The sequence below is a fragment of the Pseudomonas sp. GW821-FHT09H03 genome (assembly GCF_059415945.1).
This window is the reverse complement of record NZ_JBWKOF010000011.1, coordinates 114618-172288: the sequence shown is the minus strand read 5'-3', so window position 1 is coordinate 172288 and position 57671 is coordinate 114618. Positions and strand designations below refer to the sequence as shown.

48 protein-coding genes (2 of these 48 cut by a window edge) are annotated in these 57671 nt (G+C 62.1%); 34 read left to right on the top strand and 14 right to left on the bottom strand.

Features of this window, described 5'->3' with window-relative positions; all coding sequences use genetic code 11:
* The 4 genes from AC07OG_RS17600 to AC07OG_RS17585 form a co-directional block, all read right to left on the bottom strand.
* Positions 1–543: the beginning of a carbon-nitrogen hydrolase family protein gene (locus AC07OG_RS17600; RefSeq protein WP_495067612.1), read on the bottom strand. Its footprint begins 588 nt before the window's first position; only the first 543 of its 1131 coding nucleotides appear in the window; its start codon is at positions 541–543; the stop codon falls past the left edge of the window.
* A 154-nt stretch (positions 544–697) separates the two neighbouring features.
* Positions 698–1348 (bottom strand): TetR/AcrR family transcriptional regulator, encoded by a 651-nt coding sequence (locus AC07OG_RS17595; RefSeq protein ID WP_082457609.1) that lies wholly within the window; start codon positions 1346–1348, stop codon positions 698–700.
* Between the two features lie 78 nt (positions 1349–1426).
* Positions 1427–2755, bottom strand: a complete 1329-nt coding sequence (locus AC07OG_RS17590; RefSeq protein WP_177336997.1) for a spinster family MFS transporter — start codon at positions 2753–2755, stop codon at positions 1427–1429.
* A complete protein-coding gene (locus AC07OG_RS17585; RefSeq protein WP_495067611.1) occupies positions 2752–3735 on the bottom strand; it encodes a flavin reductase in 984 nt (327 codons plus the stop codon). The genes AC07OG_RS17590 and AC07OG_RS17585 overlap by 4 nt, the downstream gene beginning before the upstream one ends.
* 163 nt (positions 3736–3898) lie before the next feature.
* Between AC07OG_RS17585 and AC07OG_RS17580 the strand changes: the two genes are divergently transcribed.
* The 5 genes from AC07OG_RS17580 to AC07OG_RS17560 all read left to right on the top strand — a co-directional run bounded on the left by AC07OG_RS17580 (position 3899) and on the right by AC07OG_RS17560 (position 11702).
* Positions 3899–5368, top strand: a complete 1470-nt coding sequence (locus AC07OG_RS17580) for a coniferyl aldehyde dehydrogenase (protein ID WP_495067610.1) — start codon at positions 3899–3901, stop codon at positions 5366–5368.
* Positions 5369–5733: 365 nt separating this feature from the next.
* Positions 5734–7302 (top strand): amidase, encoded by a 1569-nt coding sequence (locus tag AC07OG_RS17575; RefSeq protein ID WP_495067609.1) that lies wholly within the window; start codon positions 5734–5736, stop codon positions 7300–7302.
* Between the two features lie 202 nt (positions 7303–7504).
* On the top strand, positions 7505–9214 hold the full coding sequence (locus AC07OG_RS17570) for an FAD-binding protein (RefSeq protein WP_060543433.1): 1710 nt from the start codon (positions 7505–7507) through the stop codon (positions 9212–9214).
* Between the two features lie 8 nt (positions 9215–9222).
* A complete protein-coding gene (locus AC07OG_RS17565) occupies positions 9223–10923 on the top strand; it encodes an FAD-binding protein (protein ID WP_495067608.1) in 1701 nt (566 codons plus the stop codon).
* Positions 10920–11702: an SDR family oxidoreductase gene (locus AC07OG_RS17560; protein WP_495067607.1), complete on the top strand. Its 783-nt coding sequence runs from the start codon at positions 10920–10922 to the stop codon at positions 11700–11702. Before AC07OG_RS17565 ends, AC07OG_RS17560 begins: the two co-directional genes overlap by 4 nt.
* A gap of 111 nt (positions 11703–11813) precedes the next feature.
* Here the strand turns inward: AC07OG_RS17560 and AC07OG_RS17555 are convergent, their stop codons facing one another.
* On the bottom strand, positions 11814–12599 hold the full coding sequence (locus tag AC07OG_RS17555; RefSeq protein ID WP_060543436.1) for an enoyl-CoA hydratase: 786 nt from the start codon (positions 12597–12599) through the stop codon (positions 11814–11816).
* A gap of 142 nt (positions 12600–12741) precedes the next feature.
* Here AC07OG_RS17555 and AC07OG_RS17550 point away from each other — a divergent pair, with 142 nt between their 5' ends.
* The 10 genes from AC07OG_RS17550 to AC07OG_RS17505 all read left to right on the top strand — a co-directional run bounded on the left by AC07OG_RS17550 (position 12742) and on the right by AC07OG_RS17505 (position 24248).
* Positions 12742–13527 carry an SDR family oxidoreductase gene (locus tag AC07OG_RS17550; RefSeq protein WP_495067606.1) on the top strand — a complete coding sequence of 262 codons (786 nt, stop codon included), beginning with the start codon at positions 12742–12744 and terminating at the stop codon, positions 13525–13527.
* 56 nt (positions 13528–13583) lie between these two features.
* Positions 13584–14552: a bifunctional MaoC family dehydratase N-terminal/OB-fold nucleic acid binding domain-containing protein gene (locus AC07OG_RS17545; RefSeq protein WP_495067605.1), complete on the top strand. Its 969-nt coding sequence runs from the start codon at positions 13584–13586 to the stop codon at positions 14550–14552.
* An 8-nt stretch (positions 14553–14560) separates the two neighbouring features.
* Complete coding sequence (locus tag AC07OG_RS17540; protein WP_495067604.1) at positions 14561–15694, top strand: acyl-CoA dehydrogenase family protein; 1134 nt, start codon at positions 14561–14563, stop codon at positions 15692–15694.
* Positions 15666–16085 (top strand): MaoC family dehydratase, encoded by a 420-nt coding sequence (locus AC07OG_RS17535; protein WP_060543440.1) that lies wholly within the window; start codon positions 15666–15668, stop codon positions 16083–16085. The genes AC07OG_RS17540 and AC07OG_RS17535 overlap by 29 nt, the downstream gene beginning before the upstream one ends.
* Positions 16086–16102: 17 nt before the next feature.
* Positions 16103–17281: a lipid-transfer protein gene (locus tag AC07OG_RS17530; protein WP_218425055.1), complete on the top strand. Its 1179-nt coding sequence runs from the start codon at positions 16103–16105 to the stop codon at positions 17279–17281.
* A gap of 10 nt (positions 17282–17291) precedes the next feature.
* Positions 17292–18461, top strand: a complete 1170-nt coding sequence (locus tag AC07OG_RS17525; protein WP_060543442.1) for an acyl-CoA dehydrogenase family protein — start codon at positions 17292–17294, stop codon at positions 18459–18461.
* 65 nt (positions 18462–18526) lie between these two features.
* Complete coding sequence (locus AC07OG_RS17520) at positions 18527–19732, top strand: acyl-CoA dehydrogenase family protein (RefSeq protein WP_218425053.1); 1206 nt, start codon at positions 18527–18529, stop codon at positions 19730–19732.
* A complete protein-coding gene (locus AC07OG_RS17515) occupies positions 19729–20871 on the top strand; it encodes an acyl-CoA dehydrogenase family protein (protein ID WP_060543444.1) in 1143 nt (380 codons plus the stop codon). Before AC07OG_RS17520 ends, AC07OG_RS17515 begins: the two co-directional genes overlap by 4 nt.
* A gap of 220 nt (positions 20872–21091) precedes the next feature.
* Positions 21092–22774: a class I adenylate-forming enzyme family protein gene (locus AC07OG_RS17510; RefSeq protein WP_495067603.1), complete on the top strand. Its 1683-nt coding sequence runs from the start codon at positions 21092–21094 to the stop codon at positions 22772–22774.
* Positions 22775–22865: 91 nt separating this feature from the next.
* The gene (locus tag AC07OG_RS17505) at positions 22866–24248 is read left to right on the top strand and encodes a DUF1329 domain-containing protein (RefSeq protein WP_177336998.1); all 1383 of its coding nucleotides are present in this window, start codon (positions 22866–22868) and stop codon (positions 24246–24248) included.
* A 131-nt stretch (positions 24249–24379) separates the two neighbouring features.
* Here AC07OG_RS17505 and AC07OG_RS17500 read toward each other — a convergent pair whose 3' ends face one another.
* Both AC07OG_RS17500 and AC07OG_RS17495 read right to left on the bottom strand, forming a co-directional pair.
* Positions 24380–24826, bottom strand: coding sequence for a nuclear transport factor 2 family protein (locus AC07OG_RS17500; protein WP_495067602.1), 447 nt, complete (start codon positions 24824–24826; stop codon positions 24380–24382).
* A gap of 72 nt (positions 24827–24898) precedes the next feature.
* On the bottom strand, positions 24899–26227 hold the full coding sequence (locus AC07OG_RS17495; protein WP_060543448.1) for a spinster family MFS transporter: 1329 nt from the start codon (positions 26225–26227) through the stop codon (positions 24899–24901).
* A 254-nt stretch (positions 26228–26481) separates the two neighbouring features.
* Between AC07OG_RS17495 and AC07OG_RS17490 the strand changes: the two genes are divergently transcribed.
* The 11 genes from AC07OG_RS17490 to AC07OG_RS17440 all read left to right on the top strand — a co-directional run bounded on the left by AC07OG_RS17490 (position 26482) and on the right by AC07OG_RS17440 (position 41400).
* Positions 26482–27564 carry an alkene reductase gene (locus AC07OG_RS17490; RefSeq protein ID WP_060543449.1) on the top strand — a complete coding sequence of 361 codons (1083 nt, stop codon included), beginning with the start codon at positions 26482–26484 and terminating at the stop codon, positions 27562–27564.
* Positions 27564–29417, top strand: coding sequence for a long-chain-acyl-CoA synthetase (locus AC07OG_RS17485; protein ID WP_060543450.1), 1854 nt, complete (start codon positions 27564–27566; stop codon positions 29415–29417). Before AC07OG_RS17490 ends, AC07OG_RS17485 begins: the two co-directional genes overlap by 1 nt.
* Complete coding sequence (locus tag AC07OG_RS17480) at positions 29410–30495, top strand: MBL fold metallo-hydrolase (protein ID WP_060543451.1); 1086 nt, start codon at positions 29410–29412, stop codon at positions 30493–30495. The genes AC07OG_RS17485 and AC07OG_RS17480 overlap by 8 nt, the downstream gene beginning before the upstream one ends.
* Positions 30496–30562: 67 nt before the next feature.
* Positions 30563–32230, top strand: a complete 1668-nt coding sequence (locus tag AC07OG_RS17475) for a DUF1302 domain-containing protein (RefSeq protein ID WP_060543452.1) — start codon at positions 30563–30565, stop codon at positions 32228–32230.
* A 93-nt stretch (positions 32231–32323) separates the two neighbouring features.
* Positions 32324–33535 (top strand): thiolase family protein, encoded by a 1212-nt coding sequence (locus AC07OG_RS17470; protein WP_060543453.1) that lies wholly within the window; start codon positions 32324–32326, stop codon positions 33533–33535.
* A gap of 4 nt (positions 33536–33539) precedes the next feature.
* Entirely contained in the window at positions 33540–34490 is a 951-nt protein-coding gene (locus AC07OG_RS17465) for a bifunctional OB-fold nucleic acid binding domain-containing protein/MaoC family dehydratase (RefSeq protein ID WP_495067601.1), read from the top strand.
* A 344-nt stretch (positions 34491–34834) separates the two neighbouring features.
* The gene (locus AC07OG_RS17460) at positions 34835–35821 is read left to right on the top strand and encodes a WD40/YVTN/BNR-like repeat-containing protein (RefSeq protein ID WP_495067600.1); all 987 of its coding nucleotides are present in this window, start codon (positions 34835–34837) and stop codon (positions 35819–35821) included.
* A gap of 14 nt (positions 35822–35835) precedes the next feature.
* Entirely contained in the window at positions 35836–38268 is a 2433-nt protein-coding gene (locus AC07OG_RS17455; RefSeq protein ID WP_060543456.1) for an efflux RND transporter permease subunit, read from the top strand.
* 148 nt (positions 38269–38416) lie between these two features.
* A complete protein-coding gene (locus AC07OG_RS17450) occupies positions 38417–39652 on the top strand; it encodes a helix-turn-helix transcriptional regulator (RefSeq protein WP_060543457.1) in 1236 nt (411 codons plus the stop codon).
* A gap of 134 nt (positions 39653–39786) precedes the next feature.
* Entirely contained in the window at positions 39787–40554 is a 768-nt protein-coding gene (locus AC07OG_RS17445) for an SDR family oxidoreductase (protein WP_495067599.1), read from the top strand.
* Between the two features lie 12 nt (positions 40555–40566).
* Positions 40567–41400 (top strand): SDR family NAD(P)-dependent oxidoreductase, encoded by an 834-nt coding sequence (locus tag AC07OG_RS17440; protein ID WP_060543459.1) that lies wholly within the window; start codon positions 40567–40569, stop codon positions 41398–41400.
* A gap of 160 nt (positions 41401–41560) precedes the next feature.
* Here AC07OG_RS17440 and dmpG read toward each other — a convergent pair whose 3' ends face one another.
* The 4 genes from dmpG to AC07OG_RS17420 form a co-directional block, all read right to left on the bottom strand.
* Positions 41561–42589, bottom strand: a complete 1029-nt coding sequence (gene dmpG / locus AC07OG_RS17435) for a 4-hydroxy-2-oxovalerate aldolase (RefSeq protein WP_060543460.1) — start codon at positions 42587–42589, stop codon at positions 41561–41563.
* A gap of 10 nt (positions 42590–42599) precedes the next feature.
* The gene (locus AC07OG_RS17430) at positions 42600–43526 is read right to left on the bottom strand and encodes an acetaldehyde dehydrogenase (acetylating) (protein WP_060543461.1); all 927 of its coding nucleotides are present in this window, start codon (positions 43524–43526) and stop codon (positions 42600–42602) included.
* 32 nt (positions 43527–43558) lie between these two features.
* Positions 43559–44350 (bottom strand): fumarylacetoacetate hydrolase family protein, encoded by a 792-nt coding sequence (locus AC07OG_RS17425; protein ID WP_495067598.1) that lies wholly within the window; start codon positions 44348–44350, stop codon positions 43559–43561.
* A 76-nt stretch (positions 44351–44426) separates the two neighbouring features.
* Positions 44427–45200, bottom strand: a complete 774-nt coding sequence (locus AC07OG_RS17420; protein ID WP_060543463.1) for a glucose 1-dehydrogenase — start codon at positions 45198–45200, stop codon at positions 44427–44429.
* A gap of 437 nt (positions 45201–45637) precedes the next feature.
* Here AC07OG_RS17420 and AC07OG_RS17415 point away from each other — a divergent pair, with 437 nt between their 5' ends.
* The 5 genes from AC07OG_RS17415 to AC07OG_RS17395 all read left to right on the top strand — a co-directional run bounded on the left by AC07OG_RS17415 (position 45638) and on the right by AC07OG_RS17395 (position 52604).
* Positions 45638–46825 (top strand): acyl-CoA dehydrogenase family protein, encoded by a 1188-nt coding sequence (locus tag AC07OG_RS17415; RefSeq protein ID WP_495067597.1) that lies wholly within the window; start codon positions 45638–45640, stop codon positions 46823–46825.
* 78 nt (positions 46826–46903) lie between these two features.
* Positions 46904–47926, top strand: coding sequence for a ferredoxin--NADP reductase (locus tag AC07OG_RS17410; protein WP_060543465.1), 1023 nt, complete (start codon positions 46904–46906; stop codon positions 47924–47926).
* Between the two features lie 16 nt (positions 47927–47942).
* The gene (locus tag AC07OG_RS17405) at positions 47943–49559 is read left to right on the top strand and encodes a FadD3 family acyl-CoA ligase (protein ID WP_495067596.1); all 1617 of its coding nucleotides are present in this window, start codon (positions 47943–47945) and stop codon (positions 49557–49559) included.
* A 94-nt stretch (positions 49560–49653) separates the two neighbouring features.
* A complete protein-coding gene (locus tag AC07OG_RS17400) occupies positions 49654–51300 on the top strand; it encodes a DUF1302 domain-containing protein (RefSeq protein ID WP_495067595.1) in 1647 nt (548 codons plus the stop codon).
* 74 nt (positions 51301–51374) lie between these two features.
* Positions 51375–52604: an NADH:flavin oxidoreductase gene (locus tag AC07OG_RS17395; RefSeq protein WP_495067594.1), complete on the top strand. Its 1230-nt coding sequence runs from the start codon at positions 51375–51377 to the stop codon at positions 52602–52604.
* Between the two features lie 107 nt (positions 52605–52711).
* Here AC07OG_RS17395 and AC07OG_RS17390 read toward each other — a convergent pair whose 3' ends face one another.
* Positions 52712–53545, bottom strand: coding sequence for an alpha/beta fold hydrolase (locus AC07OG_RS17390; RefSeq protein WP_060543469.1), 834 nt, complete (start codon positions 53543–53545; stop codon positions 52712–52714).
* A 260-nt stretch (positions 53546–53805) separates the two neighbouring features.
* Between AC07OG_RS17390 and AC07OG_RS17385 the strand changes: the two genes are divergently transcribed.
* Genes AC07OG_RS17385 through AC07OG_RS17375 form a run of 3 tightly spaced genes read left to right on the top strand, consistent with a single transcriptional unit; the run spans position 53806 to position 55963 of the window.
* Positions 53806–54540, top strand: a complete 735-nt coding sequence (locus AC07OG_RS17385) for an SDR family NAD(P)-dependent oxidoreductase (RefSeq protein WP_060543470.1) — start codon at positions 53806–53808, stop codon at positions 54538–54540.
* A 14-nt stretch (positions 54541–54554) separates the two neighbouring features.
* Positions 54555–55328, top strand: a complete 774-nt coding sequence (locus tag AC07OG_RS17380) for an SDR family NAD(P)-dependent oxidoreductase (RefSeq protein WP_060543471.1) — start codon at positions 54555–54557, stop codon at positions 55326–55328.
* Between the two features lie 5 nt (positions 55329–55333).
* Positions 55334–55963, top strand: coding sequence for a nuclear transport factor 2 family protein (locus AC07OG_RS17375; RefSeq protein ID WP_495067631.1), 630 nt, complete (start codon positions 55334–55336; stop codon positions 55961–55963).
* A gap of 106 nt (positions 55964–56069) precedes the next feature.
* Here AC07OG_RS17375 and AC07OG_RS17370 read toward each other — a convergent pair whose 3' ends face one another.
* Together AC07OG_RS17370 and AC07OG_RS17365 are read right to left on the bottom strand one after the other, a co-directional pair.
* On the bottom strand, positions 56070–57263 hold the full coding sequence (locus AC07OG_RS17370) for an acyl-CoA dehydrogenase family protein (RefSeq protein ID WP_495067593.1): 1194 nt from the start codon (positions 57261–57263) through the stop codon (positions 56070–56072).
* On the bottom strand, positions 57260–57671 hold the 3' end of the coding sequence (locus AC07OG_RS17365) for an acyl-CoA dehydrogenase family protein (protein WP_495067592.1). It continues 761 nt past the right edge of the window; 412 of the gene's 1173 nt are visible here — the last part of the coding sequence; its start codon lies off the right edge, out of view; the stop codon is at positions 57260–57262. The genes AC07OG_RS17370 and AC07OG_RS17365 overlap by 4 nt, the downstream gene beginning before the upstream one ends.

Here is a 57671-nt window from a genome sequence, read left to right as displayed (position 1 = left end):
GCCCGCCACCAGGGTTACGTGGAATTCCTTTGCCAGACCGCCGAACAGTGCCTGGTAGTCCTTGGCCATGGCCTTGGCCTTCATGCGCAGGTGCGCGTCGTCCAGGCGATTGCCGTCCTCGGCGCTGATCAGGGCACGCACGAACTTCAATGGATTGCTCGCCGCCAGCCAGTTCATCGCTTCCTTGATGGTGGCGGCCTGGTACAGCTCATCTTTTTCGCCGCTGACCATCAGCCAGGTGCCGACATGCTCGGGCAGCACAACGATGGTCTTGTCATTGAGCAGGCCCTGATCCCGGGCCTTCTGCAAATAGGCCGCCAGTTTGCGATGCAGGCGCTCGGGGCTTTGATAGTCGGTGGGGAACAGCTCGGGCTGGATGCCCAGCAGGTTGCCACGGTCGGCAGGTGTGCCCTGATCAATCGCCAGGTTGATGCGCAGGTCCGACAGGTAATGCCCCACCGGCCGATCCGCGGCCCACATGGCGTAGGTTGTCAGGGTGGCAATCAGTGCCATGGAAAATGTCAGGTACAGAAGTTTGCGCATGGGGAAACAGTCAACAGCCGTATTCAGGGTGCATGGCTTTTTATCGGCTTCAAGGATAAAGCGAATCAAGGAGTGAGTGGGGAAAATTGTGCTCGGCGATTTTTTGTCTTAAAAGTTTTGATTTTTCGCGTTGTATTTGAAGTCGCGGCATCGACTAATTTTGATGCAATCCTGGTTTTACAGATACCTCTAAGCCTTGAGCAGAGACCTTGTTGCTATTTGCGATAATGCACGTAACAACGTTTGTGAGCGCCTCTGTGAGTTGTGCTTCGGTTGTCTCGACGCTGTACCAATGTGACTGTCCGAATAACATCACAATGACTGCACTGGTGGTGGCGCAAATCTGCGCACCAGTGTTTCCTTCCTTGGCGTACTCATCCGTGATGATTTCGGTTAAAACAGAGCAATATCTGTTTTTCAGCTGAATAACCTGCTGCTGTTGTTCTTCATTGAGATTCGCAAATTCACGGGTGATCAGAACCAATTTGTACTTTTCATTAAAATGAAAAGCGATGAAAGCCTGGATGAACAGCTGCAAACGCTTGCCTGGGCTGCGCGCTCCCTTGATGCGACGCAAGGTGTCGAGCAATAAGTCGGACAATGCGGACTCAATAAGCTCGAATAACAATGACTGTTTGTTTTCGATGTGATGGTATAGCGATCCGGCATGCAGCCCGAGATAGCTCGCCAGATCTCGCAGGCCGATTGCTTGAAAGCCGCGTGTGGCGAAGAGTTCAAGCGCAGCATCAAGCAGTCGATCACGGGCGCTGTGTGTTGGATTGGCTAATGCGCTGTTAGTTGGCATGTGGATTGGTCAACTGCAAAAGGTTTGGCAAAATATCAAAGGCCTGCGGCAAAAGTGCTTGAGCTTGCACTGCCAGATTTAACTGCCGTGACGATAGTTGGTTTGGGAAGCATGGTGCGCGGTGCGCATCAGCAACAGCACCGCGCAAATCACTGGCAGGTTCACCAGCAACAGTGCATAGCGCAGTGACTCGTGACCAAACAGCGGTAGCAGCATATCGCTGAACAAGCCGGTTATCAGTGGCCCGACGCCGACCCCGAGCAGCGTACTCACGATGGTTTGCAGGGCCATGGCGGCACCGCGTTGGCCTGCTGGCACCAGTTGAGTGACGAGGTTGTAGGACGGGGCGACCCACCACACGGAAAAGAATGAATACAACGCGCACCAGAGCATGGCGACTGGAATCGGCACATTGCCCAGTCGAACCAGCAGGGAATCGGACCAAAGCAGATAGGGGATCAGCGCGCTGATTGCTGCCAGGTGGCCCAATACCGGAATCGAAACCTGCCAATGCGGATTGCGCCGGCACAGGCGGTCACTTAACCAGCCACTGAACAGGCCACCGATCCCGGCTGAGGTTCCACAGATTACCCCCGCCAGCAATCCGGCGTGCTGCAGTGACAAGCCGTGGGAGCGCATCAGGAAGGTGGTATTCCACATGCCGATGGCATAGGCGCTGAGCGTGGTCAGGCCGCCCGCGAGGATCAGGCAACGGTAGGCGGGCAAAGCCCAGAGCTTGCGTGCTTCGGCACGCATACCCAGGAGTGCGGGTTGCGAGTGGGGGTGTGGCGTAAGGTCCCAGCGACCGCGCTGCGGATCACGCACGACAAAGGCCAGGATGGCGCTGAACAACAGGGCCGGTAGGCCAAGGGCGATGAATGCGCTGCGCCAGCCATAGTGCTCCACCACCCAGGCGCCGATGCTCAAACCGATGATCGAGGAAAACGTCGGCGCGGCGGTAAAACAACTTATGGCGAATGAGCGTCGTTGCGGTGGATACAGGTCCGCGATCAACGACAGCGAAGCCGACGTCGTCGGCGATTCGCTGACGGCAACCAGCATTCGCGCAAAGGCCAGTGCCAGGAAGCTGCCAGCCAGCCCGCACGCCATGGTCGCCACTGCCCACAACAGGCAAGACATTGCCAGCAGGCGGATTCGCGGCATGCGGTCCACCAACCTTCCCGCTGGCAGACCCATCAGCGCATAGACGGCGGCGAACGCCAGGCCCGAGATCAAGCCGATGGCGGTGTCGCCGACCGCGAATTCGGCTTTGATCGGCTCGACCATGACCGCAAGAATTTGTCGCCCGACGAAGTTGTCGGCAAACACCATGGCCAGCAAAAATAGCAACCCATGGCTGCCCCAGCCGACACTGATCGGTGATGACAAACCTGCACGGGCGGTCATCGCGGCGCCCACAGATCAGGCAAGCCTGGGTCACTGACGACGATCAGGCGCTTGAGCAGAACCTTCAAGGCTTGTGCGTCAGCGGCGCCGAGCTTGACCGAGAGGTCTTCTTCCACGGCCTTGGCTATTGCCAGTTGATGGAGTGACACCTCGCGGCCCTGGGCCGTGAGGACAAAGCGGATCGAGTCTGCCGAACCCTCGAACGCGACCAGCCGCTGGCGTTCGAGAAAACGCATGCTTGCCAGGGTGACTTCGCGGCCGGTGTAGTTAACGAAAGTGTTGATTTCATCGAGGGTCAGGTTGTCGCGAATGCACAAAATCGAAAGGACAAAAAACGTCTGCTCGTCCAGCTGCTGATTGTTGAGCAACTGGCGCAAGGAATTGAGCACCTGGTAATGGCCGCGCCCCAACAGGTAGCCGAGCAAGTCTTCGGTGTAGCTGCATTCCGGTGGCGGCGGTGTGGTCGCCAGGCGCAGCTCGCTGCGAGGCTTGCGCGTGGCCAGAGCATATTGGCCACTCTGGAACGCCAGCGGAGCCCGGTTGCTGTGATCGAAGGCGAGTACTTCACCGACAAAAATCACGTGGTCGCCACCTTCGTACTGGAACGCCGTACGGCACTGGAAGCGCGCCGTGCAATCCTGCAGCAGCGGTGCCTCGCTGACGCCATTATCGAGCTCGATTTCGGCGAATTTGTTCTCGCCCTGGGTAGCGAAACGTCCTGACAGGGTTTCCTGCTCCGTGGACAGCACGTGCACGTTCCAATGCTTGCCGCTGCTGAACACCGGCAGGCTGCGCGCTTGCTTGGACAGGCTCCAGAGCACCAGCGGCGGGTTGAGTGAAACCGAGTTGAAGCTGTTGGCGGTGATGCCAACTGGCGAGCCGTCTTCGGACTGGGTAGTGATGATCGTGACCCCGGTGGTGAACGTGCCGAGCGCGGCACGAAATGCCTGGGGATCGAAGCTGATGTTTTGCATTGCCATGACTGGCCTCATGGGGTGGGGTTTTCGTATGGCCAGTATTGGACGTTTGCAGGCCCTGGGCATCGTCTCAACGGACTAACGTTGATATATGGCCTCGTCCGATTGGACGAGGCGGCGCAGCCATCCGCGAGGCTAGGGTGGCGCCAGGCGCATCGGGCGCTCAATGGCCATTGAGCCAACCTGCAAGGGGATAACAATGAGTACAGCCACGTCTTGCGTTCATGACCTTTCCAGCCTGCTGGCGCTACAGAAAAGCGCTTTTGCCAGTGCCGGCAGAGTCGACGCCGACACCCGTCGCCAGCGCCTCCAGCAAGTGATCGACTTGTTGGTCCATAATCACCAGGCATTGACCACGGCGATCGACCAGGACTTTGGCGGGCGGCCTGCCGGGTTTTCATTGATGAACGACGTGCTGGGTGCACTGGCCTCGCTCAAGTATGCCCGTGACCATCTGCAGGAATGGATGCAGGACGAACCGCGCGAGATGTTTGCCCCTTATGACCAGCTTGGCGCCAGCGCGTGGGTCATGCATCAGCCAAAAGGCACGGTGGGCATCCTGGGTACCTGGAACGCGCCGCTGTATACCTTGTTCAGTCCTCTGGCCTCGGCGCTGGCGGCCGGCAACCGCGCCATCCTCAAACCTTCGGAAGTAGTGCCACGCACCGCCGAGCTGGTGGCGCGCCTGTGCGCCGAGCACCTCGACCCACTGGTGGTGGCGGTGGTCAACGGCGGGCCGGAATTGGGCGAAGCCTTCAGTAGCCAGCCTTTCGACCACCTGGTGTTCACCGGTAGCACGGCGGTTGGCCGGCAGGTAATGGGTAATGCAGCAAAAAATCTGGTGCCGGTCACCCTGGAGCTCGGCGGCAAATCGCCGGTGATCGTTTCGCGCACTGCTGACTTGAACAAAACTGCCTTCAGCATCGCGGCGGGCAAGATTTGCAATGGGGGGCAGGTTTGCATCAACCCGGATCTGGTCTACGTGCCCAAGGTTCAACTTGAGCCTTTTCTCGATGCACTACGCAGCGCCTATCGCGATCTCAACCCGACAGTGGCTGGCAATCTGGATGTGGTGGCAGTGGTCAACCAGCGTCATCTGGATCGTGTCGAGGGCCTGGTCGAGGACGCGCAGGTGCGCGGTGCACGCATCGAGTGCCTGCCCGAACCTCTGGCCCTGGATGCCCGGGAACGTCGTCGCCCGCTGCGGGTGGTGGTTGATCCGGCCCCGGACAGCCTGATCATGCATGAAGAAATCTTTGGCCCTGCGATGGTCGTGCTCAGCTATGACGACCTCGATCAGGTCATTGCTCAAATCAACTCCCGGCCACGTCCATTGGCGCTGTACTACTTCGGTGAGGATGCACAAGAACAGCGTTATGTGCTGGAGCACACCCTGTCCGGCGGGGTCACGATTAACGACGTGATGATGCATGCCGCGATGCACGATGCACCGTTCGGCGGCGTCGGCGCCTCGGGCATGGGCCATTACCATGGTCGCGAAGGTTTTCTCGAATTCAGTCATATGCGCACGGTATTCAAGGCATCGACCCACGACCCGCGCCGAGAGTGGGGCTTGTTGCCGCCTTATGGCGAGCACTATCTGGCGGCCATGCTGGCCGGGGTAACCTGCGACTGATTTGAGCGCGGGGGCTTTGAGCCCCATCCGCTTCATGAGACAGGCCATTGTTTATGTACAAGGGGCTGCGCAGTATCGCTATCGTTCGGCGTTGCTGGATTACCTGGTACTGGCGGTGGTCGACGGCATGGGGAAAGTGGTCAGTCGGTCGAGAGTGTCTCGGCCGGTACCGCATCGTTGTCGGCCAACGCCAGGCATAGCGCGGCTGCCGCCGGGGACCTGGAATTGCTGGCGAGGGCGCTGGATCAGTTGTCGACACGCTTTAATGTCGCTTGATCACCTGCCTTGGTCCATCCGAATGCCACTCCCACAGGGTACAAGTCCCCAATCCCTTAACAACTCACCATCAGGGCGTGATCATCACCATGGATAAGCACGAAAACGCACCACTCAACTTCACCACCGGCTGGCCGCGCCGTAGCGTACTCAAGGCTGGTGCCGTGGCTGTCGGCGTCGGGATTCTGGGGCGGTTTGCCGATGCCCGCGCGGCTGGACTGTCGGCCAGCGATTACCAGGCCATGGATGCCTGGGCCATGAGCCAGGCGATTCGCAGTGGCGAACTAAGCGCCGAGGACTTGTTGGCGGCGGCGCTTGCCCGCTATAACGAGGTCAACCCCAAGGTCAATGCGGTGAACATGCTGCATGAAACCTACGCCCGTACCTTGCTTGCCCAGCGCCGTGCTGCCGGCACCTACAACCATGGCACCCTGGCCGGTGTACCGCTGCTGTTCAAGGACCTGAACACCACGCTAGAAGGTACGATCACCAGTAATGGCAGCCGGATGTTCAAGGACTCACCGCCCGCTGCCCGCACCAGCACCCTGATCGCCCGCTACGAGCAGGCCGGTGCGGTAGCGTTCGGCAAGACCACGTCCCCCGAGTTTGGCTTGACCACCACTACCGAATCCCTGGCCTGGGGCCAGACTCATAACCCCTGGAACCTGGCCATGAGCGCAGGTGGTTCTTCTGGTGGCTCGGCCGCTGCGGTTGCGGCGGGGATCGTTCCCGTGGCTCATGCCACTGATGGCGGCGGTTCGATTCGAATTCCCGCTTCGTACTGCGGCGTGGTCGGGCTCAAGCCGACCCGCTATCGCACCCCCAGCGGGCCACTGCATTTCGAAGGTTCGTTTGGCGCCAGTGCTGCCAATGTGGTGTCGCGCACAGTGCGCGATACCGCGCTGTTCCTTGATGCCGGTCAGGGTCATGAGGCGGGCAGCGCCTATTGGTGTCCGCCGTTGATTCGGCCTTATGTGGAGGAATTACAACGTGATCCGGGCAGGTTGCGCGTGGCCGTGGTGCGCCAATCACTGACTGGCGCCCCTCTGGACCCGGCGATTGCCGCCACGCTGGAACAGACCATCAAGCAATTGTTGGCCCTGGGGCATCAACTCGATGAATTAAAGCTGAACATCGATCCGCGCCAGTTGTTCGGTGCCCACGGCACTGCGCTTGCCATGGCATTGCGTGTGCAGATTCATGACCGCGAGCAGGTACTCGGACGGGCTGCCACGGTTCAGGATCTGGAGAAGATTACTCTGGTCAATCTCGAACGCTCGAAATCGACGAGCGGCGAAGACCTGTACCGCGCGCGGCAAGCGTTCGAAAGTATTGGCGCGACTATGGAGCAACACTTCGAAGGCTACGACGTGATTCTGTCGCCGGTCACCGGCAGCCTGACTCCGAAGCTGGGTCTGTTGTCGCTTGATCAGCCTTGGGACAGCTACGCCCATCAGGCAATGGGCAGCGCCGGTTTCACCGTGATAGCCAATGTCAGCGGTCAGCCGGCCATCTCTTTGCCACTGGGCCACAGCGACGACGGTCTGCCGGTGGGCATGATGTTTACTGCTCGCCTGGGTGGCGAAGACGTGCTGCTGCGCCTGGCCAGCCAGTTGGAACAGGCCCATCCGTGGGCCGCAAGACGCGCTTCCTTGTAACTTGACACACTTGTGGGAGTGAGCCTGCTCGCTCCTGCAGAGTCCGCATGACCTACGGGCAGATGTGTACAGCCAGGCCACCCTCTAGTCCACTTTGACGATGAGCCCATCCCCCCGCAGCCACGATCATGGACTGCACTCCGCCAGCGCACCCTGCGTGGTCGGCGGTTTATTCCTGACCTCAGCTAATGGCATAACAACAATGACGGCTCAAGTTCAGTCTCAGACCCACTACGACGTGATCGTCGTTGGTTCGGGCGCAGGTGCGATGACTTCGGCGGTGTTCCTCGCCGACCAGGGTATGCGTGTGCTGGTAGTGGAGAAAAGCAACCAGTACGGTGGCACCTCGGCAATCTCCGGGGGCGGTATCTGGATCCCCAATAATCACTATTTCGCTCGCCAGCGAGGCAACGACAGCTACGTCACGGCGCTGACCTATCTCAAAGCCGCGGCAGGCGAACATGTCGATGAAACGCGACTGCGTGCCTACCTGGACAATGCGCCGAAGATGATCGAACAGCTCACCCGTATCAGCCGGGTGCGCTACGCGGTGGCGGCGAAATACCCTGATTATTATCCGCACCTGCCAGGGGCTCTGCCCGGTGGGCGGACCCTCGACCCGGAGATGTTCGACACCAGCCTGTTGGGTGAAGAACTGGAGAATCTGCGCAAACCGTCACCTTCAACCCTGCTGATGGGGCGCATTGCCTGGACCGCGCGCGATGCGCACAAGGCCATGGCCCGCAGTTTTGGCTGGCGCCTGCTGATCATGAAGCTGATGCTGCGCTACAAACTGGACTTCAAATGGCGACGCAAGAGCAAGATGGATCGCCGCGCATCCCTGGGCAGTTCGCTGGTGGCCTCGTTGCGCCGCTCGCTCATGGACCGCGACGTGCCGCTTTGGCTAAACACCGATTTTTGCGGCCTGATTACCGACAACGAACGGATCAGCGGCGTCACCGTGCGGCGTGACGGCGTCGAGCTGCAACTGCATGCACGTTTTGGGGTGATCCTGGCCTGCGGAGGCTTCGAACAAAACCAGATCCTGCGCGACCAGTACCTGCCCAAGCCGACCCGCAAGGCCTGGAGCGCAACGCCTCCCGGCAACAACACCGGCGCAGCCCTGGAAGCCGGCATGGCCCAGGGCGCGGCCACCGCGTTGATGGATTGGGCCTGGTGGGCGCCGACCATTGCCGTGCCGGGAGAAGACAAGCCCCGGGGGATTTTTGCCGAGCGCGCGTTCCCCGGCGCCATCGTGGTCAACGGCCTGGGCCAACGCTTTGTCAACGAAGCGGCGCCGTACCTGGAATTCGTCGATGCGATGCACCAGGACAACCAGAAAACCGGCGGAAAATCGGTGCCGGCCTGGGTGATCTTCGACGCGCATTTCCGTTTCAACTACGCCATGGGCCCGCTGATGCCGGGCCAGGTCATGCCCGACAGCCGCCTGCGCAAAGAATGGCTCAACAACCTGTATTGGAAAGCCGACACCCTGGTCGGCCTGGCCAGGGAGATCGGCGTCGACAGTGCTGGCCTGGAAGCCACCGTCAACAAGGTCAACGGCTACGCCGAGAGCGGCGTGGACCTCGACTTCGCTCGTGGTGGCAACGTCTTCGATCGCTATTACGGCGACTGCAACATCAAGCCCAATCCTTGCCTGGCGCCCTTGAAAAAAGGGCCGTACTACGCCATGCGCCTGGACGCCGGGGACATCGGCACCAAGGGCGGCCTGTTGACCAACGAAAATGCCCAAGTGGTGCGCGATGACGGCTCGACCATCGCCGGCCTGTACGCCATCGGCAACTGCTCGGCATCGGTGATGGGCACTAGCTATCCGGGGGCAGGTGGCACCCTGGGGCCGGCGATGACCTTCGGTTATGTCGCCGCCAATCACCTGGCCAGCCAGCGATAGGAGGGTATATGTCAATGTCCGATAACCTTCCCGGCACCGAAGTGCTGCCGCCCTTGCAAGTGGCCCATGGCAACAGCCTGACCTGGGACGAACAATGCGATGTGCTGGTCGTCGGCTGGGGCGCAGCAGGTGCCTGCGGCGCGCTGGAAGCCCGGGCCCATGGCGCCGACGTGCTGATCGCCGACCGCTTCACCGGCGGCGGCGCCAGCGCCAAGAGTGGCGGAGTAGTGTACGCCGGTGGCGGCACGCGCCATCAGCAGGCAGCGGGTTTCAACGACAGCCCCGAAGCCATGTTCGATTACCTCAAACACGAAACCCGGGGCGTGGTCAGCGACGATACCCTGTGGCGCTTCTGTGCCGATAGCGTGAGCAACCTGCAGTGGCTGGAAAGCCACGGCGCGCCTTACGCCCACCAGATGCCACCGGGTGGGGGCAAGACCTCATATCCGCCCGACGGCTACTTCCTCTATTACTCGGGTAACGAATTGGTGCCTGACCACGGCGGTACCTTGCCGCCTGCACCACGAGGGCATCGCACCGTGGGCAAGGGACAGGGCGGCGCGGTGCTGTTTGCCCACCTCAAGGCAGCGTGCCTGAAGGCCGGAGCGAAGACGCTGTTGCAGGCGGCAGCGCGACGACTGGTGATCGACTCCCAGGGGCGGGTATTGGGTGCCGAGTTTTGGTGTATGCCCGAAGGTAGCAAGCAAGCGCAGTTGCATGCACGACTGGCCGCCCGTGCCGAACGATTGCAGAACTTCGCCCCTGGCTATTGCAACACTTTGCGCAAGAAGGTCTGCCAACTCGAACGGGATTTCGCTGAGCCACGTCGGGTGCGGGCGCGCCATGGGGTGATCCTGAGTACCGGTGGTTTCATCTTCAATCGCCAGTTGCTCGAACAGCACGCGCCGAAGTTTCGGCGCAATTTCAAGGTCGGTGCCACCGGTTGCGATGGCAGCGGGTTGCGCCTGGGCGCCAGTGTCGGCGGCCAGGGGGCGGGACTTGAGCGGGTATCGGCCTGGCGCTTCATCAACCCGCCGTACAGTTGGCACAAAGGCATTGTGGTCAATCGCGAGGGGCGGCGCTTCTGCAACGAAGAAGTCTACGGCGCCACCCTCGGTCAGCCGTTGATGGAGGAGCAGGGTGGCAAGGCTTGGCTGGTGCTGGATGCGCCGTTGCGCAAGAAGGCCATCCGCGAAGCGCTGTTCGGCGGCTACTGGTGGTTCCAGAGTTTTCCGGCCCTGGCGCTGATGCTGTTCAAAGTGCGCAAGGGCAAGAGCCTGAGTGAGTTGGCCGAAGCGACGAGCATGGACCCCGCCGTATTGCGTGCCTCGGTGCTGGCTGCCAACGCCGCTGCCCGTGGTGAGGCACCAGAGCCGTTCGGCAAGTCCGAAGGCGGGCGCCAAGTATTGGAACAGGGGCCTTTCTATGCCTGCGATATCTCCGTGACCAACCCGGTATTCCCCCTGGGAGCCCTGACTCTTGGCGGTTTGCGCGTGGATGAACGCAGCGGTGCGGTGCTGGATCAGCAAGGCCAGGCGATCGCTGGTCTGTACGCGGCCGGGCGCAGCGCTCTGGGGATTCCTTCGCACCTGTACATCAGTGGCCTGTCCCTGGCCGACTGCGTGTTCTCCGGCCGTCGAGCCGGTGCCGCCGTCGCCCGCTCGCACAACCAGCAACCGCACACAACCCCCGCTTGGGAGGCAACATGATGAACCTCGATCAAACCAGCAAGAACGGACGGGTTAACGGTAAGGTCGCACTGGTCACCGGCGGCGCCAAGGGCATCGGCGCCGCCAGCGTGCGCCTGCTGGTGGCCGAGGGTGCCCAGGTGCTGATCAGCGACCTGGACGTCGAGGCAGGCCAGGCCCTGGCGGCTGAAACCGGGCCCGCGGCAGCCTTTATTCGCCACGACGTCAGCAGTGAAGAGCAGTGGCGCCAGGTTATCGACCATGTGCGCGAGTGCTACGGTCGCCTGGATATCCTGGTCAACAACGCCGGCATCCTGATCGCCGGCTCGATCGAAGAAACCAGTCTGGCTGATTGGCACAAGGTGATGCAGGTGAACGCCGACAGCGTGTTCCTGGGCTGCCGCGAAGGCATCGCGTTGATGAAGGATAGCGGTGGCTCGATCATCAACCTGTCGTCCATCGCAGCCCTGGCCGGGCGCGACGATTACCTCGCCTACAGCGCCTCCAAGGGCGCAGTGGCGGCGTTGTCGCGTTCGGTGGCGGTGATGTGCAGGCGGCGCAAGTACCGCATCCGTTGCAACACCCTGCACCCCGACGGCGTACTCACCGACATGACTCGCGGCGGCTTCCCCGAGGGTGTCGACCCTAACCGCCTGACCATCGACAGCGACCCGATGAACCGCATGTGCCGACCCGAGGATGTGGCGGCCAGCGTGTTGTTCCTGGCCAGCGACGAGGCCCGGGCGATCAATGGGGTCGAGTTGCGTATTGATAGTGGGCAGATGGTGATGAGTATCTAGCGGCTCCTGAAACCGTCTTCTGATGTTCACCCTGTAGGCGCAGCCTGCGGCAGCTCTACAGGGGATCGCAAGACCTGCAGAAATCCCTGAGCGAGCTCGGCAGACGAGCGTCTAGTACCCCTCGAACTGCGCGGTGCGTTTGTCGATAAACGCCTGCATACCTTCCTTCTGGTCTCGTGACGCGAACAGCAATGCATTGGCCTTGCGCTCCAGGGCCAGGCCGGCTTCGAGCGGGGCGTCCATGCCGGCCAGGATCACTTCCTTGATCTGCTCGGCGGCCAGCGCCGGCATCGCCGCGATGACGCGCGCCAGCTCAAGGGCGTGCGCCTGAACCTGGTCATCGTCCACCAGGTCGCTGACGAGGCCGGCGACCCAGGCCTCTTCGGCGCTGATCGGTTGCCCGGTGAGCGCCATGCGCATCGCTTTGACCTTGCCCACCGCCCGCACCAGCCGTTGGGTGCCGCCGATGCCGGGCATGATGCCGATGCGGATTTCCGGTTGGCAGAAGCGCGCGCTGCGCCCGGCAACGATCAGGTCGGCATGCATCGCCAGTTCGCAACCGCCGCCGTAGGCGTACCCGCAGACGGCCGCGATCACCGGTTTCGGACAGTGCTGGATCGGCCCCCAGACCCGTTCGGTGTGGCGCTTGTAGATATCGATGGCGCCGACACCGGCCATGCTGTTGATGTCCCCACCGGCGGCGAACACCTTGTCACCGCCCGTCAGCACGATGCAGCGCACTTCGGGATCAATCGCCAACTCACTGAAATGCTGCGATAGCAGCGCCTGCAGTTCCAGGCTCAAGGCATTGGTCGCCTGCGGGCGATTGAGCCGCAGCAGGGCCACGCCGGGCAGTGGGCGTTCGAGCAGAACCGGTGCAGCGGATGAGTCGGACATGGGCAACCTCAAAGACCAGACAAGGTGTGAATGGCCGCCAGTGTCCTGTTCGCGAGGTTGAATTTTCATCGTCCGTTCAGACGTAGTTTGCCCCGCGGTTCGTCCCTAGAGTGACCCTTGTCAGTAGAGAAAGGAGCACATGATGGAGTTGCATTCGGGTCTTGATTACAGCGGCAAGGTGGTGCTGGTCACCGGTGGCACCAAGGGCATCGGCGCCGGTATCGCACGGGGGTTCCTCGCCGCCAACGCGAGGGTGATCGTCTGTGCCCGGCGCGAGCCTGAGCAGGTGCCGACTCTGGGTGGCAAGCGTGCGAGCTTCATTGCCACCGACGTGCGCGACCACGATTCCCTGCAACGCCTGTTCGCCACGATCGAGCGCGACTTCGGGCGCCTCGACGTGGTGATCAACAACGCTGGCGGCAGCCCGTCCGCCGACGCAGCCACGGCCTCTGCGCGGTTTCACGAAAGTATCATCGGGCTGAATCTGATCGCGCCGCTCAACGTCGCTCAGCACGCCAACCGACTGATGCAGGCACAGGCCCAAGGCGGTTGCATCGTCTTTATTGGCAGCATCAGCGCCCTGCGTTCCTCCCCAGGCACCGCCGCTTATGGCGCGGCCAAGGCCGGAGTGGTGGCGCTGGTGCAGTCGCTGGCGGTGGAGTGGGGGCCCAAGGTGCGGGTGGTCACGGTCAGCCCGGGGCTGGTGATGACCGAGCAGGCCCATCTGCACTACGGCTCCGAGGCCGGTATCGCCGCCGTCGCTGCCGGCATTCCAGCTGGCCGCATGGCCGTGGCCGAAGACATTGCCAACGCCTGCCTCTACATCGCATCGCCGCTGGCTGGCTACGCCAGCGGTTGCAACCTGTTGCTGCATGGCGGTGGTGAACGCCCGGCATTTCTCGGCGCCGCACAGGTGCTGCCCACCTGATCGACCTATTGCGGCGACCGGGTTCGGTGGCCGCCTTCAATGTGAAGGAGACGACTTTGGCTGATCCACAATTGCTATCCAATGTGCGCGCCCTGGTGGGGCGCCAGTACGGCCGCGTGTACGCCTGGGACGAGGTCAATGCCCCAATGATTCGCCAGTGGTGCGAAGTCATGGGCGTGGACAACCCGCTGTACACCGACGCGGAATTTGCCCTGGGCACCCGGCACGAGGGGCTGATCGCACCGCCTGCGATGCTGCAGGTGTGGACCATGGAGGGCCTGCACGCCAACAACTATCCGCCTGGCTCCACCGACGAGAACCCGTACGAGGTGCTCAAGGAAATGGAAGCCTACGGTTATGCCTCCACCGTGGCGGTGAACTCCGAGCTGACCTTCACTCGTCCGCTGCGCATAGGCGAAAAGCTCTACTACACCACGCGCCTGGATTCGGTGGGCGAAGAGAAAACCACCGCCTTGGGCACCGGCTTTTTCGTCACTCTGGTGATGAGCCACTTCGTCGAAAAAGCGGGCGGCGACGAGCCGGTGGGCGAGTTGCTTTTTCGCGTATTCAAGTTCCGTGCGGCCAATGCCCAGGCGCCAGCCAAGGCTGAGTCGGCACCGGTCAAGGCCAAGCGTCCGCTGCCGGGAATCAGTGATGACACCCGCTTCTTCTGGGAAGGTTGCGACAAGGGCCAGTTGCTGATTCAGCGATGCAGCGCCTGCCAGACCCTGCGCCATCCACCGGCGCCGGTGTGCATCGAATGCCACAGCTTCGACTGGGACACCCTGCAAGCCAGTGGCCGCGCCACCTTGTATTCGTTCGTGGTGATGCACTACCCCGAAGTGCCGCCGTTCGATTACCCCAACCCGATCGGCCTGATCGAACTGGAAGAGGGCGTGCGCCTGATCGCAGGCCTGGTCGGGATCGAGCGTGAGCAGTTGCAGATCGGCCAGCATTTGCAGGTCGAGTTCCAGACCTTCGATGACCAGATGACCCTGCCGCTGTTCCGGCCGGTAGAGGCATAGGAGCCACCATGGATTTCGAATTGAGCGAAGACCAGCGCGCCATTGCGCAAATGGCCGATGGATTGTTTGTCGACCATTGCCATGACGACTACATGCGCCAGTGGGATACCAGCGGCGAACCGATGATGACGCCGCTGTGGGCACTGTGTATCGAGACGGGGCTGCATGCCCTGGCGATTCCCGAAGAACACGGTGGCAGCGGTCTGGGCATGACCGAACTGATGCTGGTGCTGCAAGCCCAGGGCAAGGCCCTGGCCCAGGTGCCGTTGTGGCGTCATCAATTGGCGGCCGCGACCCTGGCCCGTTTCGGTGCTGGCGACAGTGCAGGGTGGGTGGCCAAAGCGGCGTCCGGCGAGGCACTGCTGAGCCTGTCTGTCGATGGCTTGAGCAGTGCGCTGGGCATCGAGTTGAAAGCCCGTCCCTGTGCCGAGGGCTGGTCGATCAATGGCCGCGTCGCGGCCCTGGCGTTGGGCGACCAGTCCCGGGCCGCGCTGGTATTGGCAGATGTCGACGGTCAGCCGCGCTTGCTGCTGCTCGACTTGTCGGCGCCCGAGGTAAAGCGCGTGTCGGCGGTACTGACCCACGGCGAGGCAGTGACCGACCTGCACATCCAGGGTTTAACCGTAGACGCCGCGGCACTGTTGCCGGCCGAGGCCGTCGCCTGGCTGGAACTGCGCAGCGTGGCGGCATTGGCAGCCTTGCAACTGGGCGTCAGCGAAGAGCAGATCCGCCGCACCGTGGCCTATGTCAGCGAGCGCCGGCAGTTCGAACGCGTCATCGGCAGCTTCCAGGCGGTGCAGATGACCATGGCCGATACCCATATCGCCGTCGAAGCCTTGCGCACCACGCTGTGGCAACTGGCCTACCGCATCGATGCTGGCTTGCCGGCACCCAGTGAAGCACTGGCCACGGCCTGGCTGGCCTGTGAAGCGGGGCACCGCATTGGCCATGTCGCACAGCACGTGCATGGCGGCATCGGAGTTGACCTGACGTATCCGATACACCGTTTTCTCTACTGGAGTCGCGGCCTGTCCCTTGCCCTGGGTGGCTCGGCGGCAAACCTCGAACGCCTGGGCGACTGGCTCAACGATAACGACAAGCTGGGATGGAAATATGACCTCGAAGAACACCAAGCGCTTTGAAGACGTGCGCCCCGGCGAAGCACTGCCGGAGCTTGCGGTGCCGATTACGGTGACCCTGATCAACGGTGGCGCGATTGCCACTCGTGATTACTTCCCCGGGCACCACGACGCCGAGGCGGCCCGTGCCCTGGGCTCGCCCCACGTGTTCATGAACATCCTCACCACCAACGGGCTGGTGCAGCGGTTTGTCGAGCAGTGGGCCGGACCGCTGGCGCAGTTCAGCGCGCTGAAAATCAAGCTCGGTGCGCCAAATTATCCCGGCGACTGCATGACCTTCAACGGCAGCGTCAGCGCGCTCGACGCCGATACCCGCACGGTGGAAATCACCTTGAGCGGCAAAAATTCCATGGGCAACCACGTGACCGGTACGGTCGCGTTGGTCCTGCCCTGACAGCCGGAGAAACACAGATGACTGATTCATCGATTTCCGGGCGTGCCGCGATCGTTGGTCTGGGCGCGACCGAATTTTCCAAGAACTCCGGACGCACCGAATTGCGCCTGGCCCTGGAGGCCACCTTGAGTGCGCTCAAGGATGCCGGCATTGATCCATCCGAGGTCGAGGGCTTTAGCTCTTACTCGGTGGACAAGGTCCCGGAGTACGAAATTGCCCGTTTGCTCGGTTGCAAAGACGTGAAGTTTTTCTCGCAAGTGCCCCACGGCGGCGGTGCGGCCTGTGGACCGGTGATGCACGCGGCCATGGCAGTAGCCACCGGGATGGCGAAAGTGGTGGTGGTCTATCGCGCCATGAATGAGCGTTCCTGGTATCGCTTCGGGACAGGTGCCTACGGTTTCGCTTCGACGCCGACCTTCGACAACGTCAACTACGGCTGGTACATGCCCCACGGTTTCCATACACCGGCGGCCTGGGTCGGGATGTTCGCCCAGCGTTACATGCACACCTATGGCGCCACCAGCGAAGACTTCGGCCGGGTGGCGGTGGCGGCTCGCGATTTTGCCGCAACCAATCCCCAGGCATTTTTCCACGGCAAGCCGATCACCCTGGAAGAACACCAGTCCTCGCGCTGGATCTGCGAACCGCTGCACCTGCTCGATTGCTGTCAGGAATCCGATGGCGCGGTGGCGATGGTCATTACCTCGGCCGAGCGTGCCCGTGACCTGCGGCAGAAACCGGTGACCATCAAGGCCGGATCCCAAGGCATCAGTCACGGCCAACAGAGCATGACCTCGTTCTACCGCGAAGACATCACCGGGCTGCCGGAAATGGGCGTGGTCGCCCGCGAACTGTATCGCCAGTCGGGCCTGGGGCCGGACGCGTTCCAGACCGCCGTGATCTACGACCACTTCACCCCGTTTGTATTGCCGCAACTGGAAGAGTTCGGCTTCGTCAAGCGCGGTGAAGCCAAGGAGTTCATCCGCGCAGGGCACCACGCCCGTGGCGGCAAACTGCCGATCAACACCCACGGTGGGCAACTGGGCGAAGCCTATATCCACGGTATGAACGGCATCGCCGAAGCGGTGCGCCAGGTGCGTGGCACGGCGGTCAACCAGGTGGCGGATGTGCAGAACGTGCTGGTTACCGCCGGCACCGGTGTACCCACCAGCGGCCTGATTCTCGGCGCAGCCTAAGGAGCAGCAGATGTTCGTCGACCTCACTCCCGAACAACATGCCCTGCGCCACAAGGTGCGGGACTATTTCCAGGCACTGATGACCCCGGACATGCGCGATCAGTTGCGCGGCAAGGAAGGCGGTGAGCTGTTTCGCCAGACCATCCGCCAGATGGGACGCGACGGCTGGCTCGCGGTTGGCTGGCCCAAGGCCCATGGCGGCCAGGGTTACGCGGCCACCGAGCAGTTGATCTTCTTCGAAGAAGCCAACATCGCCGGGGCACCACTGCCGTTCGTGACCATCAGCACCGTAGGCCCGGCGTTGATGGCCCACGGCAGCGAGCTGCAGAAAGAACGCTTTCTGCCTGGCATCGCCGCAGGCGAGATCATGTTTGCCATCGGCTACTCGGAGCCGGATGCCGGCAGTGACCTTGCGGTGTTGAAAACAAGCGCCCGCCAGGACGACGAAGGCTTCCTGGTCAATGGCAACAAACTGTGGACCTCGGGCGCCGAATCGGCCGATTTCGTCTGGCTGGCGGCTCGTACTGATCCGACCCAGGCGCGGCACAAGGGTATCTCGCTGCTGATCGTCGATACCACGACGCCGGGCTTCTCCCACACCCTGATTCACACCGTCGGCAATCCGACGGCGGCCACTTACTACGACAACGTGCGGGTGCCCAACGAGATGCTGGTGGGTGAGTTGCACGGTGGCTGGAAGCTGATCACATCGCAACTGAACCACGAGCGCCTCGGTCTCGGCACCTGGTCGGACAAGGTCGTGGCGCTGTTTCGTCGGGTCTACCTGTGGGCGCGGGCCCGCGATGAACAAGGCCGCCGGGCGATGGATAAAGCCTGGGTGCGCAGCTCGCTGGCCGAGTGTTATGCACGCCTGGAAGCGATGCGCCTGATCAACATGCGCATCGCTGCCGATCTTGAGCTCGACCGCATGAGCGTCGCGCTGAGTTCGACCACCAAGGTATTCGGCTCGGAGTCGGCCATCGAGATCCTGCGCAAGCTGGCGGCAATCGTCGGTGCCAATGGTTCGATGCGCAGCGGTTCGGCGGCAACGCTGTTGCAGGGTGACCTGGAGTATGAACTGCGCTCTGCCACGACCCTGACCTTTGGTGGCGGCACCAATGAAATCCAGCGCGAACTGATCGCCCAGTTTGGCCTCGGCATGCCGCGTACTCAACGCTGACGCTGGTCCATCAACAACAAGAACCGTACTCGCCCCGGTACCGGGGCGGGTCGAAGGGGACTTTCATGAGCACTATCGAGCAATTTCGCCAGGACACCCGTGCCTGGCTGGAGGCCAACTGCCCGCTGTCGATGCGCAGCGGCATGGCTGAAGGCGATGTGGTGTGGGGCGGCCAGAACCCGCAATTTCCCAATGCGGATGCACGCCTGTGGTTCGAGCGCATGCGCGACAAGCGCTGGTTCTGCCCCGAGTGGCCCGAGGAATATGGGGGCGCCGGCTTGAGTGACGAACAACTGGCGGTGCTGGAAAGCGAGATGCGCCGCATCAAGTGTCGGCCACCGCAGATCAACCTCGGCATCTGGATGCTTGGGCCGGTGCTGCTGGCTTACGGCAGCGAACAGCAGAAACGTGATCTGTTGCCGCCGATTGCCCGCGGTGAAGTTCGCTGGTGCCAAGGCTTCTCCGAGCCGAACGCCGGTTCCGACCTGGCCAGCCTGAAAATGGCCGCACGTGATGCCGGCGATCATTTCGTGGTGGATGGCAGCAAGATCTGGACCTCCTACGGCGACAAATCCGACTGGATGTATGCCCTGGTGCGCACTGACTTCAGCGCGCCGAAACACGAAGGCATAAGCCTGATCGTGCTGGACATGCGCAGTCCCGGCGTCAAGCCGCAGCCGATCGATCTGATCAGCGGCAAATCGGCGTTTTGCCAGGTGTTCTTTGACAGCGTGAAAGTACCCAAGAACCAGTTGATCGGACCGTTGAACGGTGGCTGGAACCTGGCCAAGTACCTGTTGCAACACGAACGCAAGGCGATGTCGAAATTCGGCGAGTTCAGCCTGCCGTCGCACTTCGACCTGCTGGCGCTGATGCGCGAGTACGTGCCGACCCCCCAGACCCGGGGCGAACACGCCTTGCAGGCGCGGGCCACGGCGTGCGCGATGAACGAGCAAGCCTACAACCTGACCGTGCAACGCATGGGAGAAGAGGCGCGGGCCGGCGATGACATCGGCGGCCTGATGTCGATCATGAAGCTGGTGCATACCGAGCAGGAGCGCGACAAGTTCGAAGTGCTGCTCGATGCCATGGCCGGGCATGCTTTCGGTTGGGAGAGCGCGGCATTCAGCGAACAACAACTGGCGGTGACCCGTTCCTGGTTGAACAGCTATGCGCTGACCATTTCCGGCGGGTCCTCGGAAGTCCAGTTGAACGTCATCGCCAAGCGCGTGCTGGGCTTGCCAGACGCTAAAAAAGGAGTCACCCCATGAGCCTGCGTTACAACGATGAGCAGCGTTTGCTGGCCGACAGCGCCCGGGATTTTCTCGCCGCCCGCAGCCCGGTGAGTGCCCAGCGTCGGCTGCGCGATGAAGCGGTGGCCCCGGGCTTCGATGCGCAGTTGTGGCGGGACGCGGTCGATCTGGGCTGGAGTGCGATTCCGTTTCCCGAAGACTTCGGGGGCCTGGATTTCGGTTGCAAGGGCCTTGGGCCGATCTTTGAATCCATGGGCCGCAACCTGTCCGCCACGCCGCTGTTGTCCAGCGTGGTGCTGGGTGGTTCGCTGCTCCACCTGGCTGGCAACTCGGCGCAACAGACGCACTGGCTGCAAGCGGTGATCGGTGGTGAACAACGCCTGGCCCTGGCGGTGGACGAACAGTCGCGCCATGACCCGAGCCGCATTGCCCTTGTGGCCGAGGCCGAGGGGCAGGGCTATCGCTTGCACGGCGACAAGTTCTGGGTGGTCGACGGCCTCGGTGCCGATGCCTTTGTGGTAGCAGCGCGCACGTCCGGGCAACCGGGTGATACGCAAGGCATCAGCCTGTTCCTGGTGCCGGCCGATACGCAGGGCCTGACAGTCAGCGCCTTGCCGCTGATCGATTCGCGCAACAGTGCACGCTTGCAACTGGACCAGGTGCAATTGGGCAACGAAGCGCTGCTTGGCACTCTGGGCGAGGGCTGGACCGCGCTGGAAACCGCACTGGACCGTGGTCGCACCTGCCTGGCGGCGGAGCTGTTGGGGATGGCGGAGCAACTGTTCGAAACCACTCTGGAGTACCTAAAGACCCGCGTGCAGTTCGACACGCCGATTGGCACCTTCCAGGTCCTGCAACATCGCGCCGCGCAAATGTACATCGACCTGGCGCTGAGTCGCAGCACCCTGATGGCCGCGCTGGCGACCCTGGATGACACCAGCATCGACGTCGCGGCACGCGGTCGAACGGTCAGCCTGGCGAAATGGAAAACCGGCGATACGGCAATCAAGGTGGCCAACGAAGCCGTGCAGATGCACGGCGGCATCGGCGTCACCGACGAGCTGGATGTCGGCCTGTACCTCAAGCGCGTGCGCGTGGCGCAGAGCTGCCTGGGTGACCGGGATTTCCATTGCGAACGCTATTCGGCCCACGCGTAAACCCTTGTGGGAACGGGCTTGCTCGCGAAAGCGGAGTGTCAGGCAACGAGGCTGTTGAATGTGCCGGCGCCTTCGCGAGCAAGCCCGCTCCCACAAGAATTTCTGGTGTACCCAGCATATGAGCACGACGCACCACCCTGTGGGAGCGGGCTTGCCCGCGATGGCGGAGTGTCAGGCGCCCACTCCCACAGGTCTTTCGCCCGTTCTGGAGAAAACAAAAATGAGCATTGAACGCTGGCACACCGCGTGGCGCGAACTGATCGCCCCCGGTGCGCCGTTTGAAGTGGTGACGCCCGATGACGGCGCTCCACGCTACTTTCGTCACGCCGCGCACGACTTGCTGCAAGTGTTCGACAACGGTCGGGTTCACGGTGACCGTGAATTCCTGGTCTGGCAGTCGCAGCGCCTGACCTTCAACCAGTTCTTCGATCGGGTCGACCGCCTGGCCGGGCAGATGGTCGACCGTTTTGTCCTGCAACCGGGCGAGCGGGTGGCGATCGCCATGCGTAACCAGCCGGCGTGGCTGGTGGCCTTCGCCGCGATCGTGCGCTGTGGCGCGGTGTGTGTGCCACTCAACAGTTGGGGCCTGCGCGACGAGTTGCAGTACGCGTTGCAGGACAGCGGTTCCCGCCTGCTGATCTGCGACGAAGCGCGCCTCGATACCCTGCGCGAGGATCTGGCCCGCGAGCAGCGAGCCACCATCGTCGTCGGGACCGAGGAATCCACCTTGCCCGAGAACTGCCTGCGTTTCGAGGACTTGATCAGCGCCCCGGCGCAACCTGTGCCCACGCTGGAAATCGATCCTGACGCACCGGCGCTGATCCTTTACACCTCGGGCACCACCAGCCGCGCCAAGGGCGCCGTGTCCAGTCACCGGGCTATCTGTCAGGCGCTGTTTGCCCTGGATTTCCAGGGCGCGTTTTGCGCCATGAGCTCGCCCGAGCGTATCGGCGTGGTGATCAGTAGCGGCTATCCACCCACCACGCTGGCGGCCGTGCCGTTGTTCCATGTTAGCGGCTTGCATGCGCAGTTCCTGTCGGCATTACGCGGAGGTCGGCGCTTGATGCTGATGTACAAGTGGGATGTCGAACGTGCGATCGACCTCATTCGTGATGAGCGCTGTACCCAGTTCAACGGGGCACCGGTGATGATGCAGCAACTGCTTGCGTCACCACGCTTTGGCAGCGAGCACACCGCCAGCCTGTTCGGACTTGGGCTGGGTGGTGCAGCGTCGTCCGCCGGGGTGCTGGATGACATGCTCAAGCTCAAGCCCGACGTCATCGGCGGTGCCGGCTACGGCCTGACCGAAAGCAATGGCATCGGCGCGGCCATCGGCGGCGATCCGTTCGTGTACAAGCCGCAGACGGCGGGTTGGGCGCTGCCGATCGTCGATATTCGTATCGGTGACAGCCCTGACCAGCCACAGGCGGCGGGCACTCGCGGGGTGATCTGGCTGCGTTCCCCAACCTTGATGAGCGCCTACTGGAACCTGCCCGAAGCCACCGCGCAAAGCCTGCGCGACGGTTGGCTCGACACTGGCGACATCGGCTACCTCGACGAAGAGGGCTTTCTCAGTATCACCGGCCGGGTCAAGGAGTTGATCAACCGCGGTGGCGAGAAAATTTCAGCCGCAGAAATCGAAACTTGCGTGCTCGATATGCCCGGTGTCCTGGAAGCGGCAGCATTCGCCATTGTCGATCCGCTGCTGGGTGAGACGGTGGGGCTGGCCATTCACGGCCAGGCGTCAACTCTGCCCCAGCAAGCGCAAGTTTGCGCATTCATCGCCGAGCGCCTGGCTGCCTACAAAGTGCCGGCGCAGGTTTATCGGGTGCTTGAACCCTTGCCACGCAACGCCACCGGCAAGGTGCTCAAGGCAAAGCTGCAGGAAAAGTTGGGCGCATAACGTCGCCTTAGTCTTTCCGGACGATGTCGGGGCCGGCAGAACACGAACAATAGATCCATCCACACAGCCTTATCAGCGAAGGAGGCATCACATGAAAATAACAAGAACAGGTCTCATGCTCGCGGTCGCAGTCACAGCCAATAGCGGGCTGACGGGTTATGCGCACGCCGCGGTGTCACCTCAGGAAGCAGCCAGACTGGGCAAGGAGCTGACCTGTGTTGGCGCCGAGCAAGCCGGCAACGCCGAGGGCACCATTCCGCCGTATACCGGCAAATACCTGGGTGAAGTCCCGGGCTGGAATCATGTGAAGTTCTCCGGCGACCAGCCGGTGGACCCCTATGCGGCGGAGAAACCGATCCTGGTGATCACTGCGCAGAACATGAGCCAGTATGAGGCGCACCTTACCGAAGGCCAGAAGGCGCTGCTGAAGAAGTATCCGAGCAGCTACAAGATGAACATCTATCCCGGTCACCGGGATTTCCGCTATCCCGATTACGTCTGCCGCCGCGCGATGGACAACGCTCTGAATGCCAGGCTGGTCAATGACGGGGCGGGTTTCGAAGGTCTGGGCCAGATTCCGTTCCCGATTCCCAAGAACGGCATGGAACTGCTGTGGAACCACCAACTGCCGGCTCGTGCCTACACTGAGGAAAAGACCTCTGACCTGGCTTCGGTCCTGCCCAATGGCAGCATCGGCTGGGGCCGTGCCTATGCACGCAACCTGTCGCAGGCCAACTCGCCAACCGTCGAGCCCACCACGGACGGCAAGATCCAGGCCATGAGCAACAACATGACTCTCAAACCGGCCCGCGACAACGGCACTCTGAGCATTTCCCATGAACCTTACAACTTCGCCGTAGAGTCGCGTCAGGCGTGGTCTTACAGCCCGTCCACCCGACGTGTTCGGCAACTGCCGGGCTACGGTTACGATCAGCCGATGATCGGCACCAACGGCACCATGACCGTCGACGAGGACCGCTTGTTCAACGGCTCACCGGAACGCTTCAACTGGAAGCTGGTCGGCAAGCGCGAGATCTATAGCCCGGCCAACGCCTACAAGCCCAACGCCGGGACCGTCAAGCACGCCGACATGCTGACGCCCAACCATCCCAATCCGGATTTGATGCGTTATGAATTGCGTCGGGTATGGGTGTTGGAAGCCGACCTCAAGGAAGGCTATCGCCATGTCTATGGCAAGCGCGTGCTGTTCATCGACGAAGACACCTGGAACGCGGTCATGGCCGACAACTACGACGCCCGTGGACAGCTGTGGAAGCACGCCATGGTCAACTACTACTACCACCCGGATATGAGCGGCTGGCAGGCTGGTTCGCAGTTCTTTCTGGACTTGAACTCCGGCCAGTACACCGGCTACGGCATGACCAACGAGTCGAAGAAAGGCCCGATCCTCAACGAAGGCAAATTTACCCCGGACCAGTACACCGCGGACGCGGCGCGGGCTATCGGTAGATAAGCCCCGGATCGTTGTAATGACTAAAAGCCCCATCGGTATCCGGTGGGGCTTTTTCGTCGTTTGGTGTCATGCTCCGATCCCTGTAAAAGCCTGAGACGGCGGTGCACCTGCTGCACCGCGTTATCGTTCTCTTAGCCCAACAAATGCCCCCTCAAGTCACCGATCATGTCCAAGTGCGAATAATCTCGAAAGCTGAATCGCCAGACCCCGTCGATACGCTCGAACTCATCCAGGTAGCGCCCGCTGGCGATAGGTTGCAGAGTCAGGGTGTCGGTGGCCTGCAGCACGGTGTAGCAGGAGCGAGCTGTCGCGGTTCCTGTGGGTTGGTCAATGTTGATGATGGGGTTGCTGATGGGGTTGCTGATGACGTGTCTGGTGCGGGGTGTACCGCAGGGATAGAGCTTGATTCGTTGCTGCCAGATCTCCAGCAGGGCGGTGTAATCAAGGAAGTCACTGTGGCTTTTTACTTTGAGTCGGGCATGTCGAAACAACTCGGCGGCCTCGACCAGTTGTCCGCTGTCCAGGCACTCGGCGTAACGGTAAAGCAGGTTGCAGATCTGTACGGCACTGGTACTCATCGTGGTCCTCAGCAAAAAAAAGCCGCTGGAACCCGGCAGGTTTCCAGCGGCGCGGTTGTAAGGGGAAGAGGATCAGGCAGTCACGGCCTGGTTCGTCGCGGGCAGTGGCGCGAGGCTGTTCATCTGTTGGCGATATCGCGGCAGTGCCAGGGTCAGGAACACGCTGGCCAGCACCAGCATTGACACAGATGAAGCCAACGCGTAGCGCAGCGACTCACTGCCCAGGGTTGGCACAAAGAAGTCACTGAGCATGCCAACAAAAAGCGGCCCGATACCCACACCCAAGAGGGTCATGGACATGACGAAAATCGCCGTGGCCTGGGCCAGTCGTGTAGCCGGGAAAAGGTGGGTAATGGCGCTCAGGCACGGTGTTGCCCACCAAACGCCAAAGAAGGCGAACGCGCTGTAGAACAAAAACGCCTGCGGCACGGCGATGCTGCCGATATGGAACGCCGTGCCTTGGGGCCAGAGGAAGTACGCCAGGGCGAAGGGAATGCTGATCAGCGTACCCAGCAACGGCACACCGATCTGCCAGCCGACATCACGTCGCGCCATGCGGTCGGTGAGCATGCCACACAGCAGGGTGCCGAAAGTCGCACCCGTACCGCCCACCACGCCCACCAGAAATCCGGCTTCTTGCAGATTGAGGCCGTGGGAACGGATCAGGAAGCTCGGGCTCCAGGTGCCGATGGCGTAGCCGGCAATCGCTGCCGCGCCGCCGGTGAGCACCAGGCAAGGGAACGAGGGCATGCGAAACAGCTCGAGGAGGGTCTTGAGCCAGCCATCCTGTTGCGCCGCGACGTTGCCCAGCGGCACTACGCGCTTGGGCGCTCGCACGGTCAGCAGCAGAAGCAGACCAAGGAAGATTCCGGGCGCGCCGATCAACAAGAAGGCGTAGCGCCAACCGTGGTGCTGGGCAATCCAGCCACCCAGGCCCAGGCCAACTATCGCCCCCAGGCTGGAACCGAGCATCAGCACCGACAGAGCAGTGGATCGGCGGTTCGCCGGGTACAAGTCCGAGACCATCGCCACCGACGGCGCCGTGCCACCGGCCTCGCCCACGGCCACGCCTATCCGCGCCAGCACCAGGGTCAGAAAGTTTCCAGCCATGCCGCAGAGCATGGTCATCAGGCTCCAGGCGATGCAACTGAAGGCGATCACCGGCTTGCGCCCGATTCGATCCGACAGGCGTCCCAGCGGGAAGCCGAACACGGTGTAGAACACCGCGAAGGTCACCCCCGACAGCAGGCCGATGCCAGTATCGGAAATGCCGAATTCGAGCTTGACCGGTTCGATCAGGATCGCCATCAACTGGCGGTCGATGTAGTTGAACACATAGATGCTGGCGAGCACGAAAAGCGCGTAATGCGTTCGCCATGTCACGGGGGTGGATTGGTTCACTGCGGGTGCTCCCGGTTTTGTTCTAGTTGGCGCGATGCTGTAGGTGCCCAGTGTTTTTTTCATCGTCCGTTCAGACCATCTCTGTCATCTCCCAGGCAAACCGCCGCACCCGATAGCGAACCTAGTCTTGTCGGACGATGTTTCGCACGCACTCAACGTCAATCATTCAGCCATATCCGCTGCCATGTCAGCGCTTGCCCATGTCATGGCAAGCCCTGCGACAGCAAAAAACAATAAGAAGCTGAGGAATTGAGATGAGCGTCTTGTTCGAGCCGGTCGCCCTGGGCGAACTGCAATTGGCCAACCGCATCGTCATGGCCCCCATGACTCGCAGCCGCGCCCTTGCCGATGCGATACCCGGCGGCGATATGGTCGAATACTACCGCCAGCGCGCCAGTGCCGGGCTGATCGTGGCCGAGGGCACCGCGCCGTCGGCCAGCGGCCTGGGCTATTGTCGCACCCCGGCGATCTACAGCGACGAGCAAATCGTCGGCTGGCGGCGGGTCACCGAGGCAGTGCATGCCGAGGGCGGGCGGATTGTCCTGCAGATGATGCATGTCGGCCGCGCCGCCAGCCGTCACAACAAACCGGCGGGCGCGGCCACGGTGGCACCTTCGGCATTGCGCGCACGCACACAGGTGTTCAGCGATACCGCCGGCCTGGTGGACACCGATGAGCCACAGGCGCTGACCTTGCAAGGTATTGGCGAGGTCATCGAGGACTATCGGCAGGCCGCGTTGAATGCGCGTCTGGCCGGCTTCGACGGTGTCGAACTGCACTGCACCAGCGGTTACCTGCCGATGCAGTTCATGGCCTCCGGCAGCAACCAGCGCAGCGACGCCTACGGCGGCGATGTGGGCGGGCGGGTGCGTTTTGCCAAGGAAGTGATCGAGGCCATGGCCGCTGCGATTGGCGCCGGACGCGTTGGTTTTCGCCTGTGCCCCGGCAACCCCTACAACGACATCGATGACCGCGATCCGGCGGCCACGGCAGCAGCCTTGTGCGAAGCCGTGGCGTCGCTGGAGCTGGCCTACCTGCACATCATGCGCTCGCCCCTGGCAGAGCTCGACGCCTTCGCCCTGGCGCGTAAGCACAGTCCTCATGCATTGATTCTCAACGATGGTTTCGACGGTCCTTCGGCCACTGCCGCTCTCGCGTCGGGCGAGGGGGCAGCTGTGTCGTTCGCCCGTCATTTTATTGCCAACCCCGATCTGGTGGCGCGTTTGCAACGTGGCCTGCCGCTAAGTGGCTTTGACCGCAAGACCCTGTATACGCCGGGCCCGGCGGGCTACTCGGATTACCGCGTGCATCAAGCAATAGCCGGGGAGGTGATGTAATGAATCTTAATGACTTAAACCACGTCCTGCGGTCCCGCGTGGTACCACGGGAGCAGACTCAAGCGTTGCTGGACCAGCGCTCGGCCGCTGCCGGTCGGATCAAGCCGGGCGATCTCTACACCCTGGCTGACCGTCTGGAGCAACAGGCGAGTGAGCAGGGTGAGAGCACCTTTCTGATTTATGGCGAGCAGGCCCTGAGTTACTCCGAGGTCGATGCACGTGCCAACCAGATGGCCCACACGTTTTATGCCAATGGCCTGCGCGCCGGCGATGTCTGCGCGCTGGCCATGGAAAACCGCCCGGCGTTTTTCTGCACCTGGTTCGGCTTGGTCAAGCTCGGGGTGGTGGTGGCCTTCATCAATACTCAGGTCAGTGGCCGACCACTGCTGCATGCGTTGAAGACCACCGAGGCCAGGGCGCTGGTGGTTGGCGAAGAGTGCCTGGCGAATGTGCAAACCACCGAAGGCTTTCCCGGCCTGCCGTGCTGGTTGGTGCGTGACGCGGAAAATCCCTGGTCGGGAGCGCTGCCCAAGGGCATTGACGGGCATTTCGATGCGCGCCTGGAGAAAGCCCCGCGCACGCCGTTTCCCCGGAACATCCGCGCGCACATCGAGGCGCAGGCCACAACCCTGCTGATCTTTACCTCGGGTACTACCGGCTTGCCCAAGGCTGCGCGTTACAGCCATATGCGCTGGATGTCGTCGGGGGATGTGATGGAACCCACCCTGCAAGTCACCAGCAAGGATGTGTTCTATTGCTGCCTGCCGCTGTACCACGGCGCCGCGGCCACCTCGGTGACGTCTACTGCGCTGCGCGCCGGTGCCGCCATCGTGGTGCGCCGCAAGTTCAGCGTACGGGAGTTCTGGAACGATGTGGCGCGACACCAGATCAGCATCTTCCAGTACATCGGCGAGATCTGCCGCTACCTGCTCAATCAGCCAGTTCGAGCGGGCGAGCGCGAGCACAGTCTGCGCTGCATGCTCGGCGCCGGGCTGTCGCCGGACTCCTGGCAACGCTGGCTGGAGCGCTTCGGCCCGATCAGGGTGTTCGAGGGCTGGGGCGCCACCGAAGCCAATTCGGCACTGATCAACGTCGACAACTATTTTGGTTCCTGCGGACGCGTGCCGGACTGGAACAAGACCAACCTGAGGTTAGTGCGTTACGACATCGAAAACGATTGCCATCCACGGGACGAAAACGGTTTCTATCAAGTCTGCAAAGTAGGTGAGGTTGGCGAGGCCATGGGCTTTATCGTCAATCACCCTGAGATCGGTGGCGGACGCTTCGAGGGTTACACCTCTGCCGAGGCGACCGAGAGCAAAATCCGCCGTAATGTGTTTCGCGAGGGCGATGCCTATTGGAGCTCCGGCGACTTGCTGCGCGAGGATGCCGACGGTTACTGCTATTTCGTCGACCGCATCGGCGATACCTATCGCTGGAAGAGCGAGAACGTTTCGACCCTGGAAGTGGCGCACGCCCTGGGCGATCTGGTGGGCCTGGAACTGATCAATATCTATGGCGTCCAGGTGCCCGGCCAAGAAGGCCGGGCCGGCATGGCCGCGGTATTGATGCAGGCCGACCAGCCGTTTGATCCGGCCGCCCTGTACGCCTTGACCGAAGCGCGCCTGCCACGCTATGCCGCGCCGGTGTTCGTGCGGGTTACCCAGTCGGCAGACCTGACCGCCAGCTACAAGCTGCGCAAGGTCGACCTGCAGCGTCAGGGCTACTGCCCGACTCGTTGCAGCGATCCACTGTTCATCCGCGACGAACAGGCCCGCAGCTATGTGCCTTATTCGCCGGAGGCATTGACGCGGGCCGGCCTGACGCCATTTGCGGTGGCCGAGCATGGCTGATCTGGACGCCAACGGTCACCAATTGCGCGACGGCCTGCGGTACCCGTGGCCGCAGGCGCCCGATTCCGGACAGGTGCGCGAAGTGGCACCGGGGGTGTGGTGGCTGCGCATGCCGCTGCCATTTCGCCTGGACCACATCAACCTTTATCTGCTGCGCCACACCGATGGCTGGGTCGTTGTGGACACCGGCATGAACACCGAACAGACCCGCGAAGTCTGGGACCGTGTGCTGAGTGAAGTGTGCGACGGGCTGCCGCTGCTGGCGGTGGTCTGCACCCACTTTCATTCCGACCATGCCGGGGTCGCCGCGTGGCTTTCGCAGCGTTTTCATTGCCCGGTGTACATGACCGTCAGCGAGTTCCAGTCGTTGCACGTCAGGTTTCCCGCCGATCAGCCACCGGGCTGGGACTTTCTCGATTTCTACCGCAAGGCCGGGGTCAGCGACGAGCAGAGTACCGAGATGTTCGCGGTGATGAGCAACGCCCACTTCCTGCCAGCGCCACTGCACCATTTCCGGCGTTTGCACGAAGGCAGCTGCCTGCACATCGGTGGCCGCACCTGGCAGGTGGTGATCGGTCGCGGCCACTCGCCGGAGCATGCCTGTCTGTACGCCGCCGATAACGGCTTGCTGATCTCCGGCGACCAGGTGCTGCCGCGCATCACTTCCACCGTCGGAGTGCATGCCACGGAGCCGTTGGCAAACCCGCTGCGTGACTGGCTCGATTCTATCGAGCACTTGCGCAGCTTGCCCGACAGCGTGCTGGTGTTGCCGGCACATGAGCGGCCGTTCTTCAATTTGCATCAGCGCCTGGACCAGCTGGAGGCCCACCACAAAGGGCATCTGGCTTTAATGCTGGCCAACTGTGACGAGCCGCGCACCGTGCTCGAGCTCATGGCCCTGTTGTTTCCCAAACTGTCGGGTCGTTTCGACGAACTGATGGCGCTGGGCGAAACGTTGGCCCATGCCAACTACCTGGTGGCCGAAGGGTCGCTGGAGCGGGAAGAGGACCGGGGGCGATATCGCTACCGGCGTGCTGTAAGGGGAGCGTGCGGTGTAACGCCGCTCAAGGTGTTTTGAGCGAATGGCACGGCAGCAGTGTTGAACATTCCAGGCAGCCAACCGGTTGTCATTGAGGAGAATCAGTGTGATCAACAAAAACAACAATAACTTTACGGTCATCGGTTCGGGCGCATTTCAGCTCACCAGCCTGGCGGCAGCCATTGCGCTGGTGTCCACACCCGTTTGGGCAGGTGAGACGTTCGAGTTCGACAACGGCGCGACCATCGACTGGTCGGTGACCACCAGCTACGGCATCGGTGTACGCACTGGCAGTCAAAGCGATCGCTTGCTGACTATCAACGCCGACGATGCCAACCGCAACTTCGACAGTGGCAGCCTGACCACCAATCGCGTGGGCGCGCTGGCGGAAATGATCCTGCGCAAGGACAACTACGGCGCCGTGGTGCGCGGCAGTACCTTCTACGATGACGTCTATCACAGAGAAAACGATAACGATTCGCCCGCTACCGTGAACAAAAGCGGCAGCAACGACGAGTTCACCAGTGACACCCGCTACTACAGCGGCGGTCGCAGCAAAATGCTGGATGCCTATGTGTTCAGCGGCTGGCGCTTTGACAACGACACCATGCTCGACGTCAAGGCCGGGCGACACATCGAATCCTGGGGCGAGAGTCTGTTCTACCCGGGTGTGAACGGCGTACAAAACCCGTCCGACGCGGTAAAAGCGTCCCAGCCGGGTGTCGAGGTCAAGGAAATCCTTTTGCCGGTGGGCCAGTTCTCCGGCTCGTTCCGACTGAACCCCCAACTGACCTTTGGTGCATACGTGCAATACGAATGGAAGGGCACTGAACTGCCGCCGGTGGGCAGCTACCTGTCAGGCAGCGACGTGGTCGGGCCAGGTCGCGAGTTTATCTACGCCAACGGCCAGAAGATCCTCTACCGCGGCACCGACGAACCGAGCGATGGTGGCCAGTGGGGCGTGCAGGTGCGATTCCGTCCGGTACCGGCCCTCGAGCTGTCGCTGTTTCACGTCAACTACCACGACAAGAACCCGGCCACCGCGCTGGTCGGCTACAACGCTTTGCCAGTAGGCGGTGGCCGCAACGCCTTCGTCAGCAATGGTTACGAGATCAAGTACTTTGAAGACATAAAACTGACCGGTATCAGCGCCTCGACCAAGATCGGCGATACCCAGGTCGGAGCCGAATGGTCGTACCGCGACGGTGCGCCGGTGATGGTCAATACCGGCCTTGGCGCGGTGCCCGCCAAGGGCAAGGGGCAGCAAATGCAACTGTCGGCGATTCGTATCCTGGGGGACCGTCCATGGGCCAGCCAGACCAGCCTGACTGCCGAAATCATCCGCGTGCAGGTTGACAGCGTCGAGTCCACTTCGGCGGCGCCCAACCTGCAAGGCGTAAACCTGCTGCCTTCTCTGGCACCTCTAGTGGCCTCTTCCGATGACTACACCTACAGCACAGCCGCGGGTTACCGCACCAAGTCTTCCAGCGCCTACACCGTGGGCGCATCGTTCAGTTATCCGGGAGTTTTCCAAGGCTGGGATCTGGAAGTCCCCTTCAGCTTCTCCAACGTCTTCAGCGGCTCCACGCCCATGTCAGGAAGCATCTCCGGCGTCGCCGGTGACAGACGCCTGAGCATGGGCACGACCTTCAAGTACCTGGGCAACCTGGAACTCGGGTTGAAATACATCTCCTACCTGGGTGAAGCCGACCCGATCGATCGTCCGTTCGCCGACCGCGACTACGCCACGTTTTCGATGAAATACACCTTCTGATCGACCACTCAAGTTCCGGGTCGCTCTGCTGCGCCCGGACCTTCAACACAACCTTGAAAACGCCGCAGCGTAATGCTTCGGCATGGAGGCACTATGGGGCTCAAAGGGCATGCGGCCATTGTTGGCACCGCACAATACAAACCGGAGAAGTATTCGACCGCACCCAGGATGTTTCACCTTGAACAAGTTGCCGACCTCGCGGCCCAGGCGCTGCGCGATGCCGGGCTCAAGGCCTCGGACCTCGACGGGCTGGTGATCAACGGCCCGCATTTTCATGAAGCGTCGGTGTTCGTACCGGCGATGGCCGCCGAGTACCTGGGCCTGCGCCTGAACTTCGCCGAAGTCGTGGACTTGGGCGGCTGTACCTCGGTCGGCATGGTCTGGCGCGCCGCCGCCGCGATCGAACTGGGGCTGTGCCAGGCGGTCCTGTGCGTGATCCCTGCGCGAATGGCGCCGTTGGGACCTGACGAGGACGCCGGCTGGATGGCCCGCTCCATGCGATTCGGTGGACACAGCACGGCATTCGGCGCACCCGAGGCCGAGTTCGACCTGCCTTACGGGCACATGGGCCAGAACACCGGCTACGCAATGATCGCCCAGCGTTATGCCGCTCAGTACGACTACGACCAGCGGGCGATGGCCAAGATTGCCGTTGACCAGCGCACCAACGCCCTGGCCAACCCGCAAGCGATGTTCCATGGCCAACCGTTGACCATCGAACAGGTGCTGGCCAGCAGAATGGTTGCCGATCCGTTGCACGTCCTGGAAATCGTCATGCCGGTGGCCGGTGGCGCCGCGTTGATCATCGCCAACAAGGAGGTGGCGGCGCGGGCCCGCAAACGTCCGGCGTTCATTACCGGGTTTGGTGAACACCTGGCGTTCAAGTCGCCGTCCTATGCCGAGGACATGCTGCAAACACCCATTGGTCCGGCTTCCCAGCGAGCCTTTGCGATGGCCGGGCTCAAGCCCAAAGACGTCGATGCCGCGCAGATCTACGACTGCTACACCATCACCACCTTGTTGACCCTGGAGGATGCCGGTTTCTGCGGCAAGGGCGAGGGCATGGCCTTCGTTCGCGAACACGACCTGACCTGGCGTGGCGACTTCCCTATGAACACCCATGGCGGGCAATTGAGTTTCGGTCAGTCGGCCTCGGCCGGTGGCATGAGCCAGGTGATCGAGGCGGTGACGCAGATCGCCGGTACCGCCGGTGAACGCCAACTGGGCCGTTGCGACAGCGTCTACGTCTCCGGCACCGGCGGCGTGATGAGCGAGCAGGGCGCATTGATTCTTCAGGGAGCATAAGCACATGTCCAACAACAAACCGATGCCGGTCGCGACGCAAATTTCCGCACCCTTCTGGGAGGGCCTGAAGGCTCGCCGTCTGTTGATCCAGCAATGCAACGCCTGTGCACACTGGAATTTCTACCCACGCCGACATTGCACGGTGTGCCTGGAACATGACCTGGCCTGGCGCGAAGTCGACGGCGCCGCGAGGCTTTACAGCTACACCGTGACGCGTATTGCAACCTTGCCCGACTTCATTGATGAGATGCCGCAGAAACTGGCGGTAGTGGAGTTGGCCGAAGGGGTGCGCATCAATACCAACCTGGTAGGCCTTGAGGAAAACGAAATCCAGATCGGTATGTCCTTGCAGCCGGTGTTTGCCGAAGTCGACGCCAAGGGCAACCGCCTGCTGCGTTTCACCGGGATGGACAAGGATGCGCAGGGCCTTGAACCGCTGCCCGCGCAAGATAGCAAGCCGGCGCCGGCGGCATCGGAGCAACCGCCCGCGCACCAGATCGACCTTAACGATGGGCCGGCCTTGCAGGCACTGGTCAGTGAGCAGTTCAGCGACTGGAGCAACGTGGTGGTGGTCGACCAGGCCCTGATCGACGACTTCGCCCGGTTGTCGGGTGACGATTACTGGATCCATACCGATCCGGAGCGGGCACGCCTGCAGAGTCCGTTCGGCGGCACCATCGCACACGGTGCGCTGGTGCAGGTGCTGCAGTCGCGGATGAAACTGGCGCTGGGCTACGAGATCAGTGGTTTTACCACCCAAATCAACTACGGCTCCGATCGCCTGCGCTTCCCGGCTCCGGTGCCGGCCGGCTCGCGCATCCATTCGCGGGCGCGGGTGAAAAAAGTCGAAATCCTGGCCCGTGGCACCCAACTGACCCTGGAGCTCAACATTCATGTGGTGGGGCAGGATCGGCCGTCGGTGATCAACGACCTGGTGATCCTTTACATGGCCTGATCCCCGTTGAAGATCCCCCTGTAGGAGCCGGCTTGCTGGCGATGGCGTCCGTTCGGTCGACGCATCGGTGTCTGACCTGACGCCATCGCTGGCAAGCCAGTTCCTACAGGGAGGGCGAAGGCAGCCAGTTCGGTTTGCACATGAATACCCCCCACTCACGCCCCACGTCATTTGCGCCATTACATAAGCCATTTGGACGATGTGCCCCCCATCCCTTGCGCCGACTATTGCTCCAGAGGCAACGCCCATCTCGATTGCCTCGCATGCCTGGTGCGTGACAAAAACAAGAGGATTGGCCCTATGACTTGCCCTATCCACGTCAACCCCGAACAGGAGCGTTGCTCATGCGTTCGGTGATCGGCTACGCGGTTTGCCTGGTGGTCGCCTTGACCATTGGCTACACCTTTTCCCCCAAATCCCCACCGCAAGCGCAACTGTTGGCCACTCGCCCGGACCGGGTGCAGATCAACGGCCTGCTCAATCTTGGGGCGCGGGTGGTTGCGGTGGGCGAGCGTGGCAGTATCTTGCTCAGTGACGATCAGGGCGTCAGCTGGCAGCCGGCCAATGTCGCCGCGCAACGCAATGCGACCCTGACAGCCGTGGTGGCACTGGACGACAAGCGCTTGCTGGCCGTCGGGCATGACGGCTGGATCCTCCGTTCCCAGGACGCCGGCAGCAGTTGGCAGGAAATTCGTTACGACAGCGATCTGGGCGAACCGCTGCTGGGCATCTGGACCGGCGGTGGCGACAGCGTCATAGCGTTTGGCAGCTTCGGCAAGTTCTATCAATCCCTGGATGGCGGGCAGACCTGGACCCCGCAGTCCCTGGAGATCGACAACGCGCACCTCAACAGCATGGCCGGTGGCAACGATGGCCGCCGCATGCTGGTGGGCGAACAGGGGCTGGTGTTGCGTACCACCGACAGCGGCCGGCACTGGCAGACTTTGCCGGCGTTCTACAGCGGCTCGCTGTTCGGCATCGTACGCCTGAGCGCAGATAACTGGGTGACCTACGGTATGCGCGGGCATGTGTTCGTCAGTCACGACTTCGGCGACAGCTGGACTCAGATAAAAGTAGGCAACCAGTTACCGTTGTACGGCCATGTGGTGCTCCCCGATCACTCGGGCCTGGTGATCGTCGGTGCGGGTAGCTCGGTAGTACGCCTGGATGTGAAAGGTGAGTTGGTCGGTGTCGGACGTCTCGCCGGGCTTGGCACATTGACCTCGGCGACGATCGTTGGCTCACGCCTTCTGGTGGGTGGCGAGCGCGGGGTATTGCAGGGATCAGGTGGCAGCGTCGCTGCCCTAATGGCCACACAGGCCACCCAGTGAATGAGAGGCGGGCAATGAATCAAGGTAAACACTGGGTGACGCGTTGCGTCGAAACGTGCGCGGACCATCTGATGTCCTGGCGCAAGGGACTGCTGGCACTGTTTGTCCTGGTGACGCTGGGCCTGGGCTACAGCGCCACCCACACGCAACTGGATCCGGGTTTCAACAAACAGATCCCGGTGCGTCATGAATACATGATCAACTTTCTCAAGTTCAGTCGCTACTTCACCGGTGCCAACCGCTTCCTGGTCAGCGTGCGCTGGAAAGGCGAGGGTGACATCTATAACGCCGAGTACCTGGAGACCTTGCGCAAGGTCACCGACGACGTGTTTTTCATTTCCGGGGTAAGCCGCCCAAGCGTGACGTCGCTGTTCACCGCCAATGTGCGCTACATCGAAATTACCGAGGAAGGATTCTTTGGCGACGTGGTGGTGCCACCGCGCTTCAGCGGTACCACCGAAGACCTGGCGCAGGTGCGCAGCAACACGGCGGCCTCCGGTCAGGTCGGTCGCCTGGTGGCCAACGATCTGAAGTCGGCCATGGTCCGCGCCGACCTGCAGGATACTGACCCCAAGACCGGCCAGCCGGTGTCCTATGTCGAGATCGCCAAGCGCCTGGAAGAGATCCGCGGCAAGTACAACAGCCCCAATATCGAAATCAACATTGTCGGCTTCGCCAAGCTGGTCGGCGATGTGGTTGAAGGGTTGAATACTGTGATCGGTTTCTTTGTGGTGGCCTTCGTCATTACAGGGGTGCTGCTGTGGCTGTATTCGCGCTCCCTGCGCTTGACAGTGGTGGCGCTGGTGGTTGCGTTGCTGCCGGTGGTCTGGTTGCTCGGCCTGTTGCCGCTGCTGGGCCTGGGCATCGATCCGATGTCGATCCTGGTGCCGTTCCTGATTTTCTCTATCGGCGTGTCCCATGCGGTGCAGATGACCAACGCCTGGAAGCAAGACGTGCTGGCCGGTAGTACCTCGAAGGAAGCGGCACGCTCGGCGTTCTGCAAGATCTTCATCCCCGGTTCCCTGGCCTTGCTGATGAATGCCTTGGGGTTTGCGGTGATCATGCTGATCGACATTCCCATCGTTCACGAACTGGGGGTGACGGCCTGCATCGGCGTGATGTTGATGATCATCACCAACAAGCTGATGCTGCCGGTGATCATTTCCTATCTACGCCTGGAGCCTGCACTCTTGCTTGGGGCGCAATCGCGACCGACGGGCAAGCACCGCCTGTGGTGGCGTCTGTCGGCACTCGCCGAGCCGGGGCCTGCGCTCGGGGTGTTTGTTGTCAGCCTGTTGCTGCTGGCGGCCGGGGCCTACAAGGCTCGTGATCTGGCGGTGGGCGATATCGGCGCAGGCGCGCCGGAGCTGCGGGCCGATTCGCGCTATAACCAGGACAATGGCAAGATCATTGGCAGCTACTCCATCGGGCTCGATGTGATGTCGGTGTTCGTCCAGGTCAAGGGTGTCGAAGAGGGCTGCCTTTCGCCTGCGGTGATGCGTGCGGTGGAAGCCTTCGATTTCCGCATGCGCACGGTCACCGGTGTGCAGTCGATCCAGAGTGTTGCGGACATGGGCAAGCGGGTGATTGCCGGCAACAACGAAGGCAATCCGCGCTGGGCGGCGATACCGGGATCACCCCGTGGCTTGAGCCAGGGCGCGCGGGCCTATATGCCGGATGATGGCTTGGTCACCGACGGCTGCCAGCAGATGCAGATCCTGGTGTTCCTGACAGACCATGAAGGCAGCACTGTCAGCCATGCGATCGCCGAAGCCAGGCGGATCATCGCTGAAGTCAGCTCGCCGCAAGTCGAATTCCTTCTGGCCGGTGGCAACGTCGGCGTGATGGCGGCCTCCAACGAGGCGGTCAAGCGCGCCGAAGTGATCATGCTCGGGGCACTATTCGGATCGGTGGCATTGTTTTGCTGGCTGACTTTCTTGTCGATCCGCGCGGTGCTGTGCATTCTGGTACCGCTGGCAATTGTCGCGATCCTCTGTAACGCACTAATGACCATGCTCGGGATCGGCCTGAAGGTTGCGACCTTGCCGGTGATGGCGCTGGGGGTAGGGGTGGGCGTCGACTATGGCATTTACCTGTACGAACGTATTCAGCACGAGATGCTGCGCGGGTCCAATCTGCGCGAGGCGTTCTACCAGGCCATGTGCCAACGGGGGACGGCTGCGGTATTCACGGCCGTGACCATGTCCATTGGCGTCTGCACCTGGGCGTTCGCACCGCTTAAGTTTCAGGCCGACATGGGTGTGCTGCTGTCGTTCATGTTCCTGGTCAACGTGCTGGGGGCGATTTTCCTCCTGCCGGCGCTGGCCGCCTGGTTCAATCGCGGGCGACCGCTGGTTGGTGATCGGATACGAACGCCGGCACCAGCTCAAGGGCAGTTTCGCCTGAAAAACAGCCCGGCGGCACGTGATATCGGGAGCGAAAAATAAACCTGCCGGGCCTATTGTGGAGTCTGCGGGCGCTAGGGAAACTGGCAGGCAAGTAGCAGTCGAAAGGGGGGGAGCCCAGGGCTCCCCCAGCCGAAATTATAAAAATAACAAGGGAAGGACCCAGTCCTTACCCGAGCGAGATAAGACTATGCAAAATGGTGACTTGACCCATGAAGCCCTGGCCAGCCTTGGCCTCGACCTCACGCGCTACAACCAGTTGGTGGGCGAGATCTATGAAGGCGCCCTCGATCCGAAACTGATGGCTCACGCCCTCAGAAGCTTTCTAAAGCTCTACGATGCCAACTACGTCACCTTGATTCTGCGGGTGCCGGATCAACCTGATACCGGCGTCATGATCATCGTCGGCGACATCGAAGGTGCCGGTGATGTCTGCTACATGACCTACCCGCAAACCAATTCGCCTTTTTCCAACCAGCCGCTGGACCATGTGTTCACCGTGGACGACCTCATGAGCCCCACGCAATGGGAGCAGAACGGGTATTACAAGATGTTTTGCGAACCCTTTGACGTGTACCACCTGATGTGTGCCGATATTTCCACCCCGGACGGCGGAAAGCTGCGCTTTCGCATGACTCGCCCCAAACGGGGCTCCAACTTCTCTGCCCACGACCGGGCGGTGTGCGCCAGTTTCCTGCCTCACCTGCGACGTGCTTCGCAACTGCATAACCTGCGAGACCGCAGCGAATCGCTTAGCGAGTTGTACTCCCAGGCCATCAGCCGGTTATCGGTCGCGACCCTGGTGCTCGACGAAAGCGGCAGCGTGTTGCAAATCAATCCGGTGGCCCAGGAAATCCTCGCCCGTTCCGATGGCCTGAAACTGGTGGGTGGGCGCCTGGAGGCTACGTATCCCAGCGACAACCGTGAACTGCAACGCCTGATTCGTGGCGCGTTCTGCCCGGATGCGCCGAAAAGCGCCGAGGCCATGTCGGTGACGCGCCCCTCGGGACTGGTCAACCTTGGCGTGGTGGTCGAGTCGATTCCGTCTCTGGACTGGGCCGAGGAGAAGGGCCAGCCAGCGGCGCTGGTGTACATCCGCGATGCGTCGAGCAAGTCCCTGGCCAGCGAAGTGGTGACCAAGCAACTGTTCAACCTGACCAAGGCCGAAACCGCCCTGGCCATGGAACTGGCCAACGGCTTGTCCCTTGAGGAAGCTGCCGAGGTTTTGAGTATCCGGCGCAATACTGCGCGGGCGCACTTGCGCTCGATCTTCTCCAAGACCGGCGTGCGGCGCCAGACCGAACTGGTGCGCATCATGCTCAACAGCGTGGTGGCCCTGGGCAAGCCCCAACTGGCGTTGAAAATGACCGAGAAAATCAAGGTGCCGCCACTTCAACTGGCCGTGCCGATCTATCGTCAGGCCTGATCCTGCAAACCCGCCACCGGGCCATCCTGCCCTGTGGCGCGGTCATTGATGCAGCGCATTTTTTAGTCCGCACGGACGATGCCGTCCCGTGATCGCCCTGTCGATACTGGGCGGACCAATCACGGAGAACCACCATGCCAATTACAGCCATCACCGGCAGTGCCTCGGGAATCGGGGCCGCCGTATCCGCCGCCATGCGCGCCGCCGGGCATCAGGTTATCGGTATCGATCGCAGCAACGCCGAAGTGATCGCCGACCTGTCCACCCCCCTGGGGCGTGACGCGGCCATCTCGCAAGTGCTTGAACTCAGTGGCGGTGTCCTTGACGGGTTGATCTGCTGCGCTGGGGTCGGTGTCACCGCGCCAAGCAGCGGCCTGATCCTTGCGGTCAATTACTTTGGCGTCAGCCAGTTGCTCGGCGGCCTGCAGGGGGCTTTGGCCAAGGGCCAGCAACCGGCGGCGCTTGTGATCGGTTCGGTGGCGGCCACTCATTCGGGGCCAGAGGGCCAAGCGCAGATCGAAGCGATGATCGCCGGCGATGAGGCCCGGGCGCTGCAATTGGCCAACAGCCTCGGCCAGCCGCACGTCGCCTATGCCGCTTCCAAATACGCCATCAGCCAACATACCCGCAGCCTGGCCGTGAGCTGGGGCAAGCAGGGCATGCGGGTGAACGTGGTGGCGCCGGGCGCGGTCGAAACTCCGTTGCACCAGGCTTCGCTGGACGATGCACGTTTTGGCAAGTCGACACGTGAGTTCGTTGCGCCACTGGGTCGCGCCGGGCAACCTGCGGAAATCGCAGCTGTGGTCGCTTTCCTGCAATCGCCGCAGGCTTCGTTTATCCACGGCAGCGTGTTGTTCGTCGATGGCGGCATGGATGCGATGGTCCGTGCCTCGCGCTTCTAAAAAGGAACTTCCATGAACAAAGTGGCATTCATCACCGGCGCCAGCCGGGGTATCGGCCGCGAGGCGGCGCTGGCGTTTGCCCGCGCCGGTTTCGACCTGGCGATCAGCGCCCGAACCCTCAACGAAGGTGAACAACATGAGCACGCCCTGCGCGATGCCGCCGGGGCGCCGCTGGCCGGCAGCCTCAACGGTACTGCTCAGTCTTTGCGCGAGCTTGGTTGCCGGGTACTCGTGGTGCCGATGGACCTGCTCGACAGCGCTTCGGCCCTGGCCGCCTGTCAGGCGGTACTGACCGAGTACGGACGCATCGACGTGCTGATCAACAACGCGATCTACCAAGGCAGCGACCTCAACTCCGGGTTCATGGACCTGCAAGCGCAGACCCTTGAGCGGATGTTCCAGGGTTACATCCTTACCCCGTTCCTGTTGACCCGTGCAGTGGCCGAACACATGGTGACGCGCGGCGGCGGGGTGGTGATCAACGTCACCTCCGGCGCCGGTGAGAGCGACCCGCCGGTGGCGGCGGGCAAGGGTGGCTGGGGATATGCCTATGGCGCGGGCAAGGCGGCAGTGTCGAGGTTGTCCGGGGTGCTGAGTACAGAGCTTGGCGAAGCTGGCGTGCGCGCTTACACCCTCAATCCAGGTGTAGTCACCACCGAAGCGCTCAAGGCTACCATCGGTGACAAAGGGCTGATTGCCCTGCGCGCCGGCAGTGCGCCACCCCATGTACCGGCGGCTGTAATGCTGTGGCTGGCCACCGCCGAACAAGCACCGGCGTTTCAACGCCGCACCATCGCTGCACAACCGTTTGCGCTGGAACACGGCATCGTCGCCGATTGGCGTTGACGAAAGCAGTGTGTCAGTCGCCATAGATGATGACTGGCATGGCCTCTTCGCGGGCAAGCCCGCTCCCACAGGTCCCGTGTTGTACACAGATTTTGTGTACGACACGAAAACTGTGGGAGCGGGCAAGCCCGCGAAGGCGTCAGAACTGGCGACGAGAGCTTTACGCCTGCCGCCGCTGCCGGGCCAGGGTCATGGCGGTGTCTTCGATCATGTCTTCCTGGCCGCCGACCATGCCGCGGCGCCCCATTTCAACGAGGATTTCCCGGGCCGACACGCCGTATTTCTTCTCGGCGCGCTTGGCGAACAGCAGGAACGAACCGTAGACCCCGGCGTAACCCATGGTCAGGGCATCGCGGTCGCTGCGGATCGGGAAGTCCATGATCGGCACCACCAGGTCTTCGGCCACGTCCTGGATACCGAACACGCTCACACCGGTGTCGATGCCCATGCGGTCACACACCGCCACCAGCACCTCCATCGGTGTGTTGCCCGCGCCGGCACCGAGGCCTGCGCAGGCGGCGTCTATGCGATTGGCCCCGGCGGCAATCGCGGCGATGGAGTTGGAGACGCCCATCGACAGATTGTGGTGGCCATGGAAGCCGATCTCGGTCTCAGGCTTGAGGGCCGCGCGCATCGCCGCCACCCGGGCACTGACGTCATGGGGCAACAGGTAACCCGCCGAGTCGGTCAGGTAGATGCAGTTGGCGCCGTAGCTTTCCATCAGCAAACCTTGCTTGACCAGGCCTTCCGGGCTGTTCATATGGGCCATCATCAGGAAACCGACGGTGTCCATGCCCAGGCCGCGGGCGTGGGAAATGTGCTGTTCGCTGACGTCAGCCTCGGTGCAATGGGTAGCCACGCGAATGGTGTTGACCCCCAGCTCATAGGCCATTTTCAGATGATCGACGGTGCCGATACCCGGCAGCAACAGGGCCGAGACTTTGGCCTTTTTCATCAGCGGGATCACCGCCGACAGATACTCCTCGTCGGTGTGGGCCGGGAAACCGTAATTCACCGAACTGCCGCCCAGGCCGTCGCCGTGGGTCACTTCGATCAGCGGCACGCCCGCCGCGTCGAGGCCGCAGGCGATGTCTTTCATCTGTTGCAGGCTGATCTGGTGGCGCTTGGGGTGCATGCCGTCACGCAGGCACATGTCGTGAACGGTGATGCTTTTGCCGCGAAGATCCATGGTCGGCTCCTTATGCGTGGGCGGTTTGGGCGGTGGCTTGCAGCACCAGCTCGCCCTTGAGGATTTCCTCGGCGAACATCTCGGCGGTGCGCGCGGCGGCGGCAGTCATGATGTCGAGGTTGCCGGCGTACTTGGGCAGGTAGTCGCCCAGGCCTTCGACTTCCATGAAGATCGACACCCGATTGCCGTCGAACACCGGGCCGTTGACCAGCTTGTAGCCGGGCACGTAACGCTGCACTTGTTTGATCATTGCTTCGATGGCCGCGGTGATTGCCGGCTGGTCGGGCTCGCTTTCGGTCAGGCAATGCACGGTGTCGCGCATGATCAGCGGTGGTTCGGCCGGGTTGATGATAATGATCGCCTTGCCTTTCTTCGCGCCGCCGACTTTTTCCACCGCGCTGGAAGTGGTGCGGGTGAACTCGTCGATGTTTTTCCGCGTGCCGGGGCCAACCGATTTCGATGCGGCGGTGGCGATGATTTCGGCGTATTCCACCGGCTGCACGCTGGACACAGCGGCCACCAAAGGAATGGTGGCCTGGCCGCCGCAGGTGACCATGTTGACGTTCATCACGCCCAGGCCCAATTGTGCCTTAAGGTTGACCGGTGGCACGCAGTACGGGCCGATGGCCGCCGGGGTCAGGTCGATCATCAACACGCCCAGGGCATTGAGCTTGCGCGAGTTCTGCGCGTGCACATAGGCAGAGGTGGCGTCGAAGGCGATCTGGATCTGGTCTTCGACGACATGGGGCAGCAGGCCGTCGACGCCGTCGGCAGTGGTCTTCAGGCCCAGCTCGCGGGCCCGTGACAGGCCTTCGGAAGTGGCATCGATGCCGACCATCCACACCGGTTCCAACACCTCGCTGCGCATCAGTTTGTACAGCAGATCGGTGCCGATGTTGCCCGGCCCGATCAGCGCGCATTTGATCTTTTTGCTCATTGTTTTTTGGCTCCTGGGGAGGGAAGGGCGATTCACGGGACAAAGCGCAGGCTGGTTTCGCCCAGCCCGCTCATGGACAGGCTGATGCGGTCGCCGGCGACCACTGGCACCAGCGGTGCCAGGGCACCGGAAAGGATGATTTCGCCACGGCGGAACGGGATGCCCAGCTCGCCCAGGGTATTGGCCAGCCAGGCCACTGCCGCGCAGGGATGACCTTGCACCGCCGAGCCCAGGCCCGAGCCTGCCGGCTGGCCGTTTTTGAGCATTTGCATGTGCACGGCGTCCAGGTCCAGCGAGCGCGGGTCGATCCGCTTGCTGCCGAGGGCGAACACGCCGCAGGAGGCGTTGTCTGCCACGGTGTCCTGGATGCGGATCTGCCAGTCGTGGATCCGCGAATCGACAATCTCGAAGCACGGCACCACCCATTGGCTGGCGGCTAGCACGTCCTCGGCGCTGACGCCCGGGCCGTGCAAGTCTTCGCCGAGGATAAAGGCGATTTCGCCTTCGGCCCGTGGCTGGATCAGGTTGTAGCGGGCCAGGCTGACATCGCTGCCATCCTCGACCTGCATCGCGTCGGTGAGGAAACCGAAGTCCGGTTGGTGGACATCGAGCATTTCCTGCACGGCGCGGCTGGTGACTCCGATTTTCTTGCCGACCACCTGCTCGCCGAGGGCTTCGCGGCGTTGCAGAAAATGCAGGGAAATCCGGTAGGCCTGCTCCAGGGTGATCTGCGGATAGCGCCGGGTCAGGGGCGCCAGGGTCTGGCGGTTGCGCAGGGCGTTGAACAGTTCGTCACCGAGGGCGTTGATCAAATGGGCGTCCATGGCGAGGGCTCCAGATGGATGGGAGAAAAAAAGAGCCCGCCCCAACGTCATCAGGGGGCAGGCCCAAAGGAGTCTGTCAGCCGGGCCAGACCGACGAATCGGCACCGCCATCGACATCGATGATCTTGCCGGTCACCCAGGCCGAAGCGGGGCTTGCCAGGTACAGCGCAGCGGCAGCAATGTCTTGGGGGCTACCCAGGCATTTGAGCGGAGTGGTGTTTTCCATGATCTCGCGCATGGCAGCAGGCATCACGCCGCTCAGCGCTTCAGTAAGAGTGGGGCCTGGGGCGACGGCGTTAACCCGGATCTGCGGCGCAAAGTCCTGGGCCAGCAGGCGGGTCAGGTGGCTGAGGGCGGCCTTGGCCGAGCCGTAAGCGCTGAAATGGCGTTGGGCATAGCGTGCAGCCACCGAGCTGATGTTGATGATGTTGCCGCCACCGGCCTCGCGCATCAGCGGCACGCACAACTGGCAGAAGGCGTAGCTGGTGGCGACGTTGAAGGTCAGCACCTGGGCAAATTGCTCGGGTGTCATCGTCAGCGGATCGTTGGGCCCGCCGCCACCGACATTGTTGACCAGATGAGTGATCCGGCCCATTTGCTCAACGCTTTGACGCACCAGTGCGTGGCGTTGTTCGGCATCGTTGACGTCACAGGCGATGGCCAAGGCGCGCCGGCCCAAGCCACGCACCTCTTCGGCCACTGCCTCTACCTCGTCCAGCGAACGTGCCGAACACACCACATCGGCGCCTGCTTCTGCATACGCCAGGGCAATTGCCCGACCGATACCCCGACCGCTGCCGGTGACGATGGCGACGCTGCCATGCATCTGGAAACGCTGCAAAATACTCATGGCCCTTGCTCCGTGGGGTCGACTTTGGATGCGTTTACTATGGCTGCGGTGATCGGGTGGGGCATCGTCTCAACGGACTAGCGGGGTTGTGTGTACATATCCGTTTCTTCGGTAACGGCCACTTATGGTTCGCCCTTACGACGAGTCACTTGGAAGAGCCCGTAGGAGCGAGCCTGCTCGCGATGGACTTCCAGACAACGCGGTCATTCAGACAGGGCGCGTTATCGTTGGCGACCATCGCGAGCAAGCATCGCTCCTACAGGAGAACGTGTTCACCAGGAACAGGTCGGCTGTCATGCCCCCTCGCTTTTTCCCAAATAAACACTAGCAGGATCGATAACCCCCCTAGTCCGCTTTGACGATGAATGATTGTTCGCTCGATCCGATGATCCGTCCCAACTCGCGCAGTGGCGCAGTGAGATCGGGAGAATTGAGTGATGCACAGCATGCGAGAAAAGACCCAGGACGAACGTGATCTGCTGGAACGTGCACGTAGCCTGGTGCCGGCACTCAAGGCACGCACGGCACAGGCCGACAAGGACTTGAAAGTTCCGGTGGAGAGCGTCGTCCAATTACAGTCCGCCGGGCTGCTGCGGGCGCTGCAGCCTCGGGCGTTCGGTGGCTACGAAGTGGACCCGCGAACCTTTTTCGAAATCCAGACCATCCTCGCCGAGGGTTGCATGTCCACGGCCTGGATCTACGGAGTGATGGGGGTCCACCCCTGGCAGCTGGCGCGTTATCCGATCGAAGCGCAGCGCGAAGTCTGGGCTGACGATCATGACGCGCTGATCTGCTCGACCTACATGCCGGCAGCCAGGGTCACGGTAGTCGAAGGCGGTTACCGCATCAGCGGTCGCTGGGGTTTCTCCAGCGGCAGCGAGCACTGCCAGTGGGTGTTTCTGGGCGGCATCCTGCCAGCCGATGGCGAACTGGCCGCCGAGCACGGCACCTTCCTCTTGCCGCGCAGCGACTATCAGATCGAACGCAACTGGGACGTGCTGGGCCTGCGCGGCACCGGCAGCCACGACATCGTGGTCGAGGATATTTTCGTCCCGGCTCATCGCGTGCAACGCACCAATAACTGGACCCTCGAAGCGACCCCCGGGCGCCTGATCAACACCAACCCAATCTACGCGATCCCCTTTGCCCAGGTGTTCTCTCGCGCCGTGTCGACCTCGGCCATCGGCGCCCTGCAGGGTGCGATCAATGAGTTTCGCGATAACGCCGCCAAGCACATCGGCAAGCACGGCGCACGTACCGCTGACGATCCTGTGGCGCAAACCGCGGTTGCCGAAGCGATGCTCACCGTCGACAGCCTGCGTCTGGTACTGGAACGCAACTACGAGCATCTGATGAGTCTGGCCCGTGCCGGCGAATATCCGGATACCGAGACCCGTCTGTTGTATCGCTATCAGTCCGCCTACGTGACCAACATCTGTGCCGAACGGGCCAACGACCTGTTGCGCAGCATGGCCGCCTCGGGGTTGTACAACACCAACCCGGTGACGCGATTGTTTCGCGACCTGCACCAGGCGCGCGGGCACATCGCCAACAACTACCTGGCCTACGGCCGCAGCTACGGCGCGGTGATGCTCGGCCTGCCCAACCCGGACCCTTACGTCTGAAGCCATGGCGCCTGTATCAAAACCCCTGGGTTACACCTGTCCGTGATGCACGGTCAGGTGGTCATGAGTACCTGACCTATGAATAATTATCTGGCCCTGCGCGTGGCGCGAGTGATCGAGGAAACCGCCGATGCGCGGTCCCTGGTCTTCGACGTGCCGGAGCATCTGGGCGAACGCTTCCACTATCAACCCGGCCAGTTCCTGACCTTGCGCGTGCCCTTCGAGGATGGGTGGCTGCCCCGTTGTTATTCACTGTCCAGCACGCCGTTACTGGACGAGCCGTTGCGGGTCACGGTCAAGCGTGTGCATGAAGGGCGCGCCTCGAACTGGCTGTGCGACGAGTTGCAGGCCGGCCAGAGCCTAGAGGTGTTGCCACCGGCCGGGGTGTTTGTGCCGCGCAGCCTCGAGGGTGACTTGCTGCTGTTCGGCGGTGGCAGTGGCGTGACCCCGGTGCTGTCGATACTGCGTTCGGCATTGCTTGCCGGAACTGGCCGGGTCCTTCTGATCTATGCCAACCGGGATGAGTCCTCGGTGATTTTCAAGGATGAACTCAAGACCTTGGCCAGCGCTCATCCGCAACGCCTGCAAATCGTGCATTGGCTCGACTCGGTGCAGGGCATCCCCAGCGTCGGGCAACTGGCGGAGCTTGCGCGGCCTTTTATCGATGCCCAGGCGTTCATATGTGGTCCGGGCCCGTTCATGGACGCGGCCGTCAGTGCGCTCAAGGGGCTGGGCATGCCGGATCGCCGGGTCCACGTCGAGCGCTTCGTCTCCTTGCCCGGTGAAGGCGAACTGCCGCCTGCGACCAGCAGCGAGGCGGCCGTGGCCGCGCAGTTGGCGGTGCGGCTGGATGGCGAGGACCACCAACTGGCCTGCGACAGCGGCGAGACCGTACTGGCTGCCATGGAGCGTGCTGGCCTGACCCCACCCAGCGCCTGCCGTGTCGGTGGCTGCGCCTCGTGCATGTGCACCCTGGAAAGCGGTGAGGTCGAGTTGCTGCACAACGATGCACTGGATGCGGGGGACTTGGCTGAAGGCTGGATCCTGGCCTGTCAGGCCGTGCCCACGAGCGCGCAACTGCGTATCCGCTTTCCCGATTGATGAGCCCGAGCCCACAATGAATCAGAGCCTGAACCTTGCCGCGCCCCTGAGCGCGACCCCCGCCACCCTGGCCCAGTTGGTCTTCAGCAGTGCCGAACGTTTTGCCGGGCGCACGGCCATCGAGGACAACGGCCAGCGCATCGACTACGCGCAGTTGCCCGAGCGCGTCATGGGCTTTGCCCGAGGCCTGATGGCCTTGGGAATCCAGGCCGGTGACCGGGTAGGCATCTGGGCGCCGAACAGTGCCGAATGGATTCTCGCCGCGCTGGGCATTCAGTGTGCCGGCGCGGTGCTGGTGCCGATCAACACGCGCATGAAGGGCCTTGAGGCCGCCGATGTGCTGGAACGCAGCGGCTGTCGGCTGTTGTTTGTCCAGCAGCGTTTTCTCGAAGTCGACTACCCGGCGCTGCTCGCGCCCCATCGGCCGGCTAGCCTTGAACACCTGGTGATACTTGATGGCAAAACGCCCGGGATGTCGTCGGACCTGCCCCTTGCCCAATTTCTGCTCGGCGCTGCGACCATCGATGCCGACAGTGCCAGGCGGCGGGCAATGGCGATCGGCCCCGAAGCCATGTGCGACCTTTTGTTCACCTCCGGTACTACCGGCAAACCCAAGGGCGTCATGAGCGGGCATGGCCAGAACCTGCGGGCCTTCAGCGAATACGTCAAGGTCATTGGCCTGATGCCGCAAGACCGTTACTTGATCGTCAACCCGTTCTTCCATGCCTTTGGCTACAAAGCCGGCTGGCTGACTTGCCTGATCGGCGGGGCGACTATCCTGCCCCATGCGGTGTTCGATGCCGAACAGGTATTCCAGCGCATCGCCCGCGAGCGCATCAGCGTCCTGCCCGGTGCGCCGACCCTTTACCTCTCTCTGCTGGCCCATCCGCTGCTCAAGCAAACCGACCTGTCGAGTCTGCGCATCGCGGTAACCGGTTCGGCGAGCATTCCGCCGAGCCTGATCGAGCGCATGCGTAGTGAGTTGGGATTTGCCGTGGTGACCACTGCCTACGGCCTGACCGAGTGCGGTGGGCTGGCGACGATCTGCGATCCACAAGACTCGGCGCAAGTGATTGCCGGTACCAGCGGGCGGCCGATCGCCGGCACCGAAGTGAGCATACGCGACCCGCACAACCAGGCGCTGGGCGCAGGGCAGACCGGCGAGATCTGCCTGCGCGGTTTCCACATCATGCAGGGCTATTTCCAGAACCCCGAAGCGACCCGCGAAGCCATCGACGCTGACGGCTGGCTGCACACAGGTGATGTCGGGCGGCTGGATCAGGAAGGCAACCTGATCATTACCGACCGCCTGAAGGACATGTTCATTGTCGGTGGTTTCAACTGCTACCCGGCGGAAATTGAAGCGGCGCTGATCAGACACCCGGCGATTGCTCAGGTGGCGGTGATCGGCATCGCTGATGAACGCATGGGCGAGGTCGGCTGTGCCTGCGTGGTACTGCATGAAGGTAACGAGCTTGACCAGGCGCAACTGATCGCCTGGAGCCGAGAGCAGATGGCCAATTACAAGGTGCCGCGCCAGGTTCGTTTTTTTCGTGCTTTGCCACTCAACCCGTCGAGCAAGGTAGCGAAGAACGAACTGCGCGCGATGGTCACCAGCGGCGCTCCGACATGAGCTGCGCTCATCTCACCAAACGGACGATGTGCGCCACGGCGGTTTTTTTCATGCTGAGGCGGCACAAGTAAAAACAACAAAAAAGGAGAGGAGCATGTTTACCCGAAATCTGATTGCGCACCGCCCGGGGAGTCTGTTTGAGGGTCGCTGCCTGTTGGCAACGGTCATCACCTTCATCAGTGCCGCGGCCAGTGCTGCGCCGAGCATCGAACTGGGGGAAGACACCACCCTGGATTCGTCGCTGACGGTCAATTACACCGCGTCCATGCGTACCGCCAAACAGGCCAGTCAATACCTCAACGACCCGAACAACGACGACGGCACCCGCAACTTCAAGCGCGGCTCGTTGATCAACAACCGCCTGAGCCTGTTTGGCGAGTTGCAACTCAGGCACGACAATCTCGGTGCGGTGTTGCGCGGCAGTCAGTTCTACGACGACGTTTACAACCAGAAAAACGCCAATGACTCGCCGCAGACGGTGAACAAGACCGGCCACAACGACGGCTTCAGCGACGAAACCCGACGCCTTAGCGGCAGCATGGCGCGACTGCTCGATGCGTATGTGTATGGCAATTTCGATGTCGGCGAGACCCAGTACCTGTCGCTCAAGGCCGGCCGGCATCTGGTGGCCTGGGGCGAGAGCCTGTTCTGGGCCAACATCAGCCAGGGGCAGGCCCCGGTGGATGCCACCAAATTCAACGTGCCGGGTACGGAGGCCAAGGACTCGTATCTGCCGGTGGGGCAGGTGTCCGGATCGTGGTCGCTCAATGAGGATCTTGCGCTGGTCGGCTACTACCAGTACGAGTGGGAAAAGACCGATCTCAACCCCGTGGGTGACTACTTCGGAAGCGACACCTTCGGTCCCGGTGCCGAGTTCTTTCGTCTGGGCGTCGGGCAGATCGGCAGTCTGCCCAACGGCCTGGCGGTCGGTTATGCCGGTGAAAAAGACGCCAGCGACAGTGGGCAATGGGGGCTGGGTGTGCGCTACCGGGTCACCGAGAACACGGAAGTGGGGCTGTTCCATTATCGCTATAACGAACGCGTCGGTTCGTTGTTCTTCGACTTCACCGGCACCACCCAATACTCGTCGCTCAAGGGCATCGGGCATGACGGCACCGCGCCGTCCTATCGCCTGGGCTACTTCGAAGACGTCGAGCTGACCGGGATCAGCTTCAGCTCCAAGGTTGGCGACTCGGTGCAGTACGCCGGTGACCTGAGCTATCGCGACGGTGCCTCGGTGTACCTGAACAATGGAGCGCCGACCACCGGGCAGATCTGGCAAGGCAACCTCAACGCCATGTACATCCTGGGGCCAAGCCTGCTCGCCCAGCAGACCACTTTCATGGGCGAAGTGGTGCATCAACACATCGACGGAGTCGACAGCCTGACCATCACCGGCGGCGGAGTCGGCGTGGACGGCACGTTCGACAAGTTCGAGTCGAAAACCCAGACCCCAGGCTCAAGCCTGCTTGGTGTTGGCGTCTACATGGACTACCCATCCATCGCCAACGGCCTGGACCTGAGCACCAAGCTGGTCTGGACGCAGAACATCGACGGCAGCGCCTACCAGGGCCTCGGTCGTGACGAGAAACGCCTGACCGTGGGTGGCGACTTCAAATACCTGGGCAACTTCCAGGTCGGCATGACCTATATCGCCTACCTGAGCTCGCCAGACGTTGCCCAGGGTCGCTTGCTGGCCGACCGCGATTACCTGTCACTCAACGCCAAGTACACCTTTTGATGATCAAGGCTGCGTCGCGATGTGGCGACGCAGCCCTTAATTTTCAGCCTGATAAGAATAAAGAGAGGCCTGTCATGAATCCTCGTCCAACCCCGTCAGCGTTCAGCGCTATTGCGATTGGCCCACTGACCCTGAAAAACCGCTTTATAAAGGCCGCGACCAACGAAGGCATGAGTGCAGGGGGGGTACCTTCCAAGCAACTGGTCAAGCTGCATTCGGCCCTGGTCGCGGGTGGCACTGCTCTGACCACCGTGGCTTATTGCGCTGTGAGTAGCGATGGTCGCACCCTGCCCAATCAATTAATCCTCGCCCCATCCAGCGTGCCGCACTTCAAGGCGCTGACCGACGCCGTGCACCAGTGCGGTGGACTGGCCAGCGCGCAGATCACCCACGGCGGTTGCTTTACCTTTATTCGCGAGCGCTCGACCAAGCGTCCGCTTTCGGCCAGCGGTGGCTTTAACAAGATTGGCCTGATGAGCGGGATGTTCCTCAAGCAGGCGATGAACGAAGCCGACATGCAACAAGTGGTGCGCGATTTCGCCCAAGGCGCGCGTTTGGCACGTCAGGCTGGCTTCGATGCGGTGGAAATCCACATGGGCCACGGCTACTTGCTGAGCCAGTTCATTTCGCCGATGTACAACAAGCGCCGCGACCAGTACGGCGGCAGCCTGGAAAATCGCCTGCGGTTTCCGCGCCGGGTACTGCGCGCAGTGCTGGAAGCGGTCGGCACGGAAATGGCGGTGATCTGCAAGTACAGCATTACCGAAGGCGTGCGCGCCGGTAACAGCGCCGAAGACGGAGCGCAGATCGCCCGCATGCTGGAAGAAGAGGGCGCGCATCTGCTGGTACTCAGCGCCGGGATGAACGCCGAATCGATCACCACTATGTTTGGTTCTTCGTTCCCAAAGGAAAACCGCGTGCAGCAGAAGAACAAGATCATCGCCCTGGCGATGGCTATCCAGCGTCGCAAAGAGCCGACCGTGGAGTTCCGTGAACTGTATCTGCTCGAACATGCGCGCAAGGTGCGGGAGGCGGTAAAAATGCCGCTGGCTTACCTGGGCGGTGCCAAGAGCATGGCGAGTATCGAAAAGATCATGGCCGAGGGCTTTGACCTGGTTGCCATGGGGCGGGTGTTGCTGGCTGAAAATGACTACGTCAACAAACTCGCCAGCGGCGCCAGTCGAGACTCTATCTGCACCGCCTGCAACCGCTGTGTGGCCATGATGTACACCCCCGGCGGCACCTCCTGCGTACTGGGCCAGCCCGGTGATGCCGTGTTGAACAGCCAGAAGGCGGCGGAGTGACAGATACACCTGCACTTGGTTCGCCTGTAGGAGCCGGCTTGCTGGCGATGCGGTGGTGAAGCTGACGCCGTCATCGCTGGCAAGCCTCGCTCACCGCTTCGCCCGGATCAACCGTGCTGCAGGAACTCGATGCAACTGCGGTTGAACAGTTCTCGGTGTTCCACCTGGACCCAATGGCCGCAGCGGTTGAGGACGATAAAGCGGGCATTCGGCGCTCCGTCGATGATGCGCTGGGCGCCGCTGATCGGGTTGAAGTGATCGTTGTTTCCCCAGAAACCGAGGATCGGGCACTCGATCTCACCCAGGCGTGATTCCATGTTCTGCACCATCATCGTGCTGAACAGATTCTTCGGTTGGGTCACTGCCACCGCCACGCGCTCTTGCAGCAGGCTTTCAGGCAGGATCGAAGCATCGAACAACTGCAGGCTCATCATGCTGCGCATCTGCTCCATGCCAATGGGGCCTGCGCTGAACAGAGAGATCATGCGCACGATGCCTTCCATCTTGAAGTAGGTTTCCCGCTCCTCGACACCGCCCGGTGCCAGCAGGATCAGGCTCTGCGGCAGTTGCGGCAAGCGCAAGGCCAGACCGAGGGCAATCGCGCCGCCCAGTGAGTTACCCAGCAGCGTGCATCGCCGCACACCGATAGCCTCGAGGAACGCTGCCACGCAGTCGACGAAGAAATCCAGGTTGTACTGCACATCCTCGGGTTTGTCCGAGCGACCGAAACCCGGAAGGTCGAGCACGATGTTGCGATAGCCCGCGGCGACCAGTTGCGGATAGTTGCCCTTGAAGTTGCTGAAACCACTGGCGCCGGGCCCACTGCCGTGCAGCCACAGCACCACGGGGCCTGCGCCCTCATCCAGATAGTGCAGGTGCAGGCCGTTGGGCAGGCTGGCGTATTGGCCTACGGGCAGGGGCAGATCTACGGGTTGGTTCATGGAGTTCTCCATTGATGGTCGATTCATGAAGCACAGCCGCGCCAGCCGCTGCAACGCAATGAAGGGGAATACAGCGCCTGGCGTGGTGCGCGCCTTGCGAATGCTGGGCGCTGATCGGGTTATCCACATCGTCCGTTCAGACCACGCGGCGATAGTCCCATCGGACGATGTGGCCCCGGGTGCTTGCCGCTAATCATGCAGGGGACGGCGCCACTGCAAGGGCAGCGGGCCGCAGCGTATTTGCACACTAGGAGATTGCTATGAAGTTACTCAACAAAGTGGCTTTTGTGACAGGCGCCGGGCAGGGCATGGGCCAGGCCATCGTGCGTGGCTTTGTCGCCGAAGGCGCCAGCGTGGTAGCTGTCGACCTGAATCAGACGTCCCTGGCCGAAAGCCTGGCAGACCTCGGTGACAAGGTCCTGGCCCTGTCCTGCAACGTCGGTGACAGCGCCTCCGTGGCCGATGCCATGGGCCAGGCCGAGCAACACTTCGGCGGCCTCGACATCCTGGTCAACAACGCTGGCGTGGGCGGGCTGGACAGCTTCCTCGAAACCCCGGACGAGAGCTGGGCGCGAGTGATCGGCGTGAACCTGGGCGGCACGTTCCTGTGCTGCCGTGAGGGCGCAAAACTGATGGTCAAGGGTGGTCGCAAGGGCGCGATCATCAACCTCTCCAGCACCGCCGCGCTGACCGGTGACGGTCCAAGCCACTACTGCGCCTCGAAAGCCGGAGTGATGGGCCTGACCCGTTCGATCGCCCGTGAACTGGCGGCCAGCGGCATCCGCGTCAACACCTTGGTGCCAGGGCCGACCAACACGCCGATGATGGCCGGCATCCCTGATGAATACATGCAGGCTCTGCTGAAAAACGTGCCCCTGGGGCGCATGTGCGAGACCGACGAGATCGCCAAAGTCGCGGTGTTCCTGGCCAGCGAAGACGCCAGTTTCATGACCGGGCAGAACATCGCCGTCAACGGCGGCATGGCCTTTATCTGATCAGGGAGTCACCCATGAGCAAGCGTTTACAAGGAAAAATCGCCTTCGTTACCGGCGCCGGTTCCGGCATCGGCGAAGCCACTGCACTGCGATTCGCCGAAGAGGGTGCGACGGTGGTGCTGTGCGGGCGCCGCATCGAGCCGCTGCAAGGCGTGCTGGAAAAAATCCGTGCCCAAGGTGGCCAGGCCGAGATCGCCGTGGCCGATGTCAGCGATGAGCATGCCTACGTCGGCGCGCTGCAAGCCACGGCTCAGCGCCACGGTCGCCTGGATATTCTGGTCAACAACGCGATGGCCTACACTTGGGGTGGCATCGACACCATGACCACCGCCGACTGGCACGCCAACTTCACCACCACCGTCGACGGCACCTTCTGGGGCACCCGCACGGCGATGCAGTTGATGAAGGAGCAGGGGGGCGGTTCGATCGTCAACATCGCTTCGATCTGTGGCCTGTTCGGCACCGCGTGGATGGCTGGTTACTCGGCGGCCAAGGCCGCGGTGATCAATTTCAGCCGGGCGGCGGCCAGTGAAGGTGCGCCCAATAATATTCGTTGCAACGTGATCATCCCGGGCGTGGTCGACACCCCGGCCACAGCCGGCATGCTGGGCGACGCCAAGACTCGCGGCAACACCGAAAAAGTGATCCCGATGAAACGGGTCGGCCTGCCGGTGGAGTTGGCCAACGCCATCCTGTTCCTGGCCAGCGACGAGGCTTCGTATGTCACCGGTGCCAGCCTGGCCGTGGACGGCGGACGCGGTTCGGACCTGTACACGGTGCTCGACTGATGGGCCTGGAATCCGCCGCGCTGCTTGAGCGCATAGACCGCCTGGAGTCGTTGGACGCTATCCGCCAACTGGCAGGCAAGTACGCCCTGGCTCTGGACATGCGTGACATGGATGCAATGGCCAACTGCTTTGCCCCGGACGTGCGCGTGGGCCGCGACAAGAGCGGTCGTGCGCACCTCAAGGTGTGGCTGGACGAAACCATGCGCAAGCAGTTCCACGGCACTTCCCATCACCTGGGGCAGCACATCATCGAGTTCAGCGATGCCGATCACGCCACAGGTGTGGTCTATTCCAAGAACGAGCATGAAACCGGTCCCGAATGGGTGATCATGCAGATGCTGTACTGGGACGACTACGAGCGGATCGACGGGCGCTGGTGCTTCCGTCGCCGCTTGCCGTGCTACTGGTACGCGACCGACCTGAACAAGCCACCGATTGGCGGCCTGAAAATGCGTTGGCCAGGGCGCGAGCCGTACGCCGGCACCTTCCATGAGTTGTTTCCGTCGTGGGATGCGTTCTGGGCGCAACGTCCGGACAAGGACGCTTTGCCGCAGATCGCCGAACCGGCACCACTGGAAGGCTTCCTCAACACCCTGCGCCGTGGAGCGCACGACCCGAAAATACGGGTGCGCTGAACAATCAGGGCGGCCCGTGCAGGTGCCGCCCTTTTTTTCTTGCGTGACGGCATACCCCCTTGAGAGCGAGCCGCCTCGCTCCCTCAGGTTTGTAGAACTGTTCAGATCATGCGTTTACCCGTGCTTCGCGCGGCATGCCCAGCGCCCGTTCGGCAATCACGTTGCGCTGGATTTCATTGCTGCCGCCGTAAATGGTATCGGAGCGGGTGAACAGAAACAGCGACTGCAGGCGGCTGAGCTGGTAGGGCGCGGCGTCGAGGATTTCCCCGGCATCGCCCAGCACATCCATGGCCAGTTTGCCCAGATCGCTGTGCCAGGTGGACCAGGCCAGTTTGTAGATCATCGCTTCACGACTCAGGTTGCCGTCTTGCGGACCTGAAAGCATGCGCAGTGAGTTGTAGCGCAACACCTTGAGACCGGCCCAGGCCTGGGCGATGCGCTGGCGCAATAGCGGGTCGCGGGCAGTGCCGTTGGCGCGGGCGATGCGGATGATTTCGTCGAGTTCGTTGTGGAACTGCATCTGCTGGCCCAGCGTCGATACGCCGCGCTCGAATCCCAACAGTGCCATGGCGATCTTCCAGCCATCGCCCGGTTGACCGATCATGTTGTCGGCATGGGTAACAGTTTGGTCGAAGAACACCTCGTTGAATTCACTGGTACCGGTCAATTGCTGGATCGGTTGCACGCGGATGCTGTCCTGGGCCATCGGCACCAACAGGAACGACAAACCATGATGGCCCTGGCTGCCAGGTTCGGTGCGCGCCAGCACGAAACACCAGTCGGCCTCGTGGGCCAGGGAGGTCCAGACCTTTTGCCCGCTGATCAACCAGTGCTCGCCCGTGGCATCCAGCTTCGCCCGGGTCTGCACGTTGGCCAGGTCCGAGCCTGCACCCGGCTCCGAGTAGCCCTGGCACCAGAACTGGCTGCCGTCGAGGATGCCGGGCAACATGCGTTGCTGTTGGGGCGCAGTGCCGAAGGCAGCGAGTGTCGGGCCGACCAGGCCTTCGCCGATATGGCCCATGCGCCCGGGGCCACCGGCGCGGGCATATTCCTCGTGGAAGATTACCTGCTGGCTGATCGACAGTCCGCGTCCGCCGTGTTCCTTCGGCCAGCCAACGCCGATCCAGCCACCGGCGGCAAGCCGGCGTTCCCAGGCTTTACGCTCTTCAGGGAAACTGTGCTCATCCCCCGGGCCGCCGCGAAAGCGCAACGGCGCAAACTCGCCGCTCAGGTGTTCGGCCAGCCACTGGGCGACCTCCTCGCGAAACACTTCATCTGCACCACTGAAACCGATTTTCATGCTTTCTCTCCCAAAAGGTGCGCGGCCAGACGCTCGCGGTGCAGCGCCGGGCTACCCAACAGATGCTCGCCGGCGCGGGCTCGTTTGAAGTACAGGTGTGGGTCGTATTCCCAGGTAAAACCGACGCCGCCATGCAGCTGGATCGACTCGGCCGCGCAATGGAAAAACGCTTCGCTGGCATGGATTTTTGCGGTCGCGGCGGCTTGCTCAAGTTCGCGGGTCACAGCGGCATCGCCATTCGGGTCGAGGCGTTCCTGAGCCACGCAGGCGGCGTAGTAGGCCGCCGACCGGGCGCACTCGACTTGCAGCATCATGTCGGCACAACGGTGTTTGATCGCCTGAAAACTGGCAATAGTGCGTTTGAATTGTCGGCGTTCGGCAATGTACGCCAGGGTCAGGTCCAAGGCC

Excerpts from the sequence above, each read along its gene's own strand:
- AC07OG_RS17505 (WP_177336998.1), top strand. The coding sequence starts at position 22,866 with ATGAAAATAACAAGAACAGGTCTCATGCTCGCGGTCGCAGTCACAGCC.
- AC07OG_RS17420 (WP_060543463.1), bottom strand. The coding sequence starts at position 45,200 with ATGAGTATTTTGCAGCGTTTCCAGATGCATGGCAGCGTCGCCATCGTC.
- AC07OG_RS17470 (WP_060543453.1), top strand. The coding sequence starts at position 32,324 with ATGGGGCTCAAAGGGCATGCGGCCATTGTTGGCACCGCACAATACAAA.
- AC07OG_RS17380 (WP_060543471.1), top strand. The coding sequence starts at position 54,555 with ATGAGCAAGCGTTTACAAGGAAAAATCGCCTTCGTTACCGGCGCCGGT.
- AC07OG_RS17570 (WP_060543433.1), top strand. The coding sequence starts at position 7,505 with ATGACGGCTCAAGTTCAGTCTCAGACCCACTACGACGTGATCGTCGTT.
- AC07OG_RS17500 (WP_495067602.1), bottom strand. The coding sequence starts at position 24,826 with ATGAGTACCAGTGCCGTACAGATCTGCAACCTGCTTTACCGTTACGCC.
- AC07OG_RS17525 (WP_060543442.1), top strand. The coding sequence starts at position 17,292 with ATGTTCGTCGACCTCACTCCCGAACAACATGCCCTGCGCCACAAGGTG.
- AC07OG_RS17460 (WP_495067600.1), top strand. The coding sequence starts at position 34,835 with ATGCGTTCGGTGATCGGCTACGCGGTTTGCCTGGTGGTCGCCTTGACC.
- AC07OG_RS17405 (WP_495067596.1), top strand. The coding sequence starts at position 47,943 with ATGAATCAGAGCCTGAACCTTGCCGCGCCCCTGAGCGCGACCCCCGCC.
- AC07OG_RS17580 (WP_495067610.1), top strand. The coding sequence starts at position 3,899 with ATGGCCATTGAGCCAACCTGCAAGGGGATAACAATGAGTACAGCCACG.
- AC07OG_RS17540 (WP_495067604.1), top strand. The coding sequence starts at position 14,561 with ATGGATTTCGAATTGAGCGAAGACCAGCGCGCCATTGCGCAAATGGCC.
- AC07OG_RS17415 (WP_495067597.1), top strand. The coding sequence starts at position 45,638 with ATGCACAGCATGCGAGAAAAGACCCAGGACGAACGTGATCTGCTGGAA.
- AC07OG_RS17450 (WP_060543457.1), top strand. The coding sequence starts at position 38,417 with ATGCAAAATGGTGACTTGACCCATGAAGCCCTGGCCAGCCTTGGCCTC.
- AC07OG_RS17485 (WP_060543450.1), top strand. The coding sequence starts at position 27,564 with ATGAATCTTAATGACTTAAACCACGTCCTGCGGTCCCGCGTGGTACCA.
- AC07OG_RS17565 (WP_495067608.1), top strand. The coding sequence starts at position 9,223 with ATGTCAATGTCCGATAACCTTCCCGGCACCGAAGTGCTGCCGCCCTTG.
- AC07OG_RS17410 (WP_060543465.1), top strand. The coding sequence starts at position 46,904 with ATGAATAATTATCTGGCCCTGCGCGTGGCGCGAGTGATCGAGGAAACC.
- AC07OG_RS17370 (WP_495067593.1), bottom strand. The coding sequence starts at position 57,263 with ATGAAAATCGGTTTCAGTGGTGCAGATGAAGTGTTTCGCGAGGAGGTC.
- AC07OG_RS17425 (WP_495067598.1), bottom strand. The coding sequence starts at position 44,350 with ATGGACGCCCATTTGATCAACGCCCTCGGTGACGAACTGTTCAACGCC.
- AC07OG_RS17595 (WP_082457609.1), bottom strand. The coding sequence starts at position 1,348 with ATGCCAACTAACAGCGCATTAGCCAATCCAACACACAGCGCCCGTGAT.
- dmpG (WP_060543460.1), bottom strand. The coding sequence starts at position 42,589 with ATGGATCTTCGCGGCAAAAGCATCACCGTTCACGACATGTGCCTGCGT.
- AC07OG_RS17430 (WP_060543461.1), bottom strand. The coding sequence starts at position 43,526 with ATGAGCAAAAAGATCAAATGCGCGCTGATCGGGCCGGGCAACATCGGC.
- AC07OG_RS17510 (WP_495067603.1), top strand. The coding sequence starts at position 21,092 with ATGAGCATTGAACGCTGGCACACCGCGTGGCGCGAACTGATCGCCCCC.
- AC07OG_RS17480 (WP_060543451.1), top strand. The coding sequence starts at position 29,410 with ATGGCTGATCTGGACGCCAACGGTCACCAATTGCGCGACGGCCTGCGG.
- AC07OG_RS17520 (WP_218425053.1), top strand. The coding sequence starts at position 18,527 with ATGAGCACTATCGAGCAATTTCGCCAGGACACCCGTGCCTGGCTGGAG.
- AC07OG_RS17555 (WP_060543436.1), bottom strand. The coding sequence starts at position 12,599 with ATGTCCGACTCATCCGCTGCACCGGTTCTGCTCGAACGCCCACTGCCC.
- AC07OG_RS17515 (WP_060543444.1), top strand. The coding sequence starts at position 19,729 with ATGAGCCTGCGTTACAACGATGAGCAGCGTTTGCTGGCCGACAGCGCC.
- AC07OG_RS17385 (WP_060543470.1), top strand. The coding sequence starts at position 53,806 with ATGAAGTTACTCAACAAAGTGGCTTTTGTGACAGGCGCCGGGCAGGGC.
- AC07OG_RS17390 (WP_060543469.1), bottom strand. The coding sequence starts at position 53,545 with ATGAACCAACCCGTAGATCTGCCCCTGCCCGTAGGCCAATACGCCAGC.
- AC07OG_RS17530 (WP_218425055.1), top strand. The coding sequence starts at position 16,103 with ATGACTGATTCATCGATTTCCGGGCGTGCCGCGATCGTTGGTCTGGGC.
- AC07OG_RS17590 (WP_177336997.1), bottom strand. The coding sequence starts at position 2,755 with ATGACCGCCCGTGCAGGTTTGTCATCACCGATCAGTGTCGGCTGGGGC.
- AC07OG_RS17440 (WP_060543459.1), top strand. The coding sequence starts at position 40,567 with ATGAACAAAGTGGCATTCATCACCGGCGCCAGCCGGGGTATCGGCCGC.
- AC07OG_RS17400 (WP_495067595.1), top strand. The coding sequence starts at position 49,654 with ATGTTTACCCGAAATCTGATTGCGCACCGCCCGGGGAGTCTGTTTGAG.
- AC07OG_RS17585 (WP_495067611.1), bottom strand. The coding sequence starts at position 3,735 with ATGGCAATGCAAAACATCAGCTTCGATCCCCAGGCATTTCGTGCCGCG.
- AC07OG_RS17490 (WP_060543449.1), top strand. The coding sequence starts at position 26,482 with ATGAGCGTCTTGTTCGAGCCGGTCGCCCTGGGCGAACTGCAATTGGCC.
- AC07OG_RS17455 (WP_060543456.1), top strand. The coding sequence starts at position 35,836 with ATGAATCAAGGTAAACACTGGGTGACGCGTTGCGTCGAAACGTGCGCG.
- AC07OG_RS17560 (WP_495067607.1), top strand. The coding sequence starts at position 10,920 with ATGATGAACCTCGATCAAACCAGCAAGAACGGACGGGTTAACGGTAAG.
- AC07OG_RS17395 (WP_495067594.1), top strand. The coding sequence starts at position 51,375 with ATGAATCCTCGTCCAACCCCGTCAGCGTTCAGCGCTATTGCGATTGGC.
- AC07OG_RS17575 (WP_495067609.1), top strand. The coding sequence starts at position 5,734 with ATGGATAAGCACGAAAACGCACCACTCAACTTCACCACCGGCTGGCCG.
- AC07OG_RS17465 (WP_495067601.1), top strand. The coding sequence starts at position 33,540 with ATGTCCAACAACAAACCGATGCCGGTCGCGACGCAAATTTCCGCACCC.
- AC07OG_RS17445 (WP_495067599.1), top strand. The coding sequence starts at position 39,787 with ATGCCAATTACAGCCATCACCGGCAGTGCCTCGGGAATCGGGGCCGCC.
- AC07OG_RS17550 (WP_495067606.1), top strand. The coding sequence starts at position 12,742 with ATGGAGTTGCATTCGGGTCTTGATTACAGCGGCAAGGTGGTGCTGGTC.
- AC07OG_RS17535 (WP_060543440.1), top strand. The coding sequence starts at position 15,666 with ATGACCTCGAAGAACACCAAGCGCTTTGAAGACGTGCGCCCCGGCGAA.